Source organism: Bacillus sp. AK128 (genome assembly GCF_053903075.1).
In genome coordinates, this window is record NZ_CP096379.1 from 288,357 (window position 1) to 346,027 (window position 57,671).

Sequence of the window (57,671 nt, forward strand, 5' to 3'; positions counted from 1 at the left end):
AGATATTGCAAATAAAGCAGTTGGAATGTTTGCTGATGAAACATTTGATGAGATTTACTTATACTATAACCACTTTGTAAGTGCCATTGAGCATCAGGTTACCGAGAAGAAGCTTCTTCCTTTAACGGATATAGCGACAACTTCAACTAAGCTAACTTCTTATGAATTTGAACCTTCTCAAGTGGATATTCTAGAAGTTTTACTTCCGCAATACGCAGAAAGCTTAATCTATGGTTCGTTATTAGATGGAAAAGCAAGTGAGCATGCGGCTCGTATGACAGCAATGAAGAGTGCTACTGATAATGCTAAAGAGTTAATTAATAACCTTACATTAAAGTACAATCGTGCTCGTCAGGCAGCTATTACACAAGAAATTTCTGAAATCGTTGGTGGAGCTGCGGCTCAACAACAATAAACATAAATCAAAGGTTTGGAACAGACTAGCTGTTTTTTTAAAACACTAAACTAAAGTTTCCAAACTTAGACTTTTAGAGAGTCTTATTAGTAAGTTAGGAGGGAAAGCGATGACAAAAGGACGCGTTACCCAAGTTATGGGTCCTGTTGTAGACGTACAGTTTGAATCTGGACATCTTCCTGAAATTTATAACGCCCTTACAATTAGCCATGCGGCTGCAGGTGAGAACGAAGTTGCGATCAACTTAACACTTGAAGTAGCTCTTCACCTAGGTGACGATACGGTTCGTACAATTGCAATGGCTTCTACTGACGGAGTTGTTCGTGGTATTGAAGTAACTGACACTGGAGCTCCAATTTCAGTTCCAGTTGGAGATGTAACACTAGGTCGTGTATTTAACGTATTAGGAGAAAACATTGACCTTGATGAAGCACTACCAGCAGGTGCACGTCGTGATTCAATTCATAGACTAGCTCCGACATTTGAAGAACTTTCAACAGAGGTTGAAATTCTTGAAACAGGTATTAAAGTAGTAGACTTACTTGCTCCTTATATTAAGGGTGGTAAGATCGGTCTATTCGGTGGTGCCGGTGTAGGTAAAACCGTTCTAATCCAGGAATTAATCAACAACATCGCCCAAGAGCACGGTGGTATTTCGGTATTCGCTGGTGTTGGAGAGCGTACTCGTGAAGGAAATGACCTTTACCACGAGATGAGCGATTCTGGAGTTATTAAGAAAACAGCGATGGTATTCGGACAAATGAACGAGCCTCCTGGAGCACGTATGCGTGTAGCTTTAACAGGATTAACAATGGCAGAATTCTTCCGTGATGACCAAGGTCAAGACGTATTATTCTTCATTGATAACATCTTCCGTTTCACTCAAGCAGGTTCAGAGGTTTCTGCCCTACTAGGTCGTATGCCTTCAGCGGTAGGTTACCAACCAACTCTTGCTACTGAAATGGGTCAATTACAAGAACGTATTACATCGACAAACAAAGGTTCAATCACATCAATCCAAGCGATTTATGTACCTGCCGATGACTATACGGATCCAGCTCCTGCAACAACTTTCGCTCACTTAGATGCAACAACGAACCTTGAGCGTAAGCTTTCAGAGATGGGTATTTACCCTGCAGTAGATCCACTTGCTTCTACTTCACGTGCACTTGCACCTGAAATCGTAGGAGATGAGCATTATAATGTTGCTCGTCAAGTACAATCAACATTACAACGCTATAAAGAATTACAAGATATTATCGCAATTCTAGGTATGGATGAGCTTTCTGACGAAGATAAGTTAGTTGTTCACCGTGCTCGTCGTATCCAGTTCTATTTATCTCAAAACTTCCACGTTGCTGAGCAGTTTACAGGACAAAAGGGTTCTTATGTTCCTGTAAAGGAAACAGTAAAAGGATTTAGAGAAATTTTAGACGGTAAATACGACCACCTACCAGAAGATGCTTTCCGTCTAGTAGGAAGAATTGAAGAGGTAATTGAAAAAGCTAAATCAATGGGTGTCGAAGTATAATAAAAGGGACATAGGAGGTTTATGATATGAAGACAATCAAAGTCAGTGTAGTGACTCCTGATGGCCCCGTCTATGAATCCGATGTAGAAATGGTTAGCACGAAAGCTCAAAGTGGTGAGCTTGGTATTTTACCAGGACATATCCCAATGGTAGCACCACTTGCAATTGGTACAGTGCGACTTAAAAAAGAAGCTAGTACTGATCTTGTTGCTGTTACAGGTGGATTTTTAGAAGTTCGCCCTGATAAAGTAACGGTCTTAGCCCAATCAGCTGAACGCGGAACAGATATTGATGTTGCTCGTGCTGAAGCAGCTAAACAACGTGCTGAACGTCGATTACAAGACAAAGATGCTAATACAGACGTACGTCGTGCTGAACTAGCTTTACAACGTGCAATTAACCGTTTAAAAGTCACGGGACGTATATAAATCAAAAAGCCTTAGGTGTTAAACGCCTAAGGCTTTTTACTATTTCTATACAGCTAATTTTGTTTAATAATTACAATAAAGGAGTGTACTCTCCTTTCCCTCCTACCAACACTATCTAAAGTGAGATCTTATGTTTTTCTACATAGTGAAATGTAACTAACAGGACTTTTTTTAACACCAGCATAGTATACAAATCATCCATTAGAGCTACCGAATAAAACGGAAGAAAAATACCGTCACCCTTTTTGTAAACTAATGTCCAAGGTTTATCGACACATATATTTGTAAATGATATAATGTTTACGGTTACAAGGAAGAAATATGAAATTATTGTAAAAGCTTTATTGGAAAAGGTTGAGGAAAAAGGAGGCGATTAAGATGGATTCATTAAATTTATACCAGAATAATTACCTGATTGTTGCTATTTTCTTATTATTAGGTGTCATCTTGCCTGTTGTTGCATTAACAGCTGGTCGTATTTTACGTCCACATAAACCGAGCGAAGCAAAGCAAACAACGTATGAAAGTGGAATTGAGCCTTTCCATGATGCAAGAGTTCAATTTAATGTTAGATACTATATATTTGCTTTGATGTTTGTCATTTTCGATGTGGAAACCGTCTTTCTCTATCCTTGGGCAGTTGCTTATGAAAGCCTAGGAATATTTGCACTTATTGAAATGCTAATTTTCGTTATTATGCTATTAATTGGGTTAATTTATGCTTGGAAGAAGGGTGTGCTGAAATGGATTTAAAACTTGAAAATATAACACCTGAGGAAATGGAAGAGCTGCAAAGAAATGTATTTATGTCGACACTTGAAGAGCTAAAGGCATGGGCAAGAAGTAATTCACTTTGGCCATTAACCTTTGGTTTAGCTTGCTGTGCCATTGAAATGATGGGTGTAGGTTCATCTCACTATGACTTAGATCGTTTTGGATCTTTCTTCCGTACTTCACCAAGACAATCTGACGTGATGATTGTTTCTGGTACAGTTACAAAGAAAATGGCACCTGTATTAAAGCGTCTTTATGACCAAATGCCTGAACCTAAATGGGTAATTGCCATGGGATCCTGTGCGACGGCCGGCGGGCCCTATGTAAAATCCTACGCAGTTGTAAAAGGGGTAGATCAAATTGTCCCTGTTGATGTATATATTCCTGGATGCCCTCCAAATCCAGCAGCCTTAATCTACGGTGTTAATAAATTGAAAGAAAAGATTCGTTATGAAGCAAAGACTGGGAAGCAGGTGACTAGTCGATGAGTGATGAAAAGAGCCTTGAACAGCAAAAGCGTGAGGCAGCCCAAAAGGCAAAAGAAGAAGCAATGGCCCGCTTAGCTGAAAAAAAAGCTCAAGCAGAGTCTGGATCAGAGGAGCCAGCCCCTGTAGAAAAAACAAAAGAAGAACTGAAAAAAGAAGCAGCGCAAAAGGCGAAGGAAGCAGCGATGAAAAAGCTAGCTGAAAAACAAGCCCAAGCAGAAGTTGCCGAAAGTAAAGAAGAAGCACCAGCAGAAAAGACAAAAGAAGAACTGAAAAAAGAAGCAGCGCAAAAGGCGAAGGAAGCAGCGATGAAAAAGCTAGCTGAAAAACAAGCCCAAGCAGAAGCTGGTGAAAGTAAAGAAGAAGCACCTGTAGAAAAAACAAAAGAAGAACTGAAAAAAGAAGCAGCGCAAAAGGCGAAGGAAGCAGCATTAAAAAAGCTAGCTGAAAAACAAGCCCAAGCAGAAGCTACTGAAAACTCAGAAGAAGCACCAGTAGAAAAAACAAAAGAAGAACTGAAAAAAGAAGCGGCGCAAAAGGCGAAGGAAGCAGCACAAAAGCGTTTAGCTGAAAAGCAAGCTGCAGAAGCTGGCACTGACTCTGTAGATGATGCAGATCTAGCTAAAAAGAAGGCAGCTGCAGTGGCTAAGGCGAAAGCAGCGGCAGCAGCAAAGGCAAAAGCGGCTGCACTTGCTAAACAAGAAGGTAACGCAGATACTGATTCAGCTGACATGGATGACGAAGCAAAGGCAAAGGCGAAGGCAATTGCTGTAGCGAAGGCCAAGGCAGCGGCCGCAGCAAAGGCAAAAGCAGCCGCGCAAAGCGATGGAGCATCTGGTGATGATGAGAAAGCTAAGGCAATTGCTGCAGCAAAAGCCAAAGCAGCTGCGGCAGCCGCTGCAAAGGCAAAAACTGCTAAGACTGGAGATACGGAAACTCCTGCAGAAGAACAAAAGCCGTCAGCGAATCAGCCTTATTTAGATAAATATGTGAAGGTTATTAACGAACACTTGGGTGAGGTTTTAGAAGATTCATATATTAATCGCCTTTCCAAGGATGTTCCGACTTTAATTGCAAAACAAGAAATGTACTACAAAGTGGCTGAATTTTTAAAGTACAATGAGCAATTGGGGTTTGAATACCTATCGGAGTTACATGGGACGGACTATGTGACCCATATGGAAATCTATGTCCATTTATATTCCTATAAAAATCGTCAATCGGTTGCGTTAAAGGTAAAGATTGACCGCGATGAGCCAATCACTGACTCTCTGGCAGGTCTATGGCAAGGTGCAAACTGGCCAGAAAGAGAAGCTTATGACTTACTTGGTATTACGTTTAAAAATCATCCGAACTTAACAAGAATCATGCTTCCAGATGATTGGGTCGGCCACCCGTTAAGAAAAGACTATGAACCATACGATGTGGAGGTGTAGTCATTGATTCGTACAGAAGAAATGCTACTAAACGTAGGTCCTCAGCATCCTAGTACACACGGAGTTTTCCGGATCGTACTTAAAATTGATGGAGAAACCATTATTGAAGCAACTCCAGTAGTTGGGTATTTACACCGAGGTACAGAGAAGCTAGCTGAGGATTTACAATATACACAAATTATTCCTTATACAGACCGGATGGATTATCTATCAGCAATGACAAATAACTATGTCATTTGCCATGCTGTTGAAACAATGATGGGCCTAGAGGTTCCAGAACGAGCAGAATATTTACGCGTACTTGCAATGGAGCTAGGTCGTATAGCTAGCCATCTAGTTTGGTATGGTACATATTTGCTAGACATTGGAGCTGTTAGTCCGTTCCTTTATGCGTTTAGAGAGCGTGAAATGATTATCAACCTATTAAATGAGCTTTCAGGTGCTCGGTTAACCTTTAATTACATGCGTGTAGGTGGAGTGAAATGGGATGCTCCTGAAGGGTGGATTGAGAAGGTTCGCGATTTTGTACCTTATATGAGAAAGCAGCTAGCAGGCTATCATGACCTTGTAACAGGTAATGAAATTTTCATGTCACGTGTTAAAGGTGTTGGGAGATATACGAAGGAAGAGGCACTTGCTTATTCATTAAGTGGTGCAAACCTACGTTGCACAGGTGTGAAATGGGATCTTCGTAAAGATGAGCCATATTCCATCTATGATCGTTTTAATTTCGACATTCCGGTCAGAGAAGAAGGAGATTGCTGGTCTCGTTATCATTGCCGAATGGAAGAGATTGAAGAATCTCTAAAAATAGTTGAGCAGGCTGTTGAACAATTTCCAGCTGAGGGCGAGATTATGGCAAAGGTACCGAAAATCATTAAAGCACCACAAGGAGAGGCATTTGTAAGAATTGAATCGCCGCGTGGTGAAATTGGTTGCTATATCTCAAGTGATGGAAAAAAAGAACCATATCGTTTGAAATTTAGAAGACCATCATTCTATAATCTGCAAATTTTACCGAAGCTCCTTGAAGGTGAGAATATGGCGAACCTTATTGCTATATTAGGAGGAATTGATATTGTACTTGGGGAGGTTGACGGGTAATGATCGAAGGCTTATTACAATCAGCTCCAAGTCTAACAAATTTCTTAATCTTCTTTGGGTTAGCAACCGCTTTTCTAATGGTGGTATTAGGATTTGTAACATACGGTATCCTAGCTGAACGAAAGACAATGGCATTCATGCAAGGTCGTATCGGACCGAATCAGGTTGGTGGTCGTTGGGGTTTACTCCAAACAATAGCTGACGTTTTAAAGCTTCTACTAAAAGAAGATACGATTCCAAAGCTAGCAGATCGACCATTGTTCGTGCTAGCACCAGTGATCGCGTTCACTCCAGCTTTTATGGTACTCGCAACGATTCCATTTACGGATTCATTTCAGTTTGCGGATATTGGAGTAGGGCTACTTTACTATGTAGCTATCTCAGGTATTACTACAATCGGAATTGTAACGGGTGGATGGGCATCCAATAACAAATACGCCTTAATGGGCGGAATGCGTGCAGCAGCCCAGATGATTTCGTATGAGATTCCACTTGTTATGTCCGTAATTGGAGTCATCCTGCTATCTGGAAGCTTAAATTTAAATGATATAGTAGCGGCGCAGGGTGAAACAATGTGGTTTATCCTACTTCAACCTGTTGCATTCGTCGTATTTTTTATTGCATCAGTTGCCGAGTTAAATCGTACGCCATTTGACTTACCTGAAGCAGAGTCTGAACTAGTAGCAGGGTTCCATGTTGAATATTCAGGATTCCGCTGGGCATTCTTCATGCTTGCAGAATATGTATATCTATTTGCAATGGCTGCTTTAACAACCGTTTTATTCCTTGGTGGCTGGTTACCTCCATTCGAATTCTTAGGCTTCATACCAGGAGCAATCTGGTTCGCACTAAAATTCATGTTCGTCGTATTCCTACTAATGTGGATTCGCTACACATTCCCACGCCTAAGAGCAGACCAACTAATGGAATTCGGCTGGAAAGTCCTACTACCAGTTGCACTAGGTAACATTTTCTTCACTGCATTAATGAAGGAATTATTTCTAAAATAATCTCATTTTAAAAGGCTTTTGTTTTTCGAAATTAATGTTTTATTAGATAGTGAAATGGAGCGGAAGACACTTGACTCCTGCGGGAGATGAGGGAAGTGTGAGACCCCACAGGCGAAGCCGAGGAGGCTCACATCCCTCCCCGCGGAAAGCAAGTGTCTGCAGCGCAATGGAACGGACAGGATACTTACGTATAATCTCTTTAAAGCACTATATGAAAAAAACTAATAAACACCTAAAACTATAAAATTAAGTCTAAAAGAAGAATGACTAAAAAGGGGTGTGAAAAAAGCATGCTTGGATTAGCGAAAGGTTTAAAATATACCCTTCAAAACTTATCAAAAAAGAAAGTAACATATGATTATCCGAACGAGCCACTACCTCTACCGGACCGCTTCCGTGGTATACAAAAATTTTACCCAGAAAAGTGTATCGTCTGTAATCAATGTGCGAATATATGTCCAACTGACTGTATTCAGTTAACAGGAAAAAAACATCCAGACCCAACCAAAAAAGGGAAAATCATTGATACGTATGATATCAACTTTGAAATCTGTATCTTATGTGATCTCTGTACTGAGGTTTGTCCAACTGAAGCCATCATTATGACAAACAACTTTGAGCTTGCTGAATACAGCCGTGATGAGTTGTTTAAAAACCTTGAGTGGCTTGACGAAAATGATAATAATATGCGGAAGGAGAATAAAGCATGAGTGGCGAGTTTATCGCATTTTTAATATTAGCATTAATCGCTATAGCAGGCGGCGTCCTCATGATTAACCTTACCCAAGTGGTTCATATGGTTATAGCGTTAGTTTTCTCCTTTATAAGTATTGCAGGGATCTATGTATTGCTGTCAGCAGAATTCATAGCAGCTGTACAGATTCTGATATACTCTGGTGCAATTACGATCATAATGCTCTTTGGTATTATGCTGACAAGGCATAATGACCGGAGTGAGCCTAAATCAAGCTGGGGTAAAAAGTTATTAATTTTTGGTGGAATTGCGGCCTTTGCCATTTCAGTCTACTTTGGAATTTATAATCTTGAATTCTCTTCACAAGCAAAGGATCTCCATGTAGATAATACGAAACAAATTGGAGAGGCATTATATACGAAGTTTATTATTCCTTTCGAATTAACATCGGTTGTTCTGTTAGTGACCTTAATCGGTGCGATTATATTAGCGAAAAAAGATAAGAAGGGGGCTAATGACGAATGAGTACAATCCCGTTATCTGCCTACCTCGTCTTAGCATTAATATTGTTTTGCATTGGACTATATGGGGCTTTAACAAAGCGCAATACGGTTATTGTTTTAATTTCAATCGAACTTATGCTAAATGCGGCTAATATTAATCTAGTGGCTTTTAGTAAATACGGAATGGTACCAGGCATTACAGGCCAAATCTTTGCCCTGTTTTCGATTACGATCGCAGCAGCTGAAGCCGCAATTGGTCTTGCCATTTTAATTGCCTTATACCGAAACCGCTCAACCGTAAATGTGGACGAAATGAACCTGATGAAAAGGTAATGAAAAAGCGAACTCCAACCACTTAGAATATATCTTTTGGTAAGTAGTGGTTTAATAGCTTTTTACTTTTAATTCGTATATATGTAAACGAACAAATAATACTCTCTTATCCTAAAAAAAGGGGATTGTGATACAAAATGATGGAAATGGCTTGGTTGATACCGCTTTTTCCGCTTGCCTCCTTTTTAACACTACTTCTACTCGGCAAACGGATGAAAGAAGGAAGTGCATATGTAGGCATGCTGTTTACGTTGATCGCATTAGCCTATTCTATTCTGGTCCTAGTTACTAGGTTTACATCTCCCAATGTAAAAACAGAATTCACATGGTTAACAATTGGAGATCTTCAACTTACAGCGGGCTTTGAAGTGAATCAATTAAATGCTTTAATGCTAGTGATTGTTTCTCTTGTTAGTTTCTTAGTACATATGTATTCAAAAGGTTATATGCATAATGATGAACGATTTCATGTATTTTTTGCCTACCTCGGGCTATTTACATTTGCGATGCTTGGATTGGTTATTTCACCAAACCTACTGCAAACGTATATTTTCTGGGAGCTTGTTGGGTTAGGCTCATTCTTATTAATTGGTTTCTATTTCTTTAAATCAGAAGCAAGAGCTGCTGCGAAGAAAGCATTTATCATGACTCGTATTGGTGATGTCGGATTACTAATCGGGATGATTCTTCTTTTCTGGCAGGTGGGTAGCTTTGAGTATGATGAGATTTTTGCAGCAGTAGATGCAGGGGCAATATCATACGAAATGATTACCTTAACAGCTATTTTAATTTTTATTGGAGCCATGGGAAAATCAGGTCAGTTCCCACTTCACACTTGGCTTCCAGATGCAATGGAAGGTCCAACTCCAGTTTCTGCTTTAATACACGCCGCTACCATGGTAGCTGCAGGTGTATATTTAGTTGCCGCATTATTTCCACTGTTTGCAGCTAGTGAAACCGCGTTGTATACAGTTGCTGCAATTGGTGCGGTTACCGCCATTTTTGCTGCATCAATCGGTCTTGTTCAAACGGATATTAAAAGAGTGCTTGCTTACTCAACGGTTAGTCAGCTTGGGTATATGATGCTTGCATTAGGATCTGCAGGTTATGTGGCAGGAGTGTTTCACTTAATGACTCATGCCTTCTTTAAAGCATTGTTATTCTTAGCTGCAGGAAGTGTCATTCACGCTGTCCATAATCAAAATATTGAAGAGATGGGCGGGCTTTGGAAGAAGCTACGTATAACAGCTCCACTGTTCTTAATTGGAACGCTAGCGATTAGTGGGGTCCCATTATTCTCAGGTTTCTTTAGTAAGGAAGAAATTCTTGTTGCTGCTTGGGCACATGGAAATTATGGATTATTTACTTTAGCCATTATTGCTGCCTTTTTTACAGCATTTTATATGTTCCGCTTGTTCTTCTTAGTGTTTACTGGGAACCCACGTGGAAACCAGAAGAATGTACACGAATCACCAGCTGTAATGGTATTCCCTATGATCATCCTTGGTGTGTTAGCCGTTTTTGCGGGTTATGTGAACACTCCGTGGTTTGGGACATTCCTTGGGGACTGGTTAACAGCTGATAATCATGCACTTGGTCATCATATTGATGCGCCACTTTGGATTATGGCAGTTGCGACCATCGTTTCAGTAGGTGGTATTTTACTAGCCTATATGATGTATGGAAATAAAACGATTCCGAGGGATTGGCTAAGTGGAGCTTTCCCGAGCGGGTATGGAATCCTTTATAATAAGTACTTTGTTGATGAGTTCTATAAAATGACGGTTGTTTACGCGACGAAAACGTTTAGCCTTTTCCTAAAATATATTGAGATCTTCCTCATTGAAGGAATCATCAATGGAGTTAGATCATTGGTTAAAACAGTCGGTCGTATAGGATCAGTGGTTCACAATGGGCAGGTACAAACCTATGGAACGGTCGCATTTGTAGGATTGGCTCTTCTTCTCATCATCTACGTACTAACAGGGGGGTATTTAGGATGAATGAATCATTTCTACTTTCACTCTTAATTTTCTCTCCGTTACTAGGTATGGTAGTTTTAGCATTTATACCAAAAACAGAGGAGAAAACCTTAAAGCTAGTAGGTTTTCTTAGTACCATACTACCTCTTGCAATTGCCCTACTTATATATGGACAATATCTTGCAGGTAAAGCATTAACCTCGTTTTCAGAGGTGTATGAATGGATTCAAATTGGTAACTTTGAAGTCTTTAAGGGTCGCTTATTTGCGATTGATTATGAGTTAGGCATTGATGGCTTCTCACTCATTTTATTACTGTTAACGACGATTTTAGCAACATTATCATCCATTGCAGCCATTCATATTAAAAAGGAATGGAAAGGTTACTATCTACTATTCTTATTATTAGAAGTTGGTATGCTTGGTGTGTTTGCTGCTGAAAACTTAATTTTATTCTTTATTTTCTTTGAACTTACGTTAATTCCAATGTTCTTCTTAATCGGAAAATGGGGTTATTTTGACAGAGAAAAAGCTGCTTATAGCTATTTAATTTATAACGGGATCGGCTCGGCTATCTTGTTGGTTGTCATTATCGTGTTATTTTCAAGAACGGGAACAACCAATATTGATCTTTTAGGGCAAATTTTAAACGGTGAATATGATGCAGAACAGATTGTACTTCCTTTCACTTCTGAGTTACGTTGGGGATTATTTATAAGCTTATTAATTGCCTTTGGTGTAAAGCTCCCGATTTTCCCATTACATAGCTGGATGTTACGAGTACACGTTCAAGCACCACCATCCATCGTTATGCTTCACTCAGGAATTCTTTTAAAGATTGGGGCATTCGGATTAATTCGCTTTGGTGCAGGATTATTTCCGGGAGAATATGAATCCTTTGCAGTCATTTTAGCGATTCTTGGTGTGGTTAACCTTTTATATGGAGCATTCCTTGCTTTTATCCAGGATGATTTCAAAATGGTTCTTGCCTACTCTAGTATTTCTCACATGGGGATTGTCTTAATTGGACTGGCAGCATTAAATGAAGCAGGAATTCAAGGTGCGATTTTCCAAGTCGTTTCTCATGGTTTAATATCTGCTTTATTGTTCTTCTTAGTTGGTGTGCTTTATGAAAGAGTTCAAACAACGACACTTGGACAATTAGGTGGATTAGCGAAAAACATGCCGTTAACTTCTGGATTCATCCTTGCAGGGGCAATGGCTTCACTTGGTTTGCCTGGTATGTCAGGATTTGTTAGTGAATTTATGGCATTTTTAGGTTTATTTAAAGAAATGCCAATCATTGCAGCGATCGGTACGATTGGGATTATTATGACAGCTGTTTATCTATTACGTGCAGTGTTAAATATGACATTTGGTCCATTAAATGAAAAACTAGAAAAAACAACAGATATTAAAGGTGTTGAACTGGTACCAGTATTCATCCTTTTAGGGTTAATTGTCTTAATCGGAGTTTATCCTTCATTATTAACGGTGCCTTTACAATCGACGGTTGAAACGATCATGTTAGGAATAGGGGGTTGAGAGGGATGGATTTACAAACATTACTAAGTCTTGAATGGGGAGCAATGGGCCCTGAATTTATCATTCTAGGTGTCGCAACCCTTCTCTCTCTACTCGACTTATTTTTAAAGCCAAGTGTAGACCGTAGACAATTTGCGTGGCTGGGACTTGCAGGAATTATCGTTGCTCTAGGCTTTCTTTTTACACAGCTAGATCAACCGGCTGTTCAATTATTAGATAATACGTATCGTTTAGATTCTTTTTCTAAAATGTTTAAAATTCTCCTGTTAATTGGTGGAGCATTTGTTATGCTCTTAGCAGCAGATTATAACCCGAAAGAAAAGCTTGAAGAATATAGAGGAGAATTCTATTACTTATTCTTAACTGCTTTACTTGGGGCTATGATGATGGCATCAAGTGGTGACCTCATTACATTATTTATAGGACTTGAGCTACTATCTATCTCATCATATATTTTAGCTGGACTTAGAAAGAAGCATTTACCTTCTAATGAGGCAGCAATGAAATATGTGATTAATGGTGGGATTTCAACTGCCATTACTCTATTCGGGATGAGTTATATTTATGGCTTAGCGGGTTCTACTAACTTAACAACAATAGCAAAACGCTTTGAAGGCTTAATGTCTGAGGATTATCAATATCTTGCAGTTATTGCATTTGTGATGGTGTTCGTTGGACTTTCCTTTAAATTAGCTTCTGCCCCTTTCCATATGTGGGCACCTGATGTGTATGAGGGCTCACCAATGCCGGTTACTGCATTTTTGAGTGTAGTATCTAAGACAGCAGGATTCATTATCATTTTGAGAATCTTTTTAACGATTTTTTCAAAAGCACCTGCAGAGGGTGGAACAACGAGCTTACTCGTTTCAATGGGAGACTATATTGCGGTTATTGCGGCAATTACGATGATTGTAGGTAACACGATTGCCCTACGTCAGCGAAATGTAAAGCGGTTATTTGCCTACTCAAGTATTGCCCATGCGGGTTATGTACTAGTAGCATTTATGGCATTATCTCCATTTATGCTTGATTCAATTTGGTTTTACCTGTTAGCATATGGATTTATGAACTTCGGTGCATTTGCGATTATGCAGCTTGTTGTGACTAAATCTGGTAAAGATGATATTAGTGAGTTTACAGGCCTTTATCGTAAATCACCACTACTCGCCATTGCCTTTGGTGTCTTTATCATCTCCTTAGCTGGAATTCCAGGAACAGCAGGGTTTATTGCCAAACTTAATATCTTTACGGGTGCCCTACTGATGGAACACTTTCTATTAGTTAGTATCATGGTCGGAGTAACGGTCATTTCATATGTGTATTACTTTGGCTTTCTTGGACAGATCTTCTTCCGTCCAGCTAATGATTCAGAAAAAATCAAAGTTCCTGTAAGCATTACGATTTTATTAGTCCTTTGTTTAGTTGGAACAGTCGGACTAGGAATCTTCCCTAATGTAGCTTTAGATATCTTTTATCAAAATGGTAACTTCGGTTTAGACTTTTTCCAATAGTGGATAGATGAGAGGCTTGCACAGCCTCTTTTTCTTGTTGTTTAGGGAATTATAAAATAAATCATTTGTGGAAAACTCGAGTCTATGCATTTCAATCTAGCTTCAGCGCCCAGCCCCTCGAGGTTAAATAACCTGAAGAGAATAAAATGGAAAGAGCGCCATTTTTTTCTCTTCAGAACATTTACTTTTCGGGGCTAAACGGGGCGCTTGCGCCTTTTGATCTCTTAAGACGAAATGAAAAATAGGCAAAAAGGAGGAATTTTTGTGGTTGTTGATCAGTTTGTTGGCCAACAGGCTCTCATAAGTATCATCTCGCATTTATTGTTTATCGTGATTACATGGTGGGCTCTCCAAGGAGTAAGGATCGATGCTTTAATCAAACCTAATCAAGTATATCAGGCCCGAGTATTATTAATATTATTGACCATTACGATTGGTACAACCGTAAGTAATTTTTTCCTGGATTATTTAGTTTGGTCACAAAAATTACCGATGCTTTTTTAATAAAAATCCCCTATACTGTAACAAGTGTATAGGGGATTTTTTATATAGTTTGACGAGTTTTTCCACGTATGTCATATGAATGATTGGAAAAAATGTTGATAAGGAGAAAGCGTGAGCGGGAACAAAATGAACGGTAGATAATAGGATGTTATTAGTAACAATTTTATTTAATCACTCGTCAAATTAAACAGATACCCTCATAAAAGAGAGGCTAGTTACGTAATTTATTCTTGGATTTGGAAAGCGGTTGGAAAGGGACATCTTACCCAGATAAATAAGTATATTTTATGACAAAGTTCGTTGGCTTTTTACAAAATTCTCTTGTATACCAGATAAAGACAATGATAAGATTGAATAGGTTTTATGTTTTTTCATAATGAAAGGACCTTTCAACAAAAATCTTTGTTAGATTAACGAATTTCAAGAGCGAAGAGACATTTGTCTCTGTCACTGCATATACTAAGATTGTGGAAAGAAAGATCAATGACTCATGAAAAATAAAAGATCTTATAAAGCAACCTTGGGCGGAGTTTTACCTGTTAGGTAGGAACACCAACCTTAAAAGATGAATATTAATATAGAGAAATTGGACGCGGAGGGGAATACCTTGGAAAAAATCATCGTCCGTGGCGGAAGGCAGTTAAACGGTACTGTTAAAGTTGAAGGCGCTAAAAATGCCGTTTTGCCTGTTATCGCTGCATCCATATTAGCGAAAGACGGTAAAAGTGTTATTTCAGATGTACCTGAGCTTTCGGATGTTTATACGATTAATGAAGTATTACGACAGCTAAATGCCGAAGTTACGTTTGAAAATGGAAACATTACAGTTGATGCTTCGAATGACTTATTAACAGAAGCTCCTTTTGAATATGTTCGAAAGATGAGAGCCTCTGTCTTAGTAATGGGATCATTGCTTGCTCGTAATGGAAAAGCAAGAATTGCACTACCAGGTGGATGTGCAATTGGATCGAGACCTATTGATCAGCATTTAAAAGGCTTCGAAGCAATGGGAGCTGAAGTGAAGGTCGGTAACGGTTATATTGAAGCGGAAGTAAACGGCAGACTTGTCGGTGCTAAGGTTTATTTTGATACACCAAGTGTCGGAGCAACAGAAAATGTGATGATGGCTGCAACCTTAGCAAAAGGTACGACCGTTTTAGAAAATTGTGCAAAGGAACCAGAAATCGTGGATTTAGCTAACTATCTGAACAAGATGGGAGCAAAAATCCGTGGAGCCGGAACTGGCACAATTAAAATTGAGGGTGTGGACCAATTAACTGGAGCAAATCACAGCGTTATTCCAGACCGTGTTGAAGCAGGGACTTTCATGGTTGCTGCCGCAATTACGGGCGGAAACGTGTATGTGCAAGGTGCGGTTCCAGAGCATTTAAGCTCACTCATTGCAAAGCTTGAAGAAATGGGCGTTATTATTCAAGAAGAAGAAGATGGACTTCGTGTCATTGGTCCTGAACAGTTAAAGGCAATCGATTTAAAGACAATGCCTCATCCAGGCTTCCCAACTGACATGCAATCCCAAATGATGGCTCTTTTGCTTAAAGCAAAAGGCACCAGTATGATTACCGAGACGGTTTTTGAAAATCGTTTTATGCACGTTGAAGAATTCCGCCGTATGAATGGTGAGATTAAAATTGAAGGTCGTTCCGTGATCATTAGTGGACCAGGAACTCTACAGGGCGCAGAGGTTTCTGCAACCGACCTTCGTGCAGGTGCCGCATTAATCATTGCGGGTCTTGTTGCAGACGGCTACACTCGTGTAGGTGAACTCAAGCATCTTGATCGTGGATATGTAAACTTCCATGGAAAACTTGCAGGCCTAGGCGCAGACATCGAACGAATTGTAGAAGAACTTCCTCAAACAGAAGCCGAAGTGAAAATTTCAGATATTAATGCATAATAGGAAAGGGAGCCATTGGCTTCCTTTTTTTGAATGGATTTTTATTTTAAAAACCAGGTTGTGTTAAAGTACAGTGTTGATTTTTAGCAGAGTTGATTGAAGTGGAAGGATGCGAGACTCCTGCGGGAAAAGCGTGGTGAAGGAGACCCCACAGGTGAGAAGCGCCGAGGAGGCTCCAGAACCCGCCCGCGGAAAGCGAGTGTCCTGGAACGAAAATCAACAACAAAGTTTAAATGAAATTTATTAAAAACAACAAAGCAAGTAAAAGTACCAAAAGAGAAATTGTGAACAAATGGTTAACTTATTCTATGCTGATGAAAAATAATTAATACCTTACAGTACTATTACATGATTTTCTGAAATTATCTCGTTATGACTAAAAGAGGATGTTCAAAAAGTCCGGGAAAAATAGCTGTCGAATTTCTTCGTTGGCTTGATTTTCCGCTCCTCATGTATAAAATGCATACACTCCGGTGCTCAAATCTTCGCCGCCTCGAACTTCTCGGCTATTTTTTTCCTCCTTTTTGAACACGAATAAAAGGTAACTCTATTAAAAAGTTTTAAAAGAGTTGAGAGATTTAGTCATAATAGTTTGTCCACCTCCATAAAAATGTAATAAGCAACTTGAAAAAACAAATGGATGGAGGCTGGAGAAGTGAAACCGTTGAAACCAATGATCATACTAGGCTCAGTATTATTTATTTTGACATTAGTTATCCCTACCCTATTAGTGATCCCATTTACCGAGGAAACGAAAGGATCATTAATAGAAGACATACAGCCTCAGGTATTATCTACACCAGAAGTGAAAAATAGCATTCCTGTTTCGGTGCCTGTATACCGGGAAGAGAAGGATGTCATTGAAGAAATACCTATCGAGCAATATGTAATAGGGGTTGTTGCCTCTGAAATGCCTGCTGAATTTGAGATGGAGGCACTAAAAGCTCAGGCAATTGCAGCACGTACCTATATTGTTCAGCAGCTTTTGAGTGATAAAAGAGTGAGAACACCTGAAGGTTCCAAGGTAACAGATACAGTCAAGCATCAACGATATAAGGATTATACAGATTTAAAAGAGGACTGGAACAGTGACTTCACAAAGAACCTAGAGAAGATTACAAAAGCAGTGAATGAAACAGAAGGACAAATCATTACGTATGACGGTGAACCAATTGATGCCTCCTACTTCTCAACGAGTAACGGGTTTACAGAAAACTCAGAGGACTATTGGTCCTATGAATATCCATATCTACGCAGTGTTCAAAGCTCATGGGGAGAAGATCAATCTCCTAAATATATAGTAAGTACAACAATCCCAGTTAGTGATTTCCAAAGTAAGCTAGGTGTTTCACTTGGAAATAGCAGCGAAATCGGTACCATCACAGCACGCACCAAAGGAAACCGAGTAGGATCGGTGCAAATTGCTGGCAAAACATTCACAGGTAAAGAAGTCCGAGAATTACTAGGGCTTTATTCCTCAGATTTCACTTGGGAACGTAAAGGCAACCAAATCATTATTACTACAAAAGGATACGGTCATGGAGTCGGTATGAGTCAGTATGGTGCAAATGGAATGGCAAAGCAAGGTAAAACCTACCAAGAAATTGTCACCCACTATTACCAAGGAATCGAAATCACCAACCTAAGCCCATACCTAGACCGCCTAACCGCCTACACAAACTAAATACTTCACCACATTAACGCATTGGGGGCCTGTCCCCCAATGCGTTAATTGGTTAAAGGGGTTGTTTTTTCTACAAAGTATTGGTAGTTTTCCAATCCGGAGAATATTGATATGGTTTTGGATGTGTTTAGGTACGTAGGGGGATTTCCATCAACGTAGTATTGGTAGCTACTCCATTTGAAGTGAGCGGGTTCCTGGGTTAGTTCCGCATTGACCGGATTCATATGAATGTAACGGCCAGCATCAACGAAGTACTTTTGAGAATCAATAAGTTTTGCACCATATCTCCCTTGAAAAACATGTCCATCTAATTGATAGATCTTATTGAAGTAAAGTGCATAAGTTGTTTGGATCTTCCACATGATTTGATGAATGGGGGTATCTTGGGTTTCGAGTAATAGATGAAGGTGATTTGGCATGAGGCAATAAGCATGAAGTTGAAAAGAGGAACCTACTTGGGTTTCGCTAATTATTGATAGGTATTTTAGATAATCATTCTCCTTATTAAAAATAATTGATCTCCGATTTCCTCTACTAGTAATATGATAGATTGCGCCTGGGTACCAGACACGTGGTCTTCTACTCATTCCATCACTCCTTATTTATTATTCTCCTATTTAAATTAGCGTTGATGGTAGTAAAATCCTGCTTTTTTGATAATTAAGAGTAATAAACAAAGGCTGTTTTCGTAAAGATTGTTGCTATTTGAAAAGCCATGATAAAGCACTGAGATGATTGGAGCGGAAGGCACTCGACTCCTGTGGGAGTAGCGGGACAGGTGAGACCCCACAGGCGAAGCCGCGGAGGCTCAACGCCCGCCCCGCGGAAAGCGAGTGCCTGCAGCGGAAATCATCGGACCCAGTATAAATTAATATTTCTGTTAATATAGCAACAAAGTATACGATAACAGCCAAAATAAAAAAATCTCAGCTTTCTATGAATAATCTTTTTAACTTTGTCGAAAAATAAACTTAAAAAAATTTTTTATAAGATGTATAGATTTAAGAGATTGTGTTCAGACTGATAGCTGAGGTGATGATAATGATGAGAGAGGAAGAAAATAAAAATCCTCGTAAGTCAAAAACAAATTTCTTTAAAAAGCGTTGGGTATTCCCGGCAATCTATCTTTTAAGTGCAGCAATCATTCTGACAGCCGTATTATGGTATCAAAACAGTACGACTGAATTAGCGGATCCTACTACAGAGACAGAAACAGATGTACCAGGAACTGCTGCAGGGGAAGATGAGTCTGTACCAGTAGTAAGCAATGTAGAGAAATTCTCTATGCCTGTCGTTGACCCTAATTCTATTGAAATCCAAAAGCACTTCTACGATGACGAAGCAAGTGCCGAGGAACAGGAAGCTGCCCTAGTATTCTATAATAATACGTACGCTGGTAACACAGGTATCGATATTGTAAGCAAAAATGGGGAAAGCTTTGACGTTGTTGCATCATTAGGTGGAACAGTAACAAGAGTAGTTAAGGATCCATTACTTGGATACGTGGTTGAACTTGATCACGGCAACAACATCACAACGATGTACTCAGCTTTAGAAAATGTAAAGATTGAAGAAGGTGCAAACGTTGAGCAAGGCGAGTTATTAGCAGTTGCAGGTCGTTCTCTATATAACGAAGAAGCAGGTGTTCATACTCACTTTGAAATTCGCAAAGACAATGAGCCAGTCAATCCTTTAGACTTTTTTGAAAAATCTCTAGCTTCTCTTGAAGAAATGGAAGCAGGAAACGAAAATGCTGCAGCTGAAACTGAGGCAGAAACAGAAGCCGACAAAGATGCTGAAAACGCAGAAGCAACTGATGAAGAAACAGAAGAAGATGCTGCTGACGAAGAAACACCAGAACAAGGTGAAGAAGATGCTGAGGGAGACACAACTGACACTCCAGATGCATCCATCGGACAAGCAAAAGCATAATCTAATCTAAATCTAATTCAGATTCTCGTAAGCTATACGCAACAACTTGATGCAAAAGCCTATCCACTCAAAAGGATAGGTTTTTTTGTGCTTAATTTTCACACACTAAAGCAGTGGGGGCCTGTCCCCCACCGCTTTAACGCGATGGGGGACAGGCCCCCATAGTATTAACGTGTTGCTGTGGTAAAGGAATCTAGTGTATCATTTGAAATTTTCTGATATAATTATGGGAGAAATGTTTCGGTAAGCGAAATGTCTAAAAGTACATATTTGAGGAGGAATTAATGTGGATTATTTATCACACCCTTATGCATCACAACGAGTAACAACGGTTGCTAGAAAAGGAATGGTTGCTACTTCTCAGCCATTAGCTGCACAGGCTGGTTTAGATATTATGAAAAAAGGTGGAAATGCAATTGATGCAGCCATCGCGACAGCAGCTTGCTTAACGGTTGTTGAACCTACATCTAATGGTATTGGCGGAGACGCTTTTGCATTAGTGTGGGTTAAAGGTGAGTTACATGGTTTAAATTCTAGTGGACCAGCTCCAAAAGGACTTTCTATTGAAGCAGTAAAAGAGCGTGGTCATGAAACGATGCCAAAGCTTGGCTTAATCCCAGTAACCGTTCCTGGTGTTCCAGCTGCTTGGGCAGAGTTATCAAAGCGATTTGGTAAGCTACCATTATCAGAAGTATTAAAGCCAGCAATTGAGTATGCTGAAAACGGATACCCGTTATCACCAATTCTAGGTAAGTATTGGGGTTATGCATATAAGGCCTACAAGCAGATGGCAAAAGGTGAAGAGTTTGATGGTTGGTTTGAAACATTTGCTCCAAATGGTCGTGCACCAAAAATCGGAGAAATGTGGAGTTCACCAGGACATGCATCAACATTAAGAGAAATTGGCGAAACCAATGCTGAATCATTCTATCGAGGAAATCTTGCTAAAAAAATTAGTGAGTTCTCTAAACAACATAATGGTTTTATTACGGAAGAAGATCTTGCAGCCTATCAACCAGAATGGGTAAAGCCAATCAGTGTGAATTATCGCGGCTATGATGTTTGGGAGATCCCACCAAATGGCCAAGGATTAGTAACCTTAATGGCATTAAATACATTAAAAGGATACGAATTCTCTGAGAGAGATAACCTAGATACGCTACATAAGCAATTTGAAGCGATGAAGCTAGCATTCACAGACGGGAAGAAGTATATTACAGATCCAAGAAAAATGAAGGTATCAGTAGAAGACCTGTTATCACAATCATTTGCTGATCAAAGAAGAGCTCTAATCGGAGAGGAAGCTGTTACTCCTGAACCAGGTACTCCGTCTAAAGGTGGTACTGTCTATTTAGCAACAGCTGACGAAGAAGGGAACATGGTTTCTTTCATACAAAGTAATTACATGGGCTTTGGTTCTGGAGTAGTTGTTCCAGGAACAGGTATATCCTTACAAAACCGTGGTCATGACTTCTCTTTAGATCCTACTCATGATAATGCACTAGAGCCTGGTAAGAAAACGTTCCACACGATTATTCCTGGTTTCCTTACAAAGGGAAATGTCCCAGTAGGACCATTCGGGGTAATGGGCGGATACATGCAGCCACAAGGACATTTACAAGTGGTCATGAATACCGTTGATTTCGGTCTAAATCCACAAGCAGCACTAGATGCGCCAAGATGGCAATGGACAGAAGGAAAGAAGTTCCAAGTAGAGCCTAACTTCCCACTACATCTTGCCCAAGCGCTAGCAAGAAAAGGTCACCAGATTGAAGTGGCGCTTGATACAGGTGGTTTCGGTCGTGGACAAATCATCTGGCGTGACCCAGAAACAGGTGTCCTAACCGGTGGAACCGAAAGCAGAACCGACGGATCGATTGCGTCTTACTAAAACATAGTGCTTTAACCAATTAACGCATCGGGGGACAGGCCCCCACTGCGTTAGTGCGATAAAGGAAGGGGAGTTGAGGATGAAGAGGTTATTGTTGACGGGGTTTGTGCCGTTTTTGGAGTTTAAGGTGAATCCGACTGAGGAGATTGCGAAGGCTCTAGACGGTAAGGTTATTGGAAACTATGAGATTGTTGGTAGAGTCTTGCCAGTAGAGTTTAGCCAGACTGCTGTCCGCGCGATTGAGTTATATGAAGAAGTTCAGCCGGATGTGGTTATTCATTTAGGACTGGCTGGTGGTCGTTCGAAGATTACGCCTGAACGTATTGCGATTAATTGCTCAGACGGTGCTCCAGATAACAGCGGGGTAATTCTTGAGGATGCGACGATTAAAGAAGACGGTCCAGATGGTTACTTTTCGACACTTCCAATTAGACAGTTTGTTAATGTACTGAAAGAAAACAATCTTCCTGCGACAATTTCTAATAGTGCGGGAACCTATCTTTGTAATTTCGTGATGTATAATATGCTGCACTACCTAAAGCAAAATAATAAAAATACGAGAGCAGGATTTGTTCATATACCTGCATCACATGAAATCAGTATTCAACAGCCTTCAGTACCAAGCTGGTCACAGCATGATCTTCAGCAAGCAGTTGAACTCATGATTCAATCACTAGATTAGGAGGAAACTACGATGACATTTTCTATTGTCGGATTTGATCCGAAAACAAAAGAATTAGGTATTGCTGTTCAATCTAAATTTCTAGGAGTTGGCTCGGTTGTACCTTGGGCTAAAGCTGGAGTGGGAGCAGTTGCAACACAATCCTATGCCAATACAACATATGGTCCAAACGGACTTGAGCTTATGGCATCTGGTAAATCAGCTCAAGAAGCATTGGACATTTTAACAAAAGAGGATGAGCAAGCTGAATTCCGTCAAGCGGGTATCGTTGATGCAGAAGGTAATGCAGCAACATTTACAGGTGAAAAATGCTATGACTGGGCTGGCGGAGTTACAGGTAAACACTTTGCTGCACAAGGTAACATCCTTGTTAGTGAGGAAACGGTTCAAGCAATGGCGAAAACTTTTGAAAATACAGAGGGAACATTAGCAGAACGCCTTTTAAAAGCACTAGATGCCGGACAAGATGCTGGTGGTGACAGTCGTGGAATGCAATCAGCTGCACTTCTTGTTGTAAAAGAAAAAGGCGGCTATGCAGGATACAACGACCGCTTTGTGGACCTTCGTGTTGATGAGCATCCCGATCCAATTAAAGAGCTCATCAGAATTTATGAGCTTCAGCAGTTGTATTTCGCACCAACAAGGGAAGAAAACATTTTGGAAATTCAAGGCGAGACTAGGGAAGAACTTATCTCTCAATTAAATCGTCATGGTTATCTAGAGAACACCACAGAAGTTAATGATGAAATTCTATTTCAAGCATTGACTACCTATATTCACACAGAAAACTTTGAGGGACGAGAGCAAGAGCAAGGGAAAATCGACCTAGAAGTATTGAACTATATGAAAAAATAAAGTAGCGGGACCCGTCATAAATTGTTGATGGGTCCCGTTTTTTGTAGAGCGAATTAATATTTTGTTATATTGACGGCGATTGCATAATTTTGGATAATTAAGTTATTAAAAAATTATTAATATTCAAATAACTAAAGAAAGAAATCATTCTATTAATTTTCATAAAAAAAATGATAACGCTTACACACAAGCTCTAGGAGGTAAAGGTATATGCTCTTTCTATTAATCCTTCTGATCACAGGACTATCCGTTTTCTTTACACTCAAAAAAGGAAAACCCCAGCTGCTTATTGTTCCATTTTTATTTCTATTTATCTACTTCATTATTGAAATCGCCCTTGTACCAGCACCGTTCATGGAAACAGTGAAGTTTATCTTTGCTATTCGATAAAAAACTGAAAGGGAGTGATGCTTACATATCTAGTAGTGGTAATAACAATCTTTACTTTTTAAATTTATCCGGAGGTGAAAAAATGAAGAAAATTGATAAAAGTGTAGCAGATGCTTATTTTCGTGAACGGACAAGGAATATTGTCATTTATTTAATTATTTGGTTTATCGTTTCGTTTGGGGTTGTCCTTTTCGCAGAGCCTCTCTCTAAATTTACGTTTCTAGGCTTTCCATTTCATTATTATATGGGAGCACAAGGGGCTGTTTTAACCTTTATTATTCTCTTATTTATTAATGCTAAACTAAGTGACAAAATCGATGAAAAGTATGGAATTGATGAGAAGCAAAATGAGCAGTTGAGTATAGGAAAAACATTAAACCATTAAATAAGATTGTTGTGAAAAGGGGGAATGATCGTGGATTTACAGTTTTTTGTTTCCTTAACTATTATTCTTGCAACATTTGCTCTCTATATTGGAATTGCTTACTATAATAAAGCGACTGAAACATCAGAATTTTATGTAGCAGGGCGTGGTGTTCCACCAATTTTTAATGGTATGGCAATTGGAGCAGACTGGATGAGTGCCGCATCCTTTATTGGGATGGCTGGAACAGTTATGCTCCTCGGTTATAACGGTTTAGCCTATATTATGGGTTGGACAGGTGGGTATTTATTATTAACCTTTTTACTAGCTCCTCAGCTTAGAAAATATGGCAGATATACAGTTCCTGAATTTATTGGAGATCGTTATGAAAGTCATCCAGCTCGAATTATAGCTGCCATTTGTACTATTGTCATTAGCTTCACCTATTCTATTGGTCAACTATCAGGATCCGGAGTAGTAATTGGACGCCTTTTTGAAATCAATGCAGCAACTGGAACGATGATTGGTGTTGTGCTAATTGCAATCTATGCTGCATTTGGTGGAATGAAAGGAATCACCTGGACTCAAGTTGCTCAATATATCATCCTCATTATTGCTTATTTAATTCCCGTAATCTTCATGTCATTACAATTAACAGGAAACCCTTTACCTTGGATATCATATGGAAACATTGTGAGTGAACTAGGTGCACTAGACCGGGAGCTTGGAGTATCAGAATACTTTGCTCCATTTACGTCAGGAACAAAATGGCAGTTTCTCGCTCTTTTATTTACCTTAATGGCTGGTACGGCAGGATTACCTCACGTTATTGTTCGATTCTACACCGTATCGACGATGAAAGCCGCTCGTTGGTCAGGAGCATGGGCCTTATTATTTATTGGGTTATTATATTTATCAGCACCTGCTTATGCAGCTTTCTCGCGTTTTATCTTAATGAAAAACGTTGCAGGACAGCCGATTGATCAATTACCTGCTTGGACTGCTTCTTGGGTTAATACCGGAAAACTTCAACTTGCGGATAAAAATGCAGACGGTATTCTTCAATGGTCTGAATTAATTATTGACCGTGATATCGTGGTAATGGCAACACCTGAGATCGCAAACCTTGGTGTCTTTGTCATAGGATTAGTTGCTGCAGGTGCAATGGCTGCCGCCTTATCCACTGCAGGTGGACTACTTATTGCTATATCGTCATCATTTGCTCATGATATTTACTATCGTGTCTTAAAGCCAGATGCAACGGAAAAAAATCGCTTAGCTGTGGCAAGATGGACCATTGTTATTGCTACAATCATTGCAGGACTAGTAGCCCTTGATCCTCCAGGTGCCATTACCCAAATTGTAGCATGGGCCTTTGCGTTAGCATCCGGAACCTTCTTCCCTGCTCTACTCCTTGGTGTATGGTGGAAAAGATCGAATGCATATGGAGTTACAGCTGGAATGATTGTAGGTCTAGCTGTCACCTTAGCCTATATTTTTGCAGCAAAAGCGGGAGTCTTTACTATATTAGGGATCATCGATACAGGAGCAGGAATCTTCGGCGCGATTGCCGCCATAATTACCAATGTAGTCGTCTCCTTATCAACACCACCACCTTCATTAAAGGCGCAGGAGGAAGTATTAGATTTAAGATACCCTGAACAAATGACTTACAAAGACGGAGAAGTTTGGCTTAATGATAGCAAATAGTTAGGAAGAGGAAGCTACCGATTTGGTAGCTTTTTATCATTTACCCTCAGTCCGAGCCCAGTCTAAAAACCATTCAAGAACTGTCGCCGTTTCAAATAAGTCTGTTAATTGGTTAAATAGATAAGCACTGAAAATTTTTTCATCTGTGCTTCCTTTCATAAAATCTAAGAGATTAGTGGTTAAAATCTGTACTGCCTCTTCGTCAATTGATCTCATTATTTTAATACCTGCTATGGAATATTTGCCTATCTATTTTTAATAATAAATTCTTCAATTATTTTCAACATCAGTGCTACTTTTTATTTGTCTAAATTTGATTCATATATCTCAACCCAATCTGGCTAATAGAGTCTAAAAGTAACTAAGTTCTTTCCATTACATAACTCTATCTTTATGATCTGTAGAAGAGCAATTAATATATTGGCAAACTAGTAATACAGCTTCGACATATTTCCCAGAAAATACCCCCCAATCCGACAACAACTCCTCTATTAAATTTAGCGAATTTTTATCGCTTATAAAAGTTCTCATTTGATAATATTTGTACTATTTATTGGAAGTTGCACATATTGCATTAACAGGGCGAAAGTTTCAAAAAAATCTGAGAAAACCCTTGTCCTAATTGACTTTTTAGCATATATCCGCAACCAAGCTAATAAACTGTTACAAACCTAACAAAGAGAGTGTTTGAGGTGAGGGGTCGTAAATTGTCTTCGAAGGATCCAATAAATAAAAATTCTTCTTTAGATGAACGAGCATAATTCCTTCTTCGTAGCTAACGAAACGAGTCTCATTTCACACTTCTCACATCCAAATTAGGGAGGCGAGTAGTGTGCACGATTACATCAGAGAGCGTACTATCAAGATTGGAAAGTATATCGTGGAGACAAAAAAGACTGTTCGCGTAATTGCGAAAGAGTTTGGTGTTTCCAAAAGTACTGTTCACAAGGACTTGACGGAAAGGTTACCAGAGATCAATCCAGAACTAGCGAATGAAGTAAAGGACATTCTTGATTACCATAAATCAATTCGTCATTTACGTGGTGGAGAGGCAACAAAGTTAAAGTATAAGAAAGAAGAGCATGAAGAGGTTGTAAAATAAGTTTGGTTGTAGGTTTTAAGTTTTATTTTTGCAGTATTCGACAAAGTCTTTCAAATTTTCCTTGATTTTTTATGTGAAATCATATACTCTCTGTCAAATTGTGATAATATAACATATAGAATATTATCGTTGTAAATTTGCAAGGAGGACATGAGGAATGTTTGCAAGGGATATTGGAATTGATCTAGGTACAGCAAATGTATTAATTCATGTAAAAGGAAAAGGAATTGTTCTTAACGAGCCATCAGTAGTAGCGATTGACCGTAACACGGGGAAAGTCCTTGCAGTTGGTGAAGAGGCTAGACGAATGGTTGGACGTACACCAGGGAATATAGTTGCGATTCGTCCTTTAAAGGATGGAGTCATTGCGGATTTTGATGTAACAGAAGCAATGCTAAAGCATTTCATTAACAAGCTTAATGTAAAGGGCTTTCTTTCCAAACCTCGAATTTTGATTTGTTGCCCTACAAACATCACGAAGGTTGAACAAAAGGCTATTAAAGAGGCTGCTGAAAAGAGTGGTGGAAAGAAAGTTTATTTGGAAGAAGAACCAAAGGTTGCGGCTATTGGTGCTGGTATGGACATTTTTCAACCAAGTGGAAATATGGTAGTTGATATAGGCGGTGGAACAACAGATATCGCAGTATTATCAATGGGAGATATCGTCACCGCCTCATCAATTAAAATGGCTGGAGATCGTTTTGATAATGAAATCCTTCATTATATTAAGCGTCATTACAAACTTTTAATTGGTGAAAGAACAGCTGAGGATATTAAAATCAAAGTAGCTACTGTATTCCCAGGTGCTCGTAATGAGGAAATAGACATTCGTGGCCGAGATATGGTTTCGGGTTTGCCAAGAACGGTTACAGTTCGTTCAGAAGAGATTGAAAAGGCTCTACATGAATCTGTAGCAGTGATTGTACAAGCTTCTAAAGGGGTTCTTGAGAGAACACCACCTGAGCTTTCTGCAGATATTATTGACCGCGGTGTGATTTTAACTGGTGGTGGAGCACTTTTACATGGAATTGATACCCTTCTTTCGGAGGAATTACGCGTACCTGTATTAATTGCCGAAAATCCAATGGATTGTGTAGCTATTGGTACTGGAATTATGCTTGATAGCATGGACAAGCTTCCACGACGTAGCTTTGGGTGATGAAATTCTGTATAGGAAATAGCTAAATTTGGTTAGTGAGATTCGTTAACAACTCCGTTATAATGGAGTTATTGATAAGTTCGAAAGGGGAAACGGTATGCTTAGAGGCTTTTATACGGCAGCGTCTGGAATGCTTTCACAACAAAGAATGACAGAGATGCTGACCAACAATATGGCAAATGCCAATACACCAGGTTTTAAAGCAGATCAGGCAAGTATGCGTGCTTTTCCTGAACTATTATTACAACGGATCAATAATCCAGGTGTTCCTAATACAGATCGTCATTTAAGCGGTGGTAGGACTATTGGGTCCATTAACACAGGCTCTTACCTTCAAGAGACCATTCCGAGCTTTGTACAAGGTGCACTTCGAGATACAGGTCGTCAAACTGATATTGCATTAGTAGAAGCTAATATGCCAGTTGACGAGGTAACGGGTCAAAAATCATCTTTATTCTATAGTGTCCAAGATGCAAATGGTGAGACTCGATATACAAGGAACGGGAATTTTACTATTGATGGCCAAGGTTTTTTAACAACGAATGAAGGCTATTATGTTTTAAATGAGAACAATGAAAGAATAAATATACCAAGTGGGGAGTTTTCTCTTCAAGAAGACGGTGCCATTCTTGAAAACAATCAGCTGCTGGGGAGAATTAATATTGTCCTTGCCCAAAATCCTAATGCGTTAATTAAAGAAGGAAATGGCTTGTTTAGGACGGAAGATGGACAGGCTCTCCAAACAGCGATTGGAAATGAAGATGTTACGTATTCATTAAAGCAAGGCTTTATCGAACAATCTAATGTTGATGCTGCCCAGACAATGACTCAAATGCTCTCAGCATTCCGTGCTTTTGAAGCCAATCAAAAGGTTCTCCAAGCTTATGATAAGAGCATGGATAAGGCTGTCAATGAAATTGGCCGATTATAATATAGTAAAAAGGTGATAATATGAATCGTTCAATGATTACTGCAACGAATACAATGACTCAGCTTCAAAAGCAATTGGATAATATTAGCCATAATATATCGAACGTTAATACGACTGGGTATAAGAAAAGAGAAACGAATTTTCAGGAACTCTTATTTCAACAATTTAATAACCAACCCATCGCTGGAAACGAAGTAGGCCGATTAACTCCAAATGGAATAAGACAAGGTACTGGTGCTAAGGTGTCACATACTAGCCTGCAACTGACACAAGGTAATATTGTACCAACAGAACGCGCTTTGGACGTTGCTTTAATTAAAGGGAATCAATTTTTTGAAATAGAAGTAGATGGCGAAGTCCAGTATACAAAGGACGGGTCTTTTAGTCTTTCAGTTTTGCCAACTGGTGAGACCCAACTTGTTACAAGTGATGGACATCCCGTTCTAAGTGAAACAGGACCAATCATCTTTGGACAAGGTTCAAACGGTTTCTCGATTAGTAATACTGGTGCTTTAAGTGTTAATTATCAAGACGGAACAACTGAGAATTATGATTTATCTATTGTACAAATTCAGCGTCCACAGCTGTTAGAGTCAGTAGGAAATAACATTTATGGATTGCCTAATTTGGATAATTTAGGTATTTTAGAGGTAGATGTTTTCTCTGCGATCGTAAGAGATGATATTTCTGTCCAACAAGGGGCACTTGAACAATCCAATGTTGAGTTACAAAAAGAAATGACAGAGATGATTAATACTCAACGTTCATACCAATTTAACGCAAGATCTATATCAATTGCCGATCAAATGATGGGTCTTGTTAACGGGATAAGATAGGTATTATGAAGGGGAATAAAGATATGCTGCCAAACGTAGAGAATGTAGAAGGCAAGACAAGAGAAGATGTAAAAAAGAACAAAAAACAACGAAAAGAAAAGGCTGAGAAGGATAAGCCTGTTAAAATTCGTATTCGTCTTTTTCCTATTTGGCTACGTTTGCTCATTATTGTTATTCTTATAGGGTTAAGCCTATTGGCCGGTCTAGCAGTTGGCTATGGGGTAATTGGGACCGGTGAAGTTAACGATGCTTTTAAAGAGTCTACCTGGACTCATATCATTGATTTAGTAAAGAAACAATAGAAGACAAAGGGAAGGAGTAAAATCCTTCCCTTTTCGTACATAATGAGCTTATTCTTAAATAATCATAAAAAAAGGAGATTGAACTATGCTGGATATTAACCAAATCAAAGAAATCATCCCACATCGCTATCCGTTTTTATTAGTCGATAAAGTGTTAGAGATGGAAGAAGGAAAACGAGCAGTTGGATTAAAAAATGTTACGGCTAATGAGGAATTTTTTGTAGGACACTTTCCTGATTACCCAGTTATGCCAGGAGTATTAATTGTTGAAGCATTGGCTCAGGTTGGAGCGGTGGCTATGCTTAGTAAAGAGGAAAATAAAGGTCGCCTTGCCTTTTTCGCTGGAATTGATAACTGTCGGTTTAAAAAACAAGTCATCCCAGGTGACCAATTACGTTTAGAGGTTGAAATCACTCGTTTAAAGGGACCTGTTGGAAAAGGAAAAGCTACAGCCACGGTTGATGGTGAGTTAGTGTGTGAAGCAGAAATTATGTTTGCACTAGGAGAAAAGAAGGACTAAAACAGAAGTCATCTTTCCAAATTTGGAGAGATGGCTTTTCTTTTTAAAAATCAAGAAAACGCATGCAAGTTTTGACTAGTTCTGGGCAACATAATCAAGGACCGATATAAGCTGGTCATGAAAATATAGCTATGAAAGGATGGTCTCATATGAACAAAAAGTGGTTTATGCTTTTTGCTAGTTCTCTTCTTGCTACATTCTTGCTAACGGGTTGTGCAGCAGATGATGCAGATCCGGCACCTCCAGGAACAGAGGATGACGGAGTAGTTGATGAATTAGAAGAAGAAGGCAATGAGTTAGAAAATGAAATGGAAGAAGAGCTACCAGGTACGGAGACAGATGAAATGACTCCTGCCGATGAAACAACTCCTGGTGATACTGAACAAGGTGAAGGTACTCCAGGTGAGCAAAACGAAGGAACGGCTGAAGACCCAGGTGCCAATATGGATGAAGGAACAAATGATGCAGGTACCGAGAACGGAATGGGTACTGATGAAGAAGAAAATAAATAAATCTTTTTAAAACCATGTGTGACTGTTCACATGGTTTTTTCTTTATAGATTTTTTCGGGAAGTTACAGGCATTTGTCGAAAAGTATCCTACTAAAGGCATGAGATGAATTAGAGAATACTAGTATTTAAAGCTCATTTTTACATTAAGTTAATCTTAAATTAACAATGTTGTATTATAGTAGAATTTGGTGGGGTAGGACAATCTTTAATTGAAGTCGATTGGTTTATTCCAAAATAAAACGAAGTGGAAGGAGATCTACATGAAGCTTAGATCTGCAAAACGAGTTACTAGTTTTCTATTGATCTTTACGTTTTTAGTAAGCTTCTTTGCGCCGGCAATTCCGGGGGCAATGGCAGCGGGAAATCAAGCTACTGAACTATTTATCTCAGAATATATTGAGGGTAGTAGCTATAACAAAGCTATTGAAATCTTCAATGGAACGGGTAGTGATGTTGATTTATCTAGTTATACATTAGAGCTCTATTCAAATGGGGCTAGTTCTGCTTCACAATCTGTTGCATTAACAGGAACACTTGCAAATAATGATGTATTTGTTTTAGCTCATTCAAGTGCAGGTGAAGAACTTAAATTAGTTGCAGATTTGATAAATGGTTCTGTAACTAACTTTAACGGTGACGATGCAGTCGTATTAAAAAATAATGGGACTGTTATTGATTCGTTTGGACAAGTTGGAGTAGACCCAGGTTCATCATGGGGTGGAATAACAGCAGATAAAACTTTAGTACGTAAAGCTTCGATTTTGACCGGTGATATAAACCCTAATGATTCATTTGATCCTTCTATTGAATGGATTGAAAATTCAATAGATACATTTACATTTTTAGGCTCTCATACAATAGATAACACAAACCAAGAACCTGAACCAATAAAAGATTACCTAACTGTTGCAGAAGCTATTGCTAACAATAGTGGAACAGCAAAAGTACAAGGTTATATTGTTGGTACAGTTTCAGGTTCTAAAAGCTTTGATTTAGAAACTCCATTTACATCAACAACAAATATAGCATTAGCTGATTCTCCAACTGAAACAGATATTACAAAGATGATTCCTGTTCAGTTACCATCAGGATCAATTCGTACAGCACTTAATCTAGTAGATAACGCTAACAACTTTGGTGCTAAAGTACAAATTACAGGTAGTCTTGAAGCATATTACACGATTCCTGGACTAAAAAACCCAAGTGCTTATGAAATCCTTGAAGGTGGTACAACTCCAGACCCACAACCAGACCCATCCGGAATCATCTCAATTCAAGAAGCACGTCAATTAAGTAACAATACCGTAGTAACAGTAGAAGGTATTGTAACTGCTGATAACTCAGCTATTGGTGGAGGTAAACTCTCTACTTATATTCAAGATGAAACAGGTGGAATCAACTTATATAGCAGTACATCTCAAGAATTAAAAGAGGGAGATAAGGTAAAAGTTACTGGATCTCTTGCTGAATATAGGGGCTTAAAAGAAATTATGCCTGCTGGAACAGTTGAGGTATTAGCAGAAAACCAAACTCTACCTCAACCAAAATCTATTACATTATCAGACTTACAAAATAAAGAAATTGCTGAACCGTTAGAGGGACAGTTAGTAAAAATTACAGGTTATGTTAATTCTGTACCAAGTTCACCTGCTGGTGGTGGATATAATGTATCATTCGTTGATGCAGACTTTAACAGCACCACTTTACGTGTATTAGAAGGAACTAATGCAATCGATGCTTTAGAAGAAGGTAAATGGTATGAAGTGACGGCTATTTTAAGCCAATATGATTCATATCAAATCATCCCTCGTAAAGCAAGTGACATTGTATTAGCAGCAGAACAGCCAGAAGCGCCAACTGCAGCGGGTACGTATGAATCCACTGTTTTATCCGTAACGGATGGAGATACAATTAAGCTAGCAACACCAGTGTTAGGTGCAAATACTGTTCGTTATGTGAACATTGATACAGCGGAAACCTATCACTCTCCAAAAAATGAGCTAGACCAAAACCAGCTTGATTATGGTAATGCTGCTAAAGCATATATGAACACATTATTAAAAGCTGGGGATGAAGTCCTCATTAAGGTTGGAGAAGAAGCTACTGATGCATATGGACGTCTACTAGGACAGGTAATCCGTAAATCAGATAGTTTAAATACTAATCTTGAAATGGTGAAGTCAGGTAATGCGGTAACGTACTTCATCTGGCCAGTTGGAGATGTAGCTGATTACAACATGTTCCAAGCTGCAGTAAAAGAAGCAAAGGATGCAAAACTAGGAATTTGGAATCCTGAAAAGCCTCTAATGGAACTACCATTTGAATTCCGTGCTAGAGAACAAGGTAAAGGCTTATCTCGCTATGTAGGGAACTCAGATACAAACGAATATGTAAATCCGGCAGATTTTGCTGAAGTTCCTGTAGAGAAGCGTGTATTCTTTGCAAGTCCAGCAGAAGCTGAGGCAAATGGATATACAGCAGTGGGTGGAAACCCGGATCAACCAGTTGGAGAGGATCCAAATGGTTCTGAAGATAACATCCTTCTACAATTATTAAGCTTAAATGATTTACACGGTAAGATTGATCAAGAATATCAATTAGATACAAACGGTGATGAAACTGCCGAAACGGTAGGAAGAATGGATTATGTAGCTGCTTACTTAAAGCAACGTGAAGCAACAAATCCAAACACACTTATTGTTCACGCGGGTGACATGATTGGTGGATCTTCACCAGTGTCTGCATTATTACAAGATGAGCCTACAGTTGAAATCCTAGAGGCAATCGGGTTTGATTACGGAACTGTAGGTAACCATGAGTTTGATGAAGGAACACAAGAATTACTTCGTATGGTGAACGGTGGAGAACATCCACAAGGTAAGGGGACTGCAAATTATGATGGAATGAACTTCCCTAACCTATGTGCAAACTGTATGTCAAAGGAGACCAATCAGCCAATCCTACCTCCTTATGCAATCTATGAAGTAGAAGGTACAAAAGTTGGTTTTATTGGAGTAAATACAACTGCAACAGCTACAATGGTAATCCCATCAGGAATCCAAGACATTTACTTTTCTGATGAGACAGTAGCGGTAAATAAGGCAGTTGGTGAATTACAAGCTCAAGGTATTGAAGCAATTATTGTGTTATCCCATATGCCAGCTTCCCAAAGTGGAACTAGTGCAACAGGAGATGCTGCAAACCTTGCAAATTCTGTGAATGATGCAGTTGATATCATTTATGCTGCTCATAACCATGAACTTGTAAATTCGATGGTAGATAACAAGCTAATTGTACAGGCGCTAGATTACGGAAAGGCATTCGCAGATGTCGATGTAGAAATTGATCCAACTACAAAAGATATCGTGAAAAAACAAGCAGAGCTCGTTTATGTTGATCAAAATGGAGTAACTCCGGACCCTACAGTTGCTGGTATTTTAGCAAAATACGAGGCACAAACTGCTGAGATTATGAATCAAGTAATCGGTGAAGCTGCTGTTGAATTAAAAGGTGGATATGGTGTGAAAGGTGCTGTAGGGGACAATGCACTCGGAAACCTAATTGCTGATGGCATGGCATTTGCAATGGGAACAGATTTCGCTCTAATGAATGGTGGAGGAATCCGAGATAATATCAATGCAGGTGATATTACTTGGTCAGAACTATTCAATGTTCAACCATTTGGCAATGTACTAGTTTCTGTTGAAATCAGCGGGGCAGATCTAGAACAGATTGTGAATGCACAAATTTCTGCACAATATGGTCCAGATGTATCCGTAGGTGGGTTTAAGTATACTTGGGATGGATCAACTAACAAGGTAGCGGATATTTTCTTACCAAATGGTGAGAAGATTAATAAAACTGAGACATACACAGTCACAGTAAATAATTATATGTATGAGCACGCAACTGATAAATATAAGCTACGTGCATTAGGAGAAAATCCTATTTATGGATTGACTGATCTAGAAGGATTTGTGAAATTTGTTGAATCATTCGATGAGCCAATTAATTATGTAGCAGAAGGTCGTATTTCTGAAGTAGTAGCTGAGCCTGGTGATGACTTAGGTTTAGTAACCCTTGCCGAAGCACGCGCTGCTGAATTAGGAACAAATGTAACTGTTGAAGCGGTTGTTACATCTACACCTGGTGCTTGGGGAAGTAAGTCTTTCTATATTCAAGATTCAACATCAGGTTCGTATGTATTTACAAGTCTAGATGAAGGTTTAGTGAATGGAGACAAGGTTCGAATCTCAGGTAAAACGGCTGAATACAACGGTGAATTCCAAATCTCTGACCTGACATCTTTAGAAAAAATCGGAACTGAAACAGTACCGGCTGCAAAAGAATTAACACCTTCACAATTGACAGAAACTACTGAGGGGCAGTTAGTAGTGATTAAAGGTGCGACTATCTCTAATCTAGAAGAAGTAAACAGTTTTGGAACATTCGAATTCACTGCAACAAAGAATGGTGAGTCAGTCCTAGTTCGTGTGGATAACCGTACAGGTTTGAAATTCGCTGACTTTGCTTTCCAAAATGGAGATCTCGTGGATGTCACTGGAATCTCTGGTGAATACAATGGAACAATTCAACTAAAACCACGCAGTTTGGAAGATTTTAAGCTAATCGAGAGAACTGTTAGTTTAAGCGAAGATAAAATGGTTGAGGGACCCGGCGATATCACAATTGATTTCGAGGGAATAGAGTTTAATGGTAGTGAACCTGTTAATGTAACTGTTAAAACGGTATCTCCTGATGAGCTATTATTCTCCAATAGTTCACTAAAAGTAGCAGGCAATATTATTGATGTTAAGCCATCCTCTGAACTTGCTGAGGGACAGTTGGTTCCATTCATAGTGCCAATTGATCTAACATTATCAGAAGAAGAAAAGCTAAGACTAGGAATTTTTTATTACAATGAAGATACAAAGGACTGGGAGTATCAAAAGACCGAAGTATCTCCTGATGGAGACTATATTATTGGGTATGTATCTCACTTCTCAATTTATGGAGTATTAGAAGTAAATGATACGGAGGCTCCAACAACAGAAGCTTCTCTACCAACTTCTAACCTTTCAACTGGTGAATTCATCCATGAAGCTAAGATTGAGCTTTTGGCAAAAGATGAATTAACTGAGGTTATCAAAACTGAGTACAAGTTAAACAATGGAGATTGGATGTTGTATGATTCTGAGAAAGGTCTCGTGATTGACTCAGAAGGTGAATCAATCGTTACATTCAGATCGACTGACAAACTTGGTAATGTGGAGAGCGTTCAATCCATAACAGTCTCAGTTGTAAAAGCAACCATCGATAACATGGAAGAACTTGTTCAAGCAGCTGACGCAAATAAGGGAATGATTACATCTACTTTAGCAAAGCTTCGTAAAGTAGAGCGTACAAAAGGCGAGAAAGCGTACAAGGAATTGGAAAAAGTAGAAAAGCATCTGAAACAAATGAACAAGAAGCTTTTCAATGAGCAAGATAAAGAAGATATTCTAAAGCTCATTGAGTATATTCTTGAAAATAAAACGTTATAAACAAAAGAAAAAGCTTCTCTCATTGAGGGAAGCTTTTCGCTTTGTAGCTAATTTTACTCAAACCAATCATCGGTAAAATATTGGAACACTGCATCAATGATTACCTCATCTAAGAAACGGTCCAACTCTTCGTCCGTTAAGATGATCATTTCTTCTTCATAAGTTGAATTAACCGAGGTTTTATTATGCATGATTTACCCTCCATAGCACCTTTTCTAGATTAGACTTATTCTTCAGAAAAAGGTTTCATGGAATTTCAAAAAATTTTGTAACTACTAAGCTACTAATGATAGTGAGTCTAAAAATATAATCCAGGTCATGAAGGTTCCAATTAATATCACAAGCCAAGCAAATGCAATATATCTTGGCCAAGTTTTAGGATCTGTAACCGAATAAAAGAATAAAATTGATATAAATAGCCACGTTAGAAACACGACGCTAGCAAGAATAAAAAGGAAAAATGCAGCCCATCCAGCAGCCGATGCACTATGTAAAAATAAGTAGGCAGGTACAGCAAGCGCAATAGGTGTTAACAGTAAGAAAACGATGGATTGAATCAGAAAAAAGGTGAAGAATTGTTTAATATCATTACGGATTTCTAGGTTTGGAATTGAAATGATGGTTTCTTTTATAGGCTTGATAATTTCCATATAAATCCCCCCTACCAAACATACTAACAAGTAAAAAGTGAGGATTTTGCAGAATATTGTCGACGATACAAAATTCCCAATCCCTACCAATTAAAAAAGCCTTTGACCTAAATAATTTAGGACAAAGGATGTGAAAAATACATTTTTTCAATCATAGCTATGGTTTTTATTTATTTATTACTGCAATAAAGGAAGTTTAACTGTAAAAGTGGTCCCTTCATTTAGTTTACTCTCTACACCTATCTCTCCCTTATGATTCTCAATAATGGTGTACGAAACCATCAAGCCAAGACCCGTTCCGTTTTCTTTTGTAGTGAAAAAGGGTTCTCCAATCCGGCGTAGTTGTTCTTCTGTCATCCCAGAGCCCTCATCTATAATCGACACAAACGCAAAGGTATCTCTCAATTCCAAGTGAATGGTAATGGTTCCTCCATTAGGCATTACTTCAAATGCATTTTTTATCAGATTGATAAAAACTTGTTTTAATTGGGTTGCTTCTCCATTCACGAGTGCGTCTCCATGGTCAAAATTCACTTCAAGGGTAACGGAATGTCTAAACAACTCCGTTTCTAGTAGATTGACGACATTTTGTAATAGCTCTTTTAAATTGAGAGGGATAAAGTTTATATTCCCAGGTTTAGCAAGAGTCAGAAATTCATTGGAGATTATATCAATTCGGTCTAATTCAGTTTGCATGATTGATAGGAAGGTATCGTTCGGGACTGTCCCTGCAATAAAAAGTTGAACAAAGCCCTTTAAGGAGGTTAAAGGATTTCGTATTTCATGAGCAATTCCAGCGGCTAGCTGACCGATGACATTCATTTTCTCTGCTTGAATCATCATGTGCTGTGCCTGCTTTAACTCGGTCAAATCTTGAATGATTAACTGATTCGCTTGACCTTGTCGAAAGGGAAAAGGGATGGAAACTACTTCTGTTTGAAGTTCTCTCCCGTCTAAGGTAGTCCAGTTTCGCTTCAGTCTCTTATGTACTCCACCTTTGTTTATAATCGCTTTACAATCGGCATGAAATTCTGGATGAAGCATATCGTAAACGTCTTTTCCAAGAAGCTCTTCCTTAGTTTTGGCACCGAATAACTTAAGTGTAGCCTCATTAGCATAGGTCCACTTTCCGTCTTCTAAAACAGCTATACCATGCGTAGAAGATTCTACTAATCTCTTATATTGTTCACGAGTAGTTCGAATTTCTAGTTCAACCTTCTTTTTTTCTGTATTGTCCCTACATACAGAAAGGAAGTATTTTTCCTCCCCAATTTCGATTAGGCTCGTATAAATCTCAACAGGAACATGGTCTCCATTTTTACAGACATGAGCAGTTTCTAAAATAGTATTATGGTCACGAACCAACGATAATAGTTCTGCTTCTGTATGACAGTCGATATCAAAAGGTGATAGACCTAGCATTTCTTCACGAGTATAGCCTAATCTTTGGTAGGCGGTTGTATTAATTTCAAGAAATTTACTAGCATATCCATTTGAATCTATTTTATAGAAGTAAACGGCATCTGATATGTGATTAAATAATTGTTCAAACATCGAATGACTGTTAGATAGTTCATCAAGCCTGTCTTTATATGTCGCCAGTTCTGATCTAAGCTTTTCATTTTCCTGCTTATAATAATCAATTTCACTTGTTTGGGATAATACGGGATTTAACTTACTAGTAGACAAGCTTTTCACCTAATCTCTCGGAAAAATAATGGGTAATTCTAGTATTATTTTAACATTATCTGAATAATTTGAACGAAAATAAGTGCAAAAACTAACGAAGATTTAAAATAATTTACGAATAACTAGTACTAAAATTGCTAGGAGGACTCCAATTCCGGCAATAACATAACCCTTTGTGTTTGTATCCTCTTGTTCACTATAAATCCCGAGTTTATCATCGACTGCTTGCTTCATTGCGTTACGAACAAGATCCTCATATTGATAGTTTCCGTAATCGTAAAAATCCTCGACAAGACCAAGCTTCGTAATTTCCTCTTGATGAAGCTGATTATCAACAAACACCCAGGCCAATAAGCGGTCATACTTATCAAATAGTTCCTTTCCATCCGTTTCTATTGATATATTTCCTTCACTTAAAAAATCACATGTAAACTCAGATGCTTCCTTGCCATAAGGCTCCTTTTGTGTCGTATATTCAGGTGTATCAATAAATAAAAAACGTGTATTATACGATGTTCCGTTCACAGTGAGAACAGCCGTATCGCCGTCAACACATCGATCAAGAGTAGCAACATACCGTTGCCCAAGTTCTAAATGGCTTGAATCAGTGCTAGCTTGAGATGTTTCAGATTTTTTATTAGAAGTACCACTACCACCAAGCTTAAATTCACCTAGATCTACACGGTCTTCTGTTAAGCTGTTCTTGCAGTTATTGCTGTTATATTCTTTAATCAAAACAATCAATTCTTCTATATTTGTAGCTGACTGCACTAGTGAAGTAGGCTCATGCAGCAAATAAACACAATCGCTATTACGAAAATGCCCACCTAACTCATCCAAGCTTCCATTATGAGCAAAACTAACCGTACTATTTGTCACCAACAAAAACAAAACAAATAACAATGAAATTGACCTAAGCACCATACTAATCACCCAATATCTCATCCTAATCTATCAATTTACCCTTATCATACTATGACACAAAAAAGAAGGCGACACTTTAGTGCGGTGGGGGCCTGTCCCCCATCGCTTTAAAGCGACGGGGGACAGGCCCCCACTACATTAACTCGTTAAAGTAATTTTAATATGGTAGAATGAATGGGAAAATAGAACGTTATAAAAACAAGGGGTCATAATAGAAGATGAAACCAAAATGGATCGTATTTTTTTCGCTTTGTTTAATAAGTGCAATGGTAGTGGGAGTGTACATTAAGGAAAATCATCTGATTATTGTGAAAGCAGCGGACCAATCAGATATAAAAGAGGGTTTAGGAATTGAGGTAGTCGACACCTTGCTTCCAGAAGAAAACTCAAAACCTCGAGTGGGTACGATATCTCATGTCGTCCTCCACTTTATGAGTAATGGATCAGTGAACCCTAAGGATCCCTATAATATGGAGGATATAACGAATATCTTTGTTGATTATGGGTTTTCCACGCATTATTTAATTGAACGTGATGGCACCATTCATAGGATGGTTCCTGAAGATAGAATTGCTTTTCATGCAGGTCCAGGGTATCTGGCAGACTTTCCTTATTACGATGACATTTTTAATGGATATTCAATTGGTATTGAGCTATTAGCAATTGGGACACAAGAGGAAATGACCTCGATGATTCCAGCTAATACCTATCAATCCATAGATCCTTCTCATATTGGTTACACAAATGCCCAATATGAATCTTTAAATAAGCTACTTGAAAGTATCTTATCTAGAAATCCGGGTATTCAACGAAATCGTCAACATATCATTGGTCATGATGAATATGCCCCAACTAGAAAAAACGATCCGGGCTCCCTATTCGATTGGTCAAAAATTGAAGCTTTCACACAGTAACGTAGTGGGGGCCTGTCCCCCAGTGCGTTAAAGCACCGGGGGACAGGCCCCCATTCCTTTAAAGTAGTAAAGGTTTTGTTAGGCTTTAAAAGCTGAAATTTGGTAAGTATCTAAAAACCATTGTGGTACAACAAATCTAGCTGTTAACAGTGGGTCAACAATTTGTGAGATTTGTGATTGCCCAACTGCACTCATGAGCATCGTTAAATGGTTAAGCGTAAGATCAGTGTGTGGTAGTAATAAATCAATCATTTCTTCGACCGCAAGCTTTGCTGCTTCGTCAAGAGTCTCGGCCGATACAAGTGCAGCCAGGCCTTCTTCATTTTGCAAAAATGGAAAGCGGATGTTCTGTCCTTTGATTACATCAAGAGTAACCGTTACTTTTGCAGGAATCTCGATACCGGAAACTCCAATCTCTCCGTCTCCCATTGCTGCATGTAAATCGCCTAATCCGAATAGAGCCCCTTCTTGAAAAACAGGGAAATATAAGGTTGCGCCGGTTGTGACTAACTTAGTATCCATATTCCCACCATGTGCTCCAGGAGTACCACAAGAGACAGGTTCGTTCTCAGGTGCAACCCCTATCACGCCAATCATGGGATTAAGTGGAATCTTAACTTTATCATTGAAAACTGCCATCTCATCTTCAATTGGAATAATCTTTGCCTCAAACTGTTCTATTCGATGACCCATCACACCCAAGTTTGGACCAACAGCCATTACTCCCTGCTTACCAAGCTCAATTCCATCAATAGTTACCTTTAAAATATCACCAGGCTTTGCACCTTCTACATAAATAGGTCCTGTAGCAGGATTAATCTGATCCCAATCAATCGATTGAATAGCAGTGGTATTCGACTTAATTTGATCCTGAAAACAATCATATGTATCAATAACAACTGTCGACTTAGGAGCTACGGTAAGTGCTGGACTATGCTCCTTACTAAATGCATATATAAATTTTTCCTTTGATAAGGTTTGAACCATAATATCTCCTCCTTTGATTATGTACTATAAGAATATTCTAAATACTTGCACCAATAATGTAAAACATTTTATCGCTTTAACGTGTTGGGGGCCTGTCCCCCAGCGCTTTAAAGCACTGGGGGACAGGCCCCCATCTCTTTACAGTGCTAAAGTGTTTGGTAAAATAAAGGGAGAGAGATATGTGAGGAGAGGGTGCTTGAGATGAAGCCAAGTATTTATATTACGAGGAAACTGCCTAAGCAAATTGTGGAGCAATTAGAGGAGCATTGCCATATTGCGATGTGGGAGGAGGGAGAAATTCCCGTACCACGTGAGGTTCTACTTGAACAAATCAAGGAAGTGGATGGACTATACTGTTTACTTACCGATCAAATTGATGACAAGTTGTTAGAAGGGGCTAAAAACTTAAAGGTCATAAGTAATATGGCAGTTGGGTTTAATAATATTGATGTGGAAGCTGCCAGTAAACGGGGGATCATGGTCACAAATACGCCGGGTGTTCTAACAGAGTCAACAGCAGATTTGGTTTTTGCGTTATTAATGGCAACAGCTAGAAGAATACCAGAAGCTTCAGAATTCCTTCGAGGTGGACAATGGAAATCTTGGGCTCCTATGATGCTTACTGGACAGGATGTATTTGGAGCAACTCTTGGGATCGTCGGAATGGGGAGAATTGGAGAGGCTGTAGCTAAAAGAGCAAAAGGCTTTGACATGGAAGTTCTCTACTATAACCGTTCAAGGAAGCTAGAAGCAGAAGCCAACTTAGGCGTAACGTATTTAGAGCTTGAAGAACTATTAAAACGTTCAGATTTTGTCGTCATCTTAGTTCCTTATAATGAAAACACTAAAAACCTTATCACTGCAAAGGCACTCTCCCTCATGAAAGAAACTGCTGTTTTAATTAATGTTGCCCGTGGTGGGATTGTCAACGAAGCGGATTTATATACGGCTTTAAAGCAACAGAAAATATGGGCTGCAGGGCTTGATGTCTTCGAACAAGAGCCGGTCCCATTAGATCACCCTTTGTTAACATTACCAAACGTAGTAGCCCTTCCACATATCGGTTCAGCTAGTATAAAGACTAGAATGAAAATGGCAGAGTTAGCCGCTCAAAATCTACTACAGGCGTTAAGTGGAGCAGTCCCGCAAAATCTAGTAAACAAAGAAGTCCTATAAAAAAGGGCCAGGCCTTCACCGCTGTAAAGCGGTGGGGGCCTGGCCCCCATTACGTTAAAGGGCTAAACTATTTTACCTTTACACCTGTATTTCGTTGTTCGTACACACGTTTTTTATACTCTTCTAATAAGTGGTTTCCTTGTAATCCTTCATCAATAAGGTCGGTTAAGATCGCTTCTGACATGTCTGCTTTCCCCACCAATACACCGTTAAAAAGAACGCTCATATTATGTTCCATCACCGCTACTGATTGGATGGTCGTGATAAATGAAGCGGGGTCATTATCTTTTCTCGAGATAGTTGCTGCGACTTTTACCTCTTGCTCGTCGTCCTTCAGCTTTTGAAAGAGTTCCTCATATTCCTTGTCAACATAGATTTCAAGAAGCCATCTTCGTTCCTCATCCTCTTTATTAATAACGAGTCCGTCTAATAACTCAACCTGCTGACTTCTAACCTGCTGTTGGGGATGTGAAATCTTTAATGACACCAATTTAAAAGTTTTCATAAATCCTCCTACTTCCGTGCTTTTGTACATATTATAGCACGTTTCATCTGTATCATATACTCAGAACAGATTGAAAAACAATGGACGAATGACTTAATCTACTCTGATAACGAAATCAGATAACTAAATAACGTATATCCTCAATATTTTGTTTTTACCCACTTTCACGCTAAAATAAAAGTAAAAAAGAGGTGAAGAAACTTGGAACTGTATCCCATTCCAGACCACCTAGCACCTAATCTAAAAATAGTCTTTATTGGCTTTAACCCGAGCATAAAATCTGGCCAAACCGGCAATCATTTTTCAAATCCAAGTAACCGCTTTTGGAAAATCCTCTACCAGTCAGGTATTACACCAAGGTTGTATCACACAACTGAAGACCGAGATCTACTAAAGTTAGGATATGGTTTAACGAATATCGTTGAAAGACCTACAAAGGAAGCTTTGGAGATTACAAAGGAAGAATATGAAGAAGGAAGAGAGCTACTTAAGCAAAAGCTGCAAACATATAAGCCGAAGGTGGCCTGTTATGTAGGAAAAGGAGTGTACCAGGAATTTTCAAAGCAAAAGAAAATTCAATGGGGAGTCCAACCACAATCAATGGTAGAAGGGGTCATTGATTTCGTCGCACCATCATCAAGTGGACTCGTTCGAATGAGGATAGAGGAAATCGTCGAGATCTATAAGCAGATTCATAACTTAACCACCTCATAAGTGTCTAACGCATAAATCCTATACATGAACCAACCTCTCTCAACAAACACTAAAATTAGTGAAAATGGATGATGAGGTGAGAGTATGGAATTTAAACACTATAAAGTGACTAAAGAAGGAGATCAATATATTCTTGAGCTCTACTTAAATGATTTTCAAGAGGAATTTGGTAGTGAGCTAGGGGAATACCCTCAAAAACGAGAAAGTCTTCTTCAAGAAGCGAAAAAATTTGCAAAAGCAAAATATCCTAATATAAAAATTCAAACCATAAAAATCCTTGCTGGAGCTATGGTAGTTGGTATTATTCAAATGGGTGACATGAATCCTAATCAAGCTCGTGCGGAAAGCAATCCCACCTATCAAACGGTCTCTGGGATCCCTTTATTAACACATAAGGTGAAAAGTGGTGAATCCTTGTCGGTCATTGCTCGACAATATAATGTCACGGTCACTGACATAAAGCAAATGAACAGATTAAAAACAGATGTGATCTATGTGGGTCAAACGATTAAACTTCCGATTTACTCATATATTGTCGTTAGTGGCGATACACTTTCACTTATTGCCAAAAGGCTTAATACTTCTGTTAATGCAATTAAAACGACAAACAACCTAAAAAGTGACAATATTTATATAGGACAAAAGCTGTTAATCTCGGTGCCAGTTACAACAACAGCTACGACAGAAACCCAATCGGCACCTGCACCGACATCAGAACCAGCCGAAACAGACCAAAATACAATTCAATATACTGTGAAATCTGGGGACTCCTTAAGTCTAATCGCCAAAAACTATCAAACGACCGTACAGGAAATCCAACGATTGAATGCATTAACGACAACGAACATCTATCCTGGACAGGTGTTAAAGGTTCCAAAGCAAATCACAACACCTACCAATGTAACAGAACCGGTAGCTGAACCTACACCCACTGCACCAGCAACCCCTGATCAGCAATCAACACAAATCTATACAGTGGTCTCAGGGGATAGCCTTTCCCTGATTGCTAAACGATACAACGTAACGGTTGATGCGATAAAAAGTGCGAACCAATTAACAACCGATGTAATTTTTATCGGCCAAAAGCTAACCATACCAACGGCTGTACAAACTCAACCTACGCAACCTGTACCAACCGAACCAGTTGAGACCCCAACACCAGTTGAAACGATAGCACCTGAACCAACTACTCCGACAGACACTGTAGAACCAGTACCAACTGCAGAAGTCTATACAGTAGTCTCAGGGGATACACTCTCTCTAATTGCAAAACGATACGGTGTAACAGTCGACGCGTTAAAAAGTACTAATAACCTAACAACAGATACCATCTATGTCGGCCAGGCATTAACCATTCCTACGACTGCTGCCCTACCCTCAGCAGCAACGGAAACAGCAGATTCGGCACCAACAGATGCAGAATCAGTACCAGATGAACCAACAACAGCAACTGAAACAGAACAACCATTAACCACCCAAACTTATACAGTTGTGGCTGGAGATACCCTTTCCTTAATTGCTAAACGCTATAACACGACCACCACAGCCATTAAGGAAGCCAATCAGTTAACAACCGACACCATTCTTATAGGACAAGCGCTTCACATTCCAGTTCAAAAATTAGACGAATCGGTACCTACAGAACCCGCACCGGCCACTGATCAGACTGCTCCAGCAGAACCGAGTCTTTCTTCACTTCCGGTCATTTATCAAGGAAATGTAGCAACCTATGTGTTGACAGGGAAAACGGAAGCCAGTGCACGGGTTCTAATAACTTTTACAGATGAAGTAGACCAAACCATCCAGCATGAAGTAACCGCTGATGCAGATGGTACTTTTACAATCAGACAAGGACTAATGCCTCTAAATGATGGGATCATTTCTATACAAGCGATTGCAATCGATGAGGAAGGAAATAATAGTGAGGCATTAACCCAAACCGTAACGAAGGATGTATTAGGTCCTAGCGGGATTGTGTTTAACAATGCAGAAACTGTTACTTCAAAAAACCAAGAAGCTTTCGAAATTAGCGGAAGTGTTACTGATGCGACGTCGATTCGGTTCGAATTCATCGATCAAAATCAAAATACCATCCGTGAAGAATTACCCGTCACCAATAACAGCTACCAAAGCAACATAAACTTCTCAGCATTAACGGATGGAGTAATTCTAGTGAAGCTAGTCGCAACCGATGCTCATGGTAATGAAAGCAATATTAGTACTCGAGAGCTTATGAAAGATACAGCGAGTCCTAATCTTCCAACGGTTACGGTTCCTAGTTATATTAATGCCAATAACGAGCATGCGGTCGTTCTATCCGGGAATACCGAGCCTGGCGCTCTCATCACAATGATCATTAGTGATGACATCAACAAAATGAATCGTCAAGTAACGGCTGACTCTAACGGGGATTTCACCTTAATTGTTGATGCAAGGGTATTTAACGAAGGCACGATTACCTTTGAGGCAAAAAGTATTGACCGAGTAGGTAACGAAAGTGAAAGCTATATCACTCAGACGGTTAAGGACGTATCCGTTGGAGAGTTACTCCTTTTTGATTTAGCACCAATCAACCAAGAACAAGCAGTAGCATATAAGGTTCAAGGAACAGGCGAACCGAATACAAATATCCATCTTTCTTTTGCAGATCTAACAGGTGAGACGATCACAAAAGTGATCAAAACTGACGAAGCCGGCAGCTTTTCAGACAACATAAATGTCAGCTCTTTAAAGGACGGGGCCATCACTGCCATCTCTTATCAAACTGACGAAGCCAATAATAAGAGTAATGTTATTACTAAAGTCATTCAAAAGGACACAGTGGCACCAAATCAAGTAGTTTTAAGTCCATTAGACACAATCTCACAAAAAAATGTCGAGAGCTATACAATATTAGGCACAGGTGAACCGTTAAGCACAGTGGAAATTCTTCTAACGGACGCTACTGGATATGAACTTACCCAGCAATCAAAGGTGCGAGGAGATGGAACGTTTACAATAGAGGTTAATGTGTCGGCTCTTACAGGTGATCGAATGGAGCTTGCCATACATCAAATCGATGAGGTTGGGAATAAAGGTCACACCAACTCACAGTTTGTCGCAATAGATAAGGCAGGACCACAAATTTTAGACATCGAAATGGCCCAAATTGCTAATACAGGCTCTGTCACAGACTTTATTATTTCGGGAATTACCGAACCTGATGCAGATGTTGAAATAGAGTTAACAGACGGTGTAAACACAACCATCTATCATGGTACAGCCAAAAGTGACGGTAGCTTTTCGATCACAACTGATCTTTCCAAGATTGCTGATGGCCAATTGACAGGTCGGGTAATAACGAGAGATGCTCTTGAAAACAAAGGAATAACAAAAGAAATCAGTTTAACAAAGGATACAGAGGTTGCGGACATCACGTTATTGGAAGTGATGGAAGAAGGAAGAGTATCTTCAGCCAATGTTGACGCCTATATTGTGAGTGGAGTGAGCCAAGAAGAAGGGGCAATTGTGACAATTGAAGTCACGGATGGTATAGAGAGTGTGACTGAAACAGCACTTGTTGTGGATGGCAGGTTTCACTTACCACTGAACCTACAATCCCTCTCTGACGGGACACTTCATGTAAAAGTTTCTCAGCATGATGTGGCTGGCAATACAAGCCCAGCTATGACACACACGATTGAAAAGGATACCGAAGCGATACAACCTGTTATTCAAACGAGTCAGCTTACTAAAACAACTACGGGATATGTCTATCAGATCCGGGGAATCGGTGAGTCAAACAGTCAGGTTACGGTTCATATATCTGGGCAAACCAGCCCAAATATGATTACTCATACATTTCAGCTAAATGAATCAGGTGAGTTTACCAGAACCATTGATTTAACTTCACTAGCCGGTCAAAAGCCATTCATTCTGATTGAACAAAGGGATGCCTTTGGCAATGCAAGTAAGCCATTGCTAACAGGTGTTTCAAGCTATGTCGTAGGATCAGGAGATAACCTTTGGAAAATATCAACTGTACTGGGGACAACCGTAAGCGAATTACGATCACTAAACAATCTTACATCTGACATGATATATATCGGGCAGGTTCTTAAGGTTCCGTTAGTAGCAGGTTTAACAGAAGCTGCAGTTGCAGAGGAGCACTCCTTTAATATGGGGTATCTTTACCACGGCAGCTCGAATACCTATTTGGAAACAATGCAAAATACCCAAGGCGCCATCAATGTGGTAGCTCCTACTTACTTTGATATTAATGCGGATGGTAGCTTGAAGCTCACTCAAGTGTTAGACAGATATTTCATCGCAAACATGCAGAGTAATGGAATTCGGGTCGTGCCATTTTTAAGTAACCATTGGGATCGAGCTCTTGGTGAAATAGCATTAGATAACCGAGAAGAACTTTCAACCCAGATTGCCGAAGCGGTTAGAATTTATAATTTAGACGGAGTCAATATTGATATTGAAAATGTCACCCATGAATACCGCGATGAATATACCGAGTTTACAAAAATGCTCAGAGCAAAAATACCTGCTGATAAAGAGGTTTCCGTTGCAGTAGCGGCAAATCCAAGGAACTTCACCCTTGGCTGGCATGGTTCCTATGACTACAATGCCTTAGGAGATGCCTCTGATTACCTGATGATCATGGCCTATGATGAAAGCTATACAGGTAGTGAACCAGGTCCTGTTGCAAGTATCCAATTCGTGGAACAATCTATTCAATACGCGATTAACAATGGTGTTTCAAGAGATAAAATAGTTCTGGGGATCGGTCACTATGGACGTTACTGGAAAGAGGGATCAACTGTTGGAGGAAATGGAATGGCCAATGAGCATGTCGCTCAAGCAATCCAGATGTACAACGGTGTCGTCACCTTTGATGAAGCAACCATGTCTCCAAAAGCAACCTTCACAATTAATGAAGGAGACCCTGGTTTAAATGTATATGGAAAAATTCTTCAACCAGGCAATTATACGGTCTGGTTTGAAAATGAACAATCGATCCGAGCCAAATTTGATCTAGTTGAAAAGTACGGAATAAAAGGAACAGGAAACTGGGGCTTAGAACAGGAAAATCCTGCGTTTTGGGATTCATTTTCACAATGGGTACAAGAAACAACACCAGTGACAGGGGAAGGTTCTCATTAAGAGAATCTTCCTTATTTTTTCTCCCATAGATCACTACATTTTAGAAAAAACTATGCAAAAAGGGAGGAAGCCAACATGATTATGAACCATCGAATTGAGAAGGATGGCACAATCCTTCTATTTCTAGATCCCTCTTTGACCGAATTTGCTGACGAATATAATTATTCTGGTCCTGAGAAAAAAGTAACCTTACAAGCAAGCGTAATCGAATATATAAAGGAACGAGTTCCAAACGTAAACGGTAATATTATAAAGGTTATGCTAGGATCAATCGTGGTCACTACTCTAGCTTTTGGAGCAGGTAATACGCTCACTGCACAAGCAGCAACAACGGATTCAATTGTAGCTCAACAGCAAACGAAATACACGGTTGTATCGGGAGATTCCCTATCTGCAATAGCGAAGAGATTTAATACGACCGTTACTCATATCCAGCAGTTAAATAATTTAACCTCAGATATTATTTTTGTAGGACAAACATTAACGATTCCTTCAGGACAGCTACCAACCTCACAGCCTGTAACCTATACCGTTCAAAGCGGAGATTCATTATCAATCATCGCAAAACGGTTTAATCTATCGGTAGAACAATTAAAGCAGCTTAATCAACTCACGAATGATATGATTTTTGCAGGTCAAACTTTGAAGGTAGCTGAGGGAACAAATACCAATCAAAAGATAAGCACCGAACAAAGCTATACGGTTCAGTCTGGAGACTCACTTTCAGTCATAGCCAAGCGATTCAATCTAGCAGTGGATGAACTAAAGAGAATGAATGGATTACCGAATGATATGATCTTTGTAGGTCAAACGTTAAAGGTAACAGGGACTGCTTCTACAACAACTGAAACGCCTTCAAGCTACAAAGTTCAGTCAGGTGATTCACTATCAGTGATTGCGAAGAGATACAATATAACCGTCAACCAGATCAAGCAGATTAATGGATTAACTACAGATCAAATTTATGTGGGACAAACCATAAAACTGACAGGAGATGCAGCGACAGCCGCAACCAAATACACGGTAAAGTCAGGTGACTCCCTATCACTTATAGCCAAAAACTTTGGAATCACTACTACCCAGTTAAAACAAGCCAATAACCTATCCGCTGACACAATTTATATCGGTCAAAGTTTAACCATTCCTAAAACGGGAACAACAACCTCACAGCCTGCACCAGAACAAAAATCAATGCAACAAGTAAAGCTCGCAATCGTAGAGGATTCACAAAATTACTTAGGGATCCCTTATGTATGGGGAGGCTCGACTACAAGTGGGTTCGACTGTTCAGGCTTTTTGTATTATATGTTTAATAAGCATGGAGTCGATATGCCAAGAGTCACTTCTGGCGACTATTTCAAAATGGGAAGTCCCGTTTCAAAAGCAAATCTTGAGCCGGGAGATCTTGTCTTCTTTGGTGTCAACGTACCAGGAGTCGTATCCCATGTTGGATTTTACATCGGAGATAATCAATATATATCAGCCACAAGCTCAAAAGGGATTGCTATTTACTCAATAGATCATTCCTATTGGTCACAGTACTATATGGGGGCGAAGCGGGTAATTTAAAGGGACTATATTGGTAAAAACTGCACCTACTCCTTACTCCTGAGGTGCAGTTTTAATAACCAGAACTAATTCATCATAGATTTTCACAAAATAGGATTCTAACAAATCTGCAAGTTTTCCATCAAGTGCATAATAGTCACCATTTGCTTTCTCAATCACACGATAAAAAGCATCCTCCTCTATTTCATCCTCTTCTAACGCAATGTATAATCTCCACATTTCTTCACCGTATTGCTTAACAATTTTCGCATAATCATAGGCCTCTACTTCCTCAAGAATCCGTATTAATTTATTTATGTAAGAAGTTATTCCAATTTCCTGTATATACTCTCCAAACCATGTAAACAAACTTTCATGGCCACCACTCTCTAATTCTGAGTAATACTGAGAAATGATAAATACATCATCAATTAGCTTATTATTGCTAGGGAAATCCACTTCAGGTATGATGGTAAACACTTCATTCCAAATCTCAATCTTATCCATTTCAGCCACTCCTCCAGAGCTTGTTATTATAGATATTATATGAGCTGTCCTCTTTAATTAATAGATAGAAAACCACCATTTTTTAAAAATTTTAATGTAATATAAAGGAAAGCCCAAGAAGGAGTTTTCGGTAATATGGATTTTGATAAGAAAATTGAATTTATAAGAAGCTCTGTTGAACATGTCGAAAAGCGTATTGAAGTGATGGACCAAAAGGCAAGCATCCTGATGGCAATTCAAGCAGGTTATTTTATATTAATTACGACGCTATTAAAGGATTTCGTTGGCATATTTAATGTTACCCAACAAACATCGCTACTGATCGGAATTTTTTCCTATGCCTTTTTATTTGCAAGCTTTCTATTTTCCTTCTACATTGTCTACTACTTGATTATGACGATTAGACCAGGTGAAGGCATTATTCAAAATAAAATAACGGAAGAAGTAACAGGGAAAATTCCGGTTGCAAATTATATCTTCTGGTTTAAAAACAAGGGCAAGTATTTAACGGACGAAGAATATCTTCATATCGTTGATAACCTTAGTGATCAAGATGTACTAGACAACTACAAGAAGACTCATTTTACAGGTTTACAGCTACTATCTAAGAAATACGCTTTTTACAGACAGGCGATTAAAGCTATGAACTACTTTATTATCCTGAATGTAATAGGCGTTACCATCCTATTTGGTTACTCATTTATTGAGTTTATAAGAAATGTTTAAAAGAAACCTCATTTATAATTAAAGATGAGAGAGTATAAGATTTTTGAATAAGGCTGGGACAAAACCTAATACACCAGTCCCAAAGCCAAATAATCTCTAAATTAGTCTACCTATCAATATAATACTGTTTTCGTTTTTTTTCTTACTTATTAACTAGTTAAGCTGGAAAAACAGGGTTGTTCCATTACGCTGCAGCCGCTCGCTTTCCGCGGGGAGGAATCTGAGCCTCCTCGGCTACGCCTGCGGGGTCTCAGCCTTTCCTCTATCTCCCGCAGGAGTCGAGCGTCTTCCGCTCCATTCCACTAGTTTAAAAAAAAGAATACAATTTTAAACAAATCTAGAAAAGTAACAAAAAAAGACCCGAACTAGCAGGTGAAAGATACATCAAAATATCACCTAATTGTTCGGGTTTTTCACTAACTGAAATACTTATGTCCCAGCCTCTTTGTTCTATTCTGATACTTCTCCCTCTAGGGTAGGGTCGTTTTCAATGATAACGTTTGGATCAGTAGCTGCTGCACCATTCTGATTTTTCAACTCAAAATATTTGGCTAGTATACGCTGACCAATCTTTTTGTTAACGGGGTTATCATCTCTGTCTAAATAAGGGACGACAATTGAAAAGGCAACCTCTGGGTTATCATATGGAGCATAACCAACTAATGTTAGATTATAGGTTGAATGGGTGATCACCTTACCATCTTTTCTTTCAAAGATGAAAGACTGAGCAGTTCCGGTTTTTCCAGCTGGGCTATAGGAATTATACGGAGCAACCCCAAACCAACTTGTGGCTGTACCGCCGGATTCTTGCATGACTCGTCTAAAGCCGTCTTGAACTCGAGCTAAATGGTCATCACTCATATCAATCTTATTTAACACCACTGGTTCAAACGATTTTAATACAGGTCCGAGCTGATCATCGTTTGATGGGTGTCGGATTTCCTTGACAAGCTGTGGCTGTAATCTATAGCCACCATTTGCAATCGTAGAAACGTATTGAGCAAGCTGAAGTGGTGTATACGTATCAAACTGTCCGATGGCAAAGTCAAGCATAAGACCAGGGTTTGAAAGAGTCCCTTCATACCCAGTACTTTCAGAAGGTAAATCAATCCCTGTTTTTACCCCAAGTCCAAACTGATGGAAGTAGCTTCTAAACTCTTCCAGTGCAGCGGGTCTAAGTGGTAAGGACATATAAGGACTATAGTTGACACCCATTAATCGTAGAGCAATGTTGAACATATAAACGTTAGATGATTTCTTTAAAGCATTTCGATCATCTAGTGAACCTAAAGTACTATAAGAGCTCTTTTTAACCGGTCCTTTAAGATACATAGGTCTGTCATAAATATACTCTCCAGGTTGAATAAGTCCTTTTTCTAACCCAGTTAGAATGGTAGCCCCCTTAACAGCAGACCCCATCGTATAGGCTGAAGTAAAGGTACCTAAGGCATGATCCTTTACAACAATTTGCCCTTCCTCTTTAACAAGCTCTTTCCCAGCTAAGGACAGAACCTCTCCAGTCATAGGGTTTAGCATGACGACATACGCTCGATCGAGGAATGTTGCTCCACCAGCTCTTTTGGCTGAAAGTAACTCTTCCTCTACGATCTTTTCAACCTCTGCTTGAAGTCCAAAATCAATAGATAGAATGAGATCTTTCCCACTAGAACCATCATGGACCACTTTAGTTTCAAGCACATTCCCAGCTTTATCGGTTACATTACTAATGATTTTCTTTTGGCCAGATAAAACCTCTTCATATTGCTCTTCAAGTTGACTGCGCCCAACGCGATCATCACGGCTATATCCTCTGGCTAAATAATAGTCTAGCTTATCTGCTGGAAGCCCTTCATCGGCTGAAGAAATGCTGCCGACTACAGATCTTAGAATTTCCAAATGAGGATCACGGTCCCAGTCAGTGGTAATATCAATATTAGGTAAACTTGCTAACTGTTCACTAATAACGGCAAGTTCTTGATTAGAGAGTCCTTTTTTTAGGATTTTAGGAGTAAGCTGTGAACCTGCAACCATCTCTCGGAAAAAGGACACGACTTCTAGCTCTTCCTCTGTAATTTGAGCCAAATCATCTTCTGTAATCCTATCGAGCTGAAGATCATAGGCATCCTTCTCTTTCATCTCTTCTTCAGATAACTTCGCCTTCGCTTCCTCTGGTCTAGTTAAAATCCAATAGTCCTTATAATCACGTTCTGTGATTTTTTCATATCTCTCAGTATCTTGATTTATAAGCTCAGCAAGTGAAGTTGCCAATTTTAGCATTTCTTCTGGTTTTGTACCTTTAGGTTTTGTATAAGTAATCGCATTCTTTGCTTCATTATCAACAATAACACGATGCTCGCGGTCAAAAATAACACCACGTGGAACCGATACACTTACCTGCATATTTTCAGTACGATTTACTTCCTTTTGATAATCCTCACCATATACAATCTGCACAACCCCAAGTCTCATAATCAAGGCTGCAAACAGCAAAAACACCATAAAAAACAAAAAGTTCAAACGAAAGGGAACGTGTGTTTTTTTCTTTTTATTCATGACACTTACCTTCCTCTATAAAATTAATCTACATTCAGTGTACCATATATTGTGATGTTTCATGACAAAATAGCACCATCAGCTACTACTATTTTAAGAATGTAGATGGGATAGAGTGAAAGGGACTTATAGTAAAAATGGGTTGAGTTGCTCAGAAAGTTTCTTTTCTATTTCTTCAAGTGCTTTATAAGACCTATTTAGATTTTCTGAATCATCGTTAACGTCAAAGACTTTAATAGCTTTAAGAATGGTTTCTTTTGAGCTTGAATACTCTTCTTTGAAAAAGTAATTAACACCGAGCTGGTAATAAAATTCTCCTAAAAGGTAATAGTAACTATTTCTTTTGCAAATATTTATACCGTCTATACAACAGTTAACCGACTCCTCGTATTCTCCAACTGTTGAAGAAACCTTTGCTAAATTATAAAGTAATCTGATTTTGACTTTTATATTGATTACAACGGGAGAATGTCTTATTTCTTTTAAGGCAGTTTTATAAGTGGAGGTAGCTAGATCATAGTTAGTCGATTCAAAAGATATAACTCCAATACTGTTCATAATGGATAACTCTTGTTCAGTAATATACTTTGGGGGAGTGTAAGTTAAGTTTAAAGCTTCCTGGAAGATTTGATGTGCAAGATTAAAGTCTTTGGTTAATTGAAACGTACAAATACCATCATGCCAAATTAAGAATTGAAGATTTTGTTTGTTGTTATAAAAAGCAGGGTTTTTCTTATGTAATCTTATGATTTTTGAAACTTGGTCATACTCTCTCCGCTCTACAAGCTCTCTCACATTGTTCTTAGCTCCAAAAACAAACTCAGTATCTGTATTTTTAGCTATCTCGAAAAAATAATTTGAATCAATTCCCATCCTCTCACCAATTAAAAAGATTTTATCCCATAATCCATAGGTATAGCCATTCTCAATTCTACTTAACTGTGCCTGACTAATAATCTTGCCATCATCACACAAATCTTTTTGTGTTAATCCTTTTAATTTCCTTAAATCTTTAATTGCAGGGCCAATCTTGTTGAAATCTGCTTTAAAAGACATCGAATCTCCCCTTTATAAATATTCGAACTCATAATAATTAAAAAGAAAATTGTAGGAAAATTGAGAAAAATGTAGATAATTCAATAATAACCTATTAAAATGCCGAAAAAAATCTTTTTTTATTTAAGTTAATATATTTATATAACCTATGAAAGGAGGACAAATAAATGAAAAAATGGATTTTAGGTGTTGCATTAGTTTGTACAGTACTTTTAGGCGTTTCTAGCGTTTCTTTCACTCAATCTGCAGATCCACTACCTCCAGAGCACTCAAGAGCTTAAGAGTTTTAGAACTGGATGTCCAACCATCCAGTTCTTACCCAAATAAAAAGGAGGAACACAATGGAGGATTTCTATTTATCAGATATTCGCGTTTTTGGTTTATCAAACACTCGTAATGAACAGAAGGGGCCTGTCCATTTGCAGCTGACTAGTAGGGAAGCTTTAAATAAGGAGGATATGACCTTTAAATTTAATCAAGCCGTTTTTCAGTCTGCTAGAATTCTTGCAAAGGAGGAGCCTCCTACTATTAAAGAGCCTGCTCGAAACTATCAACCAATGAAGGCTCCATCCATTGAACTATTGTATCTTGGCAAAAATGGAGACTGTGGTGTTAGCGTAACTATTCTCTTTCATAAAACAGGTCCTTCTGTAATTTGTTATTCAAAAGGCACTCCACAACCCAATTCCTCAGACGATCAACCACAATCTTTACACGCACTTCAAGGCTTATGTATCGGCTATGAAAACCGGTACTCCTATTTCACTCTTCCAAATGTCGAAAAAAACTGTCAAATTTAGTAGATTTTAAATTTTAATAGCAATTACAAGAACAAAAATCATTTTTTGCTAGGAAGAAAATCTGATTTTAGTGAGACAAAACAAGGTGGAAATTACTTTTTGTCAATTTTACCGTTTGAATCTTCTGAAATATGATAGGCACTAAGGAGGAGATTTCATGATAAACAAAGTTATTCTAGTAGGGAGACTAGTCAAAAATCCTGAATTAAAGTACTTAGAGGATGGGAAGGCAGTTGCATCAATTACACTTGCAGTTGATCGTAATTTTAAAAATCAACAAGGTGATTATGATACAGATTTTCTGAACTGTACATTATGGCAAAAAAATGCAGAAAACACCGCGAACTACTGCAAAAAGGGATCCGTAATTGGTGTTACGGGACGAATTCAAACAAGGTCATATGAGAACCAAGAAGGTTCAAAGGTGTATGTAACAGAAGTTGTCGCAGAAGGCGTAAAATTCTTAAGCAATAAGAAGGAAGTCGCTGCTGTTTAAAGACAAAGAATCTACAAATGAAATGAAAGGGGTGATGTAGGGGATTATTTATGGTCACCAGAATATTTTCCTCTATACCTTCATTATAAAAAATCAATACTCTCTCCGTTATACCTAACCTGTTCACTTGTAAGTGTCAGGTCCCCACTTGATACTAGCCATAACTTTGGCTAGTTTTTTTTGAGAAAAAACCATCTATAGTAAGAGCTACTATTTTTAGGGTTAGTGGCTGGTCATTTGTTATAAATGAATCACATTGATTATATAAAAATGCTTTGTATAATAATAGAAATGGAGGGTGTTGTCATGAATGATGAAATGAAATTTGTTATTGAAAAACTAGTACACATCCAAGAGCAGATACATGTGAATTTTCAATCCCTAGATAAAGGCCAAAAGCAGACGAACGAAAGATTAGGCAGTGTAGAAGAGAGTCAAAAGGAAACGAACGAAAGATTAGGAAGTGTAGAAGAAAGTCAAAAGGAAACGAACGAAAGACTGGTGAGTGTAGAAGCGAGTCAAAAGGAAACGAACGAAAGACTGGGAAGTGTAGAAGCAAGCCAAAAGCAAATGAACGAAAGACTAGTGAGTGTAGAAGTGAGCCAAAAGGAAACGAACGAAAGATTAGGAAGTGTAGAAGAGAGTCAAAAGGAAACGAACGAAAGACTGGTGAGTGTAGAAGCGAGCCAA

At 38.9% G+C, this 57,671-nt stretch carries 52 protein-coding genes (2 of these 52 cut by a window edge); 41 read left to right on the top strand and 11 right to left on the bottom strand.

Going from position 1 to position 57,671, the window contains the following annotated elements; translation table 11 throughout:
- The 17 genes from M1D60_RS01405 to spoIID all read left to right on the top strand — a co-directional run.
- A protein-coding gene (locus tag M1D60_RS01405) for a F0F1 ATP synthase subunit gamma (protein WP_456277448.1) crosses the window boundary here: on the top strand, window positions 1-415 show its 3' end. Its footprint begins 449 nt before the window's first position; 415 of the gene's 864 nt are visible here — the last part of the coding sequence; its start codon lies beyond the left edge, outside the window; it ends in the stop codon at window positions 413-415.
- A 109-nt stretch (window positions 416-524) separates the two neighbouring features.
- Entirely contained in the window at window positions 525-1,946 is a 1,422-nt protein-coding gene (gene atpD, locus M1D60_RS01410; RefSeq protein WP_163180382.1) for a F0F1 ATP synthase subunit beta, read from the top strand.
- Between the two features lie 26 nt (window positions 1,947-1,972).
- Window positions 1,973-2,374, top strand: a complete 402-nt coding sequence (locus M1D60_RS01415) for a F0F1 ATP synthase subunit epsilon (protein ID WP_456277449.1) — start codon at window positions 1,973-1,975, stop codon at window positions 2,372-2,374.
- 378 nt (window positions 2,375-2,752) lie between these two features.
- Window positions 2,753-3,127, top strand: coding sequence for an NADH-quinone oxidoreductase subunit A (locus M1D60_RS01420; protein WP_456277450.1), 375 nt, complete (start codon window positions 2,753-2,755; stop codon window positions 3,125-3,127).
- Window positions 3,118-3,636 carry a NuoB/complex I 20 kDa subunit family protein gene (locus M1D60_RS01425; RefSeq protein WP_456277451.1) on the top strand — a complete coding sequence of 173 codons (519 nt, stop codon included), beginning with the start codon at window positions 3,118-3,120 and terminating at the stop codon, window positions 3,634-3,636. The genes M1D60_RS01420 and M1D60_RS01425 overlap by 10 nt, the downstream gene beginning before the upstream one ends.
- Window positions 3,633-5,069, top strand: a complete 1,437-nt coding sequence (locus tag M1D60_RS01430) for an NADH-quinone oxidoreductase subunit C (RefSeq protein ID WP_456277452.1) — start codon at window positions 3,633-3,635, stop codon at window positions 5,067-5,069. Before M1D60_RS01425 ends, M1D60_RS01430 begins: the two co-directional genes overlap by 4 nt.
- A 3-nt stretch (window positions 5,070-5,072) precedes the next feature.
- Window positions 5,073-6,173: an NADH-quinone oxidoreductase subunit D gene (locus tag M1D60_RS01435; protein ID WP_456277453.1), complete on the top strand. Its 1,101-nt coding sequence runs from the start codon at window positions 5,073-5,075 to the stop codon at window positions 6,171-6,173.
- Entirely contained in the window at window positions 6,173-7,183 is a 1,011-nt protein-coding gene (nuoH, locus tag M1D60_RS01440; RefSeq protein WP_456277454.1) for an NADH-quinone oxidoreductase subunit NuoH, read from the top strand. The genes M1D60_RS01435 and nuoH overlap by 1 nt, the downstream gene beginning before the upstream one ends.
- A 290-nt stretch (window positions 7,184-7,473) precedes the next feature.
- The gene (gene nuoI, locus M1D60_RS01445) at window positions 7,474-7,893 is read left to right on the top strand and encodes an NADH-quinone oxidoreductase subunit NuoI (RefSeq protein WP_456277455.1); all 420 of its coding nucleotides are present in this window, start codon (window positions 7,474-7,476) and stop codon (window positions 7,891-7,893) included.
- Complete coding sequence (locus M1D60_RS01450) at window positions 7,890-8,402, top strand: NADH-quinone oxidoreductase subunit J (RefSeq protein WP_456277456.1); 513 nt, start codon at window positions 7,890-7,892, stop codon at window positions 8,400-8,402. Before nuoI ends, M1D60_RS01450 begins: the two co-directional genes overlap by 4 nt.
- Window positions 8,399-8,713, top strand: a complete 315-nt coding sequence (gene nuoK / locus M1D60_RS01455; protein WP_456277457.1) for an NADH-quinone oxidoreductase subunit NuoK — start codon at window positions 8,399-8,401, stop codon at window positions 8,711-8,713. The genes M1D60_RS01450 and nuoK overlap by 4 nt, the downstream gene beginning before the upstream one ends.
- 137 nt (window positions 8,714-8,850) lie before the next feature.
- Window positions 8,851-10,716: an NADH-quinone oxidoreductase subunit L gene (nuoL, locus tag M1D60_RS01460; RefSeq protein WP_456277458.1), complete on the top strand. Its 1,866-nt coding sequence runs from the start codon at window positions 8,851-8,853 to the stop codon at window positions 10,714-10,716.
- Entirely contained in the window at window positions 10,713-12,239 is a 1,527-nt protein-coding gene (locus tag M1D60_RS01465; RefSeq protein WP_456277459.1) for an NADH-quinone oxidoreductase subunit M, read from the top strand. Before nuoL ends, M1D60_RS01465 begins: the two co-directional genes overlap by 4 nt.
- Window positions 12,240-12,244: 5 nt before the next feature.
- A complete protein-coding gene (nuoN, locus tag M1D60_RS01470; RefSeq protein WP_456277460.1) occupies window positions 12,245-13,750 on the top strand; it encodes an NADH-quinone oxidoreductase subunit NuoN in 1,506 nt (501 codons plus the stop codon).
- Between the two features lie 264 nt (window positions 13,751-14,014).
- Window positions 14,015-14,254 (top strand): DUF1146 family protein, encoded by a 240-nt coding sequence (locus tag M1D60_RS01475; protein WP_456277461.1) that lies wholly within the window; start codon window positions 14,015-14,017, stop codon window positions 14,252-14,254.
- Window positions 14,255-14,861: 607 nt separating this feature from the next.
- Window positions 14,862-16,169, top strand: a complete 1,308-nt coding sequence (murA, locus tag M1D60_RS01480) for a UDP-N-acetylglucosamine 1-carboxyvinyltransferase (RefSeq protein WP_456277462.1) — start codon at window positions 14,862-14,864, stop codon at window positions 16,167-16,169.
- A gap of 655 nt (window positions 16,170-16,824) precedes the next feature.
- Entirely contained in the window at window positions 16,825-17,853 is a 1,029-nt protein-coding gene (gene spoIID / locus M1D60_RS01485; RefSeq protein ID WP_456277463.1) for a stage II sporulation protein D, read from the top strand.
- Window positions 17,854-17,897: 44 nt separating this feature from the next.
- Here the strand turns inward: spoIID and M1D60_RS01490 are convergent, their stop codons facing one another.
- Complete coding sequence (locus M1D60_RS01490; RefSeq protein WP_456277464.1) at window positions 17,898-18,440, bottom strand: transposase; 543 nt, start codon at window positions 18,438-18,440, stop codon at window positions 17,898-17,900.
- A gap of 454 nt (window positions 18,441-18,894) precedes the next feature.
- On the opposite strand from M1D60_RS01490, the gene M1D60_RS01495 reads away from it, so the two are divergent.
- The 7 genes from M1D60_RS01495 (at window position 18,895) to M1D60_RS01525 (ending at window position 25,677) form a co-directional block, all read left to right on the top strand.
- The gene (locus M1D60_RS01495; RefSeq protein ID WP_456277465.1) at window positions 18,895-19,785 is read left to right on the top strand and encodes a peptidoglycan DD-metalloendopeptidase family protein; all 891 of its coding nucleotides are present in this window, start codon (window positions 18,895-18,897) and stop codon (window positions 19,783-19,785) included.
- A gap of 286 nt (window positions 19,786-20,071) precedes the next feature.
- Window positions 20,072-21,676, top strand: coding sequence for a gamma-glutamyltransferase family protein (locus M1D60_RS01500; RefSeq protein WP_456277466.1), 1,605 nt, complete (start codon window positions 20,072-20,074; stop codon window positions 21,674-21,676).
- Between the two features lie 79 nt (window positions 21,677-21,755).
- The gene (locus tag M1D60_RS01505) at window positions 21,756-22,358 is read left to right on the top strand and encodes a pyroglutamyl-peptidase I (RefSeq protein WP_456277467.1); all 603 of its coding nucleotides are present in this window, start codon (window positions 21,756-21,758) and stop codon (window positions 22,356-22,358) included.
- 12 nt (window positions 22,359-22,370) lie between these two features.
- A complete protein-coding gene (locus M1D60_RS01510; RefSeq protein ID WP_456277468.1) occupies window positions 22,371-23,213 on the top strand; it encodes a DUF1028 domain-containing protein in 843 nt (280 codons plus the stop codon).
- A 210-nt stretch (window positions 23,214-23,423) separates the two neighbouring features.
- Window positions 23,424-23,603 (top strand): hypothetical protein, encoded by a 180-nt coding sequence (locus tag M1D60_RS01515; protein ID WP_456277469.1) that lies wholly within the window; start codon window positions 23,424-23,426, stop codon window positions 23,601-23,603.
- An 82-nt stretch (window positions 23,604-23,685) separates the two neighbouring features.
- A complete protein-coding gene (locus M1D60_RS01520; RefSeq protein WP_456277470.1) occupies window positions 23,686-23,988 on the top strand; it encodes a DUF4212 domain-containing protein in 303 nt (100 codons plus the stop codon).
- Between the two features lie 30 nt (window positions 23,989-24,018).
- On the top strand, window positions 24,019-25,677 hold the full coding sequence (locus M1D60_RS01525; protein WP_456277471.1) for a sodium:solute symporter family protein: 1,659 nt from the start codon (window positions 24,019-24,021) through the stop codon (window positions 25,675-25,677).
- 36 nt (window positions 25,678-25,713) lie between these two features.
- Here M1D60_RS01525 and M1D60_RS01530 read toward each other — a convergent pair whose 3' ends face one another.
- A complete protein-coding gene (locus tag M1D60_RS01530) occupies window positions 25,714-25,893 on the bottom strand; it encodes a hypothetical protein (protein ID WP_456277472.1) in 180 nt (59 codons plus the stop codon).
- Between the two features lie 616 nt (window positions 25,894-26,509).
- Here M1D60_RS01530 and spoIIID point away from each other — a divergent pair.
- The 8 genes from spoIIID to M1D60_RS01570 all read left to right on the top strand — a co-directional run bounded on the left by spoIIID (window position 26,510) and on the right by M1D60_RS01570 (window position 36,582).
- On the top strand, window positions 26,510-26,779 hold the full coding sequence (spoIIID, locus tag M1D60_RS01535; RefSeq protein WP_163180361.1) for a sporulation transcriptional regulator SpoIIID: 270 nt from the start codon (window positions 26,510-26,512) through the stop codon (window positions 26,777-26,779).
- A 157-nt stretch (window positions 26,780-26,936) separates the two neighbouring features.
- Entirely contained in the window at window positions 26,937-27,938 is a 1,002-nt protein-coding gene (mreB, locus tag M1D60_RS01540; RefSeq protein WP_456277473.1) for a rod shape-determining protein MreB, read from the top strand.
- 97 nt (window positions 27,939-28,035) lie between these two features.
- The gene (locus M1D60_RS01545; protein ID WP_456277474.1) at window positions 28,036-28,869 is read left to right on the top strand and encodes a flagellar hook-basal body protein; all 834 of its coding nucleotides are present in this window, start codon (window positions 28,036-28,038) and stop codon (window positions 28,867-28,869) included.
- Between the two features lie 20 nt (window positions 28,870-28,889).
- Complete coding sequence (locus M1D60_RS01550; protein ID WP_456277475.1) at window positions 28,890-29,705, top strand: flagellar hook-basal body protein; 816 nt, start codon at window positions 28,890-28,892, stop codon at window positions 29,703-29,705.
- Window positions 29,706-29,728: 23 nt separating this feature from the next.
- Window positions 29,729-30,007: a DNA-directed RNA polymerase subunit beta gene (locus tag M1D60_RS01555; protein WP_456277476.1), complete on the top strand. Its 279-nt coding sequence runs from the start codon at window positions 29,729-29,731 to the stop codon at window positions 30,005-30,007.
- Window positions 30,008-30,092: 85 nt separating this feature from the next.
- Window positions 30,093-30,527: a 3-hydroxyacyl-ACP dehydratase FabZ gene (gene fabZ, locus M1D60_RS01560; RefSeq protein ID WP_456277477.1), complete on the top strand. Its 435-nt coding sequence runs from the start codon at window positions 30,093-30,095 to the stop codon at window positions 30,525-30,527.
- Between the two features lie 149 nt (window positions 30,528-30,676).
- Window positions 30,677-31,039: a hypothetical protein gene (locus M1D60_RS01565; protein ID WP_456277478.1), complete on the top strand. Its 363-nt coding sequence runs from the start codon at window positions 30,677-30,679 to the stop codon at window positions 31,037-31,039.
- Window positions 31,040-31,299: 260 nt separating this feature from the next.
- Window positions 31,300-36,582, top strand: a complete 5,283-nt coding sequence (locus M1D60_RS01570) for a DUF6359 domain-containing protein (protein WP_456277479.1) — start codon at window positions 31,300-31,302, stop codon at window positions 36,580-36,582.
- Window positions 36,583-36,635: 53 nt separating this feature from the next.
- Here the strand turns inward: M1D60_RS01570 and M1D60_RS01575 are convergent, their stop codons facing one another.
- From M1D60_RS01575 to M1D60_RS01590, 4 genes are all read right to left on the bottom strand, one after another.
- Entirely contained in the window at window positions 36,636-36,773 is a 138-nt protein-coding gene (locus tag M1D60_RS01575) for a hypothetical protein (RefSeq protein ID WP_456277480.1), read from the bottom strand.
- A gap of 84 nt (window positions 36,774-36,857) precedes the next feature.
- Window positions 36,858-37,232 carry a hypothetical protein gene (locus tag M1D60_RS01580; RefSeq protein ID WP_456277481.1) on the bottom strand — a complete coding sequence of 125 codons (375 nt, stop codon included), beginning with the start codon at window positions 37,230-37,232 and terminating at the stop codon, window positions 36,858-36,860.
- Between the two features lie 177 nt (window positions 37,233-37,409).
- Window positions 37,410-38,921 carry a PAS domain S-box protein gene (locus M1D60_RS01585; protein WP_456277482.1) on the bottom strand — a complete coding sequence of 504 codons (1,512 nt, stop codon included), beginning with the start codon at window positions 38,919-38,921 and terminating at the stop codon, window positions 37,410-37,412.
- Between the two features lie 102 nt (window positions 38,922-39,023).
- Complete coding sequence (locus M1D60_RS01590) at window positions 39,024-39,845, bottom strand: thermonuclease family protein (RefSeq protein WP_456279546.1); 822 nt, start codon at window positions 39,843-39,845, stop codon at window positions 39,024-39,026.
- A gap of 218 nt (window positions 39,846-40,063) precedes the next feature.
- Here M1D60_RS01590 and M1D60_RS01595 point away from each other — a divergent pair, with 218 nt between their 5' ends.
- Window positions 40,064-40,759 carry an N-acetylmuramoyl-L-alanine amidase gene (locus M1D60_RS01595; RefSeq protein WP_456277483.1) on the top strand — a complete coding sequence of 232 codons (696 nt, stop codon included), beginning with the start codon at window positions 40,064-40,066 and terminating at the stop codon, window positions 40,757-40,759.
- Window positions 40,760-40,837: 78 nt separating this feature from the next.
- On the opposite strand, the gene M1D60_RS01600 is transcribed toward M1D60_RS01595, so the two are convergent.
- The gene (locus M1D60_RS01600; RefSeq protein WP_456277484.1) at window positions 40,838-41,746 is read right to left on the bottom strand and encodes an acetamidase/formamidase family protein; all 909 of its coding nucleotides are present in this window, start codon (window positions 41,744-41,746) and stop codon (window positions 40,838-40,840) included.
- A 201-nt stretch (window positions 41,747-41,947) separates the two neighbouring features.
- Between M1D60_RS01600 and M1D60_RS01605 the strand changes: the two genes are divergently transcribed.
- Entirely contained in the window at window positions 41,948-42,922 is a 975-nt protein-coding gene (locus M1D60_RS01605) for a 2-hydroxyacid dehydrogenase (RefSeq protein ID WP_456277485.1), read from the top strand.
- Between the two features lie 67 nt (window positions 42,923-42,989).
- Here the strand turns inward: M1D60_RS01605 and M1D60_RS01610 are convergent, their stop codons facing one another.
- Window positions 42,990-43,427 (bottom strand): YwpF family protein, encoded by a 438-nt coding sequence (locus tag M1D60_RS01610; RefSeq protein ID WP_456277486.1) that lies wholly within the window; start codon window positions 43,425-43,427, stop codon window positions 42,990-42,992.
- A gap of 207 nt (window positions 43,428-43,634) precedes the next feature.
- Here M1D60_RS01610 and mug point away from each other — a divergent pair, with 207 nt between their 5' ends.
- The 3 genes from mug (at window position 43,635) to M1D60_RS01625 (ending at window position 50,864) form a co-directional block, all read left to right on the top strand.
- Complete coding sequence (gene mug / locus M1D60_RS01615) at window positions 43,635-44,141, top strand: G/U mismatch-specific DNA glycosylase (RefSeq protein WP_456279547.1); 507 nt, start codon at window positions 43,635-43,637, stop codon at window positions 44,139-44,141.
- 84 nt (window positions 44,142-44,225) lie between these two features.
- Complete coding sequence (locus M1D60_RS01620) at window positions 44,226-49,295, top strand: LysM peptidoglycan-binding domain-containing protein (protein ID WP_456277487.1); 5,070 nt, start codon at window positions 44,226-44,228, stop codon at window positions 49,293-49,295.
- A 75-nt stretch (window positions 49,296-49,370) separates the two neighbouring features.
- Window positions 49,371-50,864 (top strand): LysM peptidoglycan-binding domain-containing protein, encoded by a 1,494-nt coding sequence (locus M1D60_RS01625; RefSeq protein ID WP_456277488.1) that lies wholly within the window; start codon window positions 49,371-49,373, stop codon window positions 50,862-50,864.
- 33 nt (window positions 50,865-50,897) lie between these two features.
- Here the strand turns inward: M1D60_RS01625 and M1D60_RS01630 are convergent, their stop codons facing one another.
- Window positions 50,898-51,350 (bottom strand): DMP19 family protein, encoded by a 453-nt coding sequence (locus tag M1D60_RS01630; protein ID WP_456277489.1) that lies wholly within the window; start codon window positions 51,348-51,350, stop codon window positions 50,898-50,900.
- A 135-nt stretch (window positions 51,351-51,485) separates the two neighbouring features.
- Here M1D60_RS01630 and M1D60_RS01635 point away from each other — a divergent pair, with 135 nt between their 5' ends.
- A complete protein-coding gene (locus tag M1D60_RS01635) occupies window positions 51,486-52,076 on the top strand; it encodes a hypothetical protein (protein ID WP_456277490.1) in 591 nt (196 codons plus the stop codon).
- A gap of 450 nt (window positions 52,077-52,526) precedes the next feature.
- Here M1D60_RS01635 and M1D60_RS01640 read toward each other — a convergent pair whose 3' ends face one another.
- Window positions 52,527-54,629: a peptidoglycan D,D-transpeptidase FtsI family protein gene (locus M1D60_RS01640; protein WP_456277491.1), complete on the bottom strand. Its 2,103-nt coding sequence runs from the start codon at window positions 54,627-54,629 to the stop codon at window positions 52,527-52,529.
- 126 nt (window positions 54,630-54,755) lie between these two features.
- On the bottom strand, window positions 54,756-55,685 hold the full coding sequence (locus M1D60_RS01645) for a helix-turn-helix domain-containing protein (protein ID WP_456277492.1): 930 nt from the start codon (window positions 55,683-55,685) through the stop codon (window positions 54,756-54,758).
- 341 nt (window positions 55,686-56,026) lie between these two features.
- Between M1D60_RS01645 and M1D60_RS01650 the strand changes: the two genes are divergently transcribed.
- From M1D60_RS01650 to M1D60_RS01660, 3 genes are all read left to right on the top strand, one after another.
- Window positions 56,027-56,485: a hypothetical protein gene (locus M1D60_RS01650; protein WP_456277493.1), complete on the top strand. Its 459-nt coding sequence runs from the start codon at window positions 56,027-56,029 to the stop codon at window positions 56,483-56,485.
- 157 nt (window positions 56,486-56,642) lie between these two features.
- A complete protein-coding gene (gene ssb, locus M1D60_RS01655) occupies window positions 56,643-56,981 on the top strand; it encodes a single-stranded DNA-binding protein (protein ID WP_456277494.1) in 339 nt (112 codons plus the stop codon).
- 306 nt (window positions 56,982-57,287) lie between these two features.
- Window positions 57,288-57,671, top strand: partial view of a hypothetical protein gene (locus tag M1D60_RS01660; protein ID WP_456277495.1) — the 5' portion only. 267 nt of this gene lie beyond the right edge of the window; only the first 384 of its 651 coding nucleotides appear in the window; its start codon is at window positions 57,288-57,290; its stop codon lies beyond the right edge, outside the window.

What these genes read in the sequence shown, in the direction of transcription:
- atpD (WP_163180382.1), top strand. Translation starts at nt 525, where the DNA reads ATGACAAAAGGACGCGTTACCCAAGTTATGGGTCCTGTTGTAGACGTA.
- M1D60_RS01415 (WP_456277449.1), top strand. Translation starts at nt 1,973, where the DNA reads ATGAAGACAATCAAAGTCAGTGTAGTGACTCCTGATGGCCCCGTCTAT.
- M1D60_RS01420 (WP_456277450.1), top strand. Translation starts at nt 2,753, where the DNA reads ATGGATTCATTAAATTTATACCAGAATAATTACCTGATTGTTGCTATT.
- M1D60_RS01425 (WP_456277451.1), top strand. Translation starts at nt 3,118, where the DNA reads ATGGATTTAAAACTTGAAAATATAACACCTGAGGAAATGGAAGAGCTG.
- M1D60_RS01430 (WP_456277452.1), top strand. Translation starts at nt 3,633, where the DNA reads ATGAGTGATGAAAAGAGCCTTGAACAGCAAAAGCGTGAGGCAGCCCAA.
- nuoH (WP_456277454.1), top strand. Translation starts at nt 6,173, where the DNA reads ATGATCGAAGGCTTATTACAATCAGCTCCAAGTCTAACAAATTTCTTA.
- nuoI (WP_456277455.1), top strand. Translation starts at nt 7,474, where the DNA reads ATGCTTGGATTAGCGAAAGGTTTAAAATATACCCTTCAAAACTTATCA.
- M1D60_RS01450 (WP_456277456.1), top strand. Translation starts at nt 7,890, where the DNA reads ATGAGTGGCGAGTTTATCGCATTTTTAATATTAGCATTAATCGCTATA.
- nuoK (WP_456277457.1), top strand. Translation starts at nt 8,399, where the DNA reads ATGAGTACAATCCCGTTATCTGCCTACCTCGTCTTAGCATTAATATTG.
- nuoL (WP_456277458.1), top strand. Translation starts at nt 8,851, where the DNA reads ATGATGGAAATGGCTTGGTTGATACCGCTTTTTCCGCTTGCCTCCTTT.
- M1D60_RS01465 (WP_456277459.1), top strand. Translation starts at nt 10,713, where the DNA reads ATGAATGAATCATTTCTACTTTCACTCTTAATTTTCTCTCCGTTACTA.
- nuoN (WP_456277460.1), top strand. Translation starts at nt 12,245, where the DNA reads ATGGATTTACAAACATTACTAAGTCTTGAATGGGGAGCAATGGGCCCT.
- M1D60_RS01490 (WP_456277464.1), bottom strand. Translation starts at nt 18,440, where the DNA reads ATGAGTAGAAGACCACGTGTCTGGTACCCAGGCGCAATCTATCATATT.
- M1D60_RS01495 (WP_456277465.1), top strand. Translation starts at nt 18,895, where the DNA reads ATGATGAGAGAGGAAGAAAATAAAAATCCTCGTAAGTCAAAAACAAAT.
- M1D60_RS01505 (WP_456277467.1), top strand. Translation starts at nt 21,756, where the DNA reads ATGAAGAGGTTATTGTTGACGGGGTTTGTGCCGTTTTTGGAGTTTAAG.
- M1D60_RS01510 (WP_456277468.1), top strand. Translation starts at nt 22,371, where the DNA reads ATGACATTTTCTATTGTCGGATTTGATCCGAAAACAAAAGAATTAGGT.
- M1D60_RS01515 (WP_456277469.1), top strand. Translation starts at nt 23,424, where the DNA reads ATGCTCTTTCTATTAATCCTTCTGATCACAGGACTATCCGTTTTCTTT.
- M1D60_RS01520 (WP_456277470.1), top strand. Translation starts at nt 23,686, where the DNA reads ATGAAGAAAATTGATAAAAGTGTAGCAGATGCTTATTTTCGTGAACGG.
- M1D60_RS01530 (WP_456277472.1), bottom strand. Translation starts at nt 25,893, where the DNA reads ATGAGATCAATTGACGAAGAGGCAGTACAGATTTTAACCACTAATCTC.
- mreB (WP_456277473.1), top strand. Translation starts at nt 26,937, where the DNA reads ATGTTTGCAAGGGATATTGGAATTGATCTAGGTACAGCAAATGTATTA.
- M1D60_RS01545 (WP_456277474.1), top strand. Translation starts at nt 28,036, where the DNA reads ATGCTTAGAGGCTTTTATACGGCAGCGTCTGGAATGCTTTCACAACAA.
- M1D60_RS01550 (WP_456277475.1), top strand. Translation starts at nt 28,890, where the DNA reads ATGAATCGTTCAATGATTACTGCAACGAATACAATGACTCAGCTTCAA.
- M1D60_RS01555 (WP_456277476.1), top strand. Translation starts at nt 29,729, where the DNA reads ATGCTGCCAAACGTAGAGAATGTAGAAGGCAAGACAAGAGAAGATGTA.
- fabZ (WP_456277477.1), top strand. Translation starts at nt 30,093, where the DNA reads ATGCTGGATATTAACCAAATCAAAGAAATCATCCCACATCGCTATCCG.
- M1D60_RS01565 (WP_456277478.1), top strand. Translation starts at nt 30,677, where the DNA reads ATGAACAAAAAGTGGTTTATGCTTTTTGCTAGTTCTCTTCTTGCTACA.
- M1D60_RS01570 (WP_456277479.1), top strand. Translation starts at nt 31,300, where the DNA reads ATGAAGCTTAGATCTGCAAAACGAGTTACTAGTTTTCTATTGATCTTT.
- M1D60_RS01575 (WP_456277480.1), bottom strand. Translation starts at nt 36,773, where the DNA reads ATGCATAATAAAACCTCGGTTAATTCAACTTATGAAGAAGAAATGATC.
- M1D60_RS01580 (WP_456277481.1), bottom strand. Translation starts at nt 37,232, where the DNA reads ATGGAAATTATCAAGCCTATAAAAGAAACCATCATTTCAATTCCAAAC.
- M1D60_RS01590 (WP_456279546.1), bottom strand. Translation starts at nt 39,845, where the DNA reads ATGGTGCTTAGGTCAATTTCATTGTTATTTGTTTTGTTTTTGTTGGTG.
- M1D60_RS01595 (WP_456277483.1), top strand. Translation starts at nt 40,064, where the DNA reads ATGAAACCAAAATGGATCGTATTTTTTTCGCTTTGTTTAATAAGTGCA.
- M1D60_RS01600 (WP_456277484.1), bottom strand. Translation starts at nt 41,746, where the DNA reads ATGGTTCAAACCTTATCAAAGGAAAAATTTATATATGCATTTAGTAAG.
- M1D60_RS01605 (WP_456277485.1), top strand. Translation starts at nt 41,948, where the DNA reads ATGAAGCCAAGTATTTATATTACGAGGAAACTGCCTAAGCAAATTGTG.
- M1D60_RS01610 (WP_456277486.1), bottom strand. Translation starts at nt 43,427, where the DNA reads ATGAAAACTTTTAAATTGGTGTCATTAAAGATTTCACATCCCCAACAG.
- M1D60_RS01620 (WP_456277487.1), top strand. Translation starts at nt 44,226, where the DNA reads ATGGAATTTAAACACTATAAAGTGACTAAAGAAGGAGATCAATATATT.
- M1D60_RS01625 (WP_456277488.1), top strand. Translation starts at nt 49,371, where the DNA reads ATGATTATGAACCATCGAATTGAGAAGGATGGCACAATCCTTCTATTT.
- M1D60_RS01630 (WP_456277489.1), bottom strand. Translation starts at nt 51,350, where the DNA reads ATGGATAAGATTGAGATTTGGAATGAAGTGTTTACCATCATACCTGAA.
- M1D60_RS01635 (WP_456277490.1), top strand. Translation starts at nt 51,486, where the DNA reads ATGGATTTTGATAAGAAAATTGAATTTATAAGAAGCTCTGTTGAACAT.
- M1D60_RS01640 (WP_456277491.1), bottom strand. Translation starts at nt 54,629, where the DNA reads ATGAATAAAAAGAAAAAAACACACGTTCCCTTTCGTTTGAACTTTTTG.
- M1D60_RS01645 (WP_456277492.1), bottom strand. Translation starts at nt 55,685, where the DNA reads ATGTCTTTTAAAGCAGATTTCAACAAGATTGGCCCTGCAATTAAAGAT.
- M1D60_RS01650 (WP_456277493.1), top strand. Translation starts at nt 56,027, where the DNA reads ATGGAGGATTTCTATTTATCAGATATTCGCGTTTTTGGTTTATCAAAC.
- ssb (WP_456277494.1), top strand. Translation starts at nt 56,643, where the DNA reads ATGATAAACAAAGTTATTCTAGTAGGGAGACTAGTCAAAAATCCTGAA.